This is a genomic window from Gracilimonas sp. B-17 (assembly GCF_056857935.1).
This window is the reverse complement of sequence record NZ_JBSXOA010000011.1, coordinates 690,487-748,157: the sequence shown is the minus strand read 5'-3', so window position 1 is coordinate 748,157 and position 57,671 is coordinate 690,487. Positions and strand designations below refer to the sequence as shown.

Annotated in this window: 55 protein-coding genes (2 of these 55 only partly in view); 17 read left to right on the top strand and 38 right to left on the bottom strand. The window is 43.0% G+C overall.

Features of this window, described 5'->3' with window-relative positions; genetic code table 11:
• From AC13FX_RS08235 to AC13FX_RS08200, 8 genes are all read right to left on the bottom strand, one after another.
• Positions 1-584, bottom strand: partial view of a universal stress protein gene (locus AC13FX_RS08235; protein ID WP_482880070.1) — the 5' portion only. Its footprint begins 253 nt before the window's first position; 584 of the gene's 837 nt are visible here — the first part of the coding sequence; its start codon is at positions 582-584; its stop codon lies beyond the left edge, outside the window.
• Between the two features lie 165 nt (positions 585-749).
• The gene (locus AC13FX_RS08230; RefSeq protein WP_482880069.1) at positions 750-1,415 is read right to left on the bottom strand and encodes a potassium channel family protein; all 666 of its coding nucleotides are present in this window, start codon (positions 1,413-1,415) and stop codon (positions 750-752) included.
• 47 nt (positions 1,416-1,462) lie between these two features.
• Positions 1,463-1,849, bottom strand: a complete 387-nt coding sequence (locus tag AC13FX_RS08225; RefSeq protein WP_482880068.1) for a DoxX family protein — start codon at positions 1,847-1,849, stop codon at positions 1,463-1,465.
• 142 nt (positions 1,850-1,991) lie between these two features.
• Positions 1,992-2,558: a DUF4256 domain-containing protein gene (locus AC13FX_RS08220; protein WP_482880067.1), complete on the bottom strand. Its 567-nt coding sequence runs from the start codon at positions 2,556-2,558 to the stop codon at positions 1,992-1,994.
• A gap of 178 nt (positions 2,559-2,736) precedes the next feature.
• A complete protein-coding gene (locus AC13FX_RS08215) occupies positions 2,737-3,636 on the bottom strand; it encodes a carbon-nitrogen hydrolase family protein (protein ID WP_482880066.1) in 900 nt (299 codons plus the stop codon).
• Between the two features lie 299 nt (positions 3,637-3,935).
• Positions 3,936-7,163, bottom strand: a complete 3,228-nt coding sequence (locus AC13FX_RS08210; protein ID WP_482880065.1) for a S41 family peptidase — start codon at positions 7,161-7,163, stop codon at positions 3,936-3,938.
• Between the two features lie 258 nt (positions 7,164-7,421).
• Positions 7,422-7,871: an acyl-CoA thioesterase gene (locus tag AC13FX_RS08205; RefSeq protein WP_482880064.1), complete on the bottom strand. Its 450-nt coding sequence runs from the start codon at positions 7,869-7,871 to the stop codon at positions 7,422-7,424.
• A 237-nt stretch (positions 7,872-8,108) separates the two neighbouring features.
• Positions 8,109-8,921, bottom strand: coding sequence for a hypothetical protein (locus tag AC13FX_RS08200; protein ID WP_482880063.1), 813 nt, complete (start codon positions 8,919-8,921; stop codon positions 8,109-8,111).
• A gap of 171 nt (positions 8,922-9,092) precedes the next feature.
• On the opposite strand from AC13FX_RS08200, the gene AC13FX_RS08195 reads away from it, so the two are divergent.
• Positions 9,093-9,836, top strand: coding sequence for a TMEM164-related integral membrane acyltransferase (locus tag AC13FX_RS08195; protein ID WP_482880062.1), 744 nt, complete (start codon positions 9,093-9,095; stop codon positions 9,834-9,836).
• A 204-nt stretch (positions 9,837-10,040) separates the two neighbouring features.
• Here the strand turns inward: AC13FX_RS08195 and AC13FX_RS08190 are convergent, their stop codons facing one another.
• From AC13FX_RS08190 to AC13FX_RS08130, 13 genes are all read right to left on the bottom strand, one after another.
• Positions 10,041-11,603, bottom strand: coding sequence for an AbgT family transporter (locus AC13FX_RS08190; protein ID WP_482880061.1), 1,563 nt, complete (start codon positions 11,601-11,603; stop codon positions 10,041-10,043).
• Positions 11,604-11,894: 291 nt separating this feature from the next.
• On the bottom strand, positions 11,895-12,875 hold the full coding sequence (locus AC13FX_RS08185; protein ID WP_482880060.1) for an NAD-dependent epimerase/dehydratase family protein: 981 nt from the start codon (positions 12,873-12,875) through the stop codon (positions 11,895-11,897).
• Positions 12,876-12,997: 122 nt separating this feature from the next.
• Positions 12,998-13,528, bottom strand: coding sequence for a pyridoxamine 5'-phosphate oxidase family protein (locus AC13FX_RS08180; RefSeq protein WP_482880059.1), 531 nt, complete (start codon positions 13,526-13,528; stop codon positions 12,998-13,000).
• A 401-nt stretch (positions 13,529-13,929) separates the two neighbouring features.
• On the bottom strand, positions 13,930-14,349 hold the full coding sequence (locus AC13FX_RS08175) for a transposase (RefSeq protein WP_482880058.1): 420 nt from the start codon (positions 14,347-14,349) through the stop codon (positions 13,930-13,932).
• 196 nt (positions 14,350-14,545) lie between these two features.
• Entirely contained in the window at positions 14,546-14,968 is a 423-nt protein-coding gene (locus tag AC13FX_RS08170) for an SRPBCC family protein (RefSeq protein ID WP_482880057.1), read from the bottom strand.
• An 82-nt stretch (positions 14,969-15,050) separates the two neighbouring features.
• On the bottom strand, positions 15,051-15,668 hold the full coding sequence (locus AC13FX_RS08165; protein ID WP_482880056.1) for a hypothetical protein: 618 nt from the start codon (positions 15,666-15,668) through the stop codon (positions 15,051-15,053).
• Positions 15,669-15,936: 268 nt separating this feature from the next.
• Positions 15,937-17,004: a serine hydrolase domain-containing protein gene (locus tag AC13FX_RS08160; protein WP_482880055.1), complete on the bottom strand. Its 1,068-nt coding sequence runs from the start codon at positions 17,002-17,004 to the stop codon at positions 15,937-15,939.
• A 277-nt stretch (positions 17,005-17,281) separates the two neighbouring features.
• Entirely contained in the window at positions 17,282-18,619 is a 1,338-nt protein-coding gene (locus AC13FX_RS08155; RefSeq protein WP_482880054.1) for a hypothetical protein, read from the bottom strand.
• A gap of 350 nt (positions 18,620-18,969) precedes the next feature.
• Positions 18,970-19,632: a hypothetical protein gene (locus tag AC13FX_RS08150; RefSeq protein WP_482880053.1), complete on the bottom strand. Its 663-nt coding sequence runs from the start codon at positions 19,630-19,632 to the stop codon at positions 18,970-18,972.
• 366 nt (positions 19,633-19,998) lie between these two features.
• Entirely contained in the window at positions 19,999-20,346 is a 348-nt protein-coding gene (locus AC13FX_RS08145; RefSeq protein WP_482880052.1) for a hypothetical protein, read from the bottom strand.
• Positions 20,347-20,522: 176 nt separating this feature from the next.
• On the bottom strand, positions 20,523-21,161 hold the full coding sequence (locus tag AC13FX_RS08140; RefSeq protein WP_482880051.1) for a hypothetical protein: 639 nt from the start codon (positions 21,159-21,161) through the stop codon (positions 20,523-20,525).
• 223 nt (positions 21,162-21,384) lie between these two features.
• Complete coding sequence (locus AC13FX_RS08135; protein WP_482880050.1) at positions 21,385-22,149, bottom strand: TatD family hydrolase; 765 nt, start codon at positions 22,147-22,149, stop codon at positions 21,385-21,387.
• A gap of 157 nt (positions 22,150-22,306) precedes the next feature.
• Positions 22,307-23,146, bottom strand: a complete 840-nt coding sequence (locus AC13FX_RS08130) for a hypothetical protein (protein ID WP_482880048.1) — start codon at positions 23,144-23,146, stop codon at positions 22,307-22,309.
• A 210-nt stretch (positions 23,147-23,356) separates the two neighbouring features.
• Here AC13FX_RS08130 and AC13FX_RS08125 point away from each other — a divergent pair, with 210 nt between their 5' ends.
• The 13 genes from AC13FX_RS08125 (at position 23,357) to rodA (ending at position 37,180) form a co-directional block, all read left to right on the top strand.
• Positions 23,357-24,136 carry a tryptophan 2,3-dioxygenase gene (locus AC13FX_RS08125; RefSeq protein WP_482880159.1) on the top strand — a complete coding sequence of 260 codons (780 nt, stop codon included), beginning with the start codon at positions 23,357-23,359 and terminating at the stop codon, positions 24,134-24,136.
• A 97-nt stretch (positions 24,137-24,233) separates the two neighbouring features.
• Positions 24,234-24,836, top strand: coding sequence for a hypothetical protein (locus AC13FX_RS08120; protein ID WP_482880047.1), 603 nt, complete (start codon positions 24,234-24,236; stop codon positions 24,834-24,836).
• A gap of 93 nt (positions 24,837-24,929) precedes the next feature.
• Positions 24,930-26,117: a kynureninase/PvdN C-terminal domain-containing protein gene (locus AC13FX_RS08115; protein ID WP_482880046.1), complete on the top strand. Its 1,188-nt coding sequence runs from the start codon at positions 24,930-24,932 to the stop codon at positions 26,115-26,117.
• A 355-nt stretch (positions 26,118-26,472) separates the two neighbouring features.
• A complete protein-coding gene (recA, locus tag AC13FX_RS08110) occupies positions 26,473-27,531 on the top strand; it encodes a recombinase RecA (protein ID WP_482880045.1) in 1,059 nt (352 codons plus the stop codon).
• The gene (locus AC13FX_RS08105) at positions 27,515-28,207 is read left to right on the top strand and encodes a regulatory protein RecX (protein WP_482880044.1); all 693 of its coding nucleotides are present in this window, start codon (positions 27,515-27,517) and stop codon (positions 28,205-28,207) included. Before recA ends, AC13FX_RS08105 begins: the two co-directional genes overlap by 17 nt.
• A complete protein-coding gene (locus AC13FX_RS08100; protein ID WP_482880043.1) occupies positions 28,204-29,283 on the top strand; it encodes an AI-2E family transporter in 1,080 nt (359 codons plus the stop codon). The genes AC13FX_RS08105 and AC13FX_RS08100 overlap by 4 nt, the downstream gene beginning before the upstream one ends.
• Before the next feature lie 87 nt (positions 29,284-29,370).
• Positions 29,371-29,973, top strand: coding sequence for a phosphoribosylglycinamide formyltransferase (gene purN, locus AC13FX_RS08095; protein WP_482880042.1), 603 nt, complete (start codon positions 29,371-29,373; stop codon positions 29,971-29,973).
• 10 nt (positions 29,974-29,983) lie between these two features.
• The gene (purH, locus tag AC13FX_RS08090; protein WP_482880041.1) at positions 29,984-31,558 is read left to right on the top strand and encodes a bifunctional phosphoribosylaminoimidazolecarboxamide formyltransferase/IMP cyclohydrolase; all 1,575 of its coding nucleotides are present in this window, start codon (positions 29,984-29,986) and stop codon (positions 31,556-31,558) included.
• 138 nt (positions 31,559-31,696) lie between these two features.
• Positions 31,697-32,764 (top strand): rod shape-determining protein, encoded by a 1,068-nt coding sequence (locus tag AC13FX_RS08085; protein ID WP_482880040.1) that lies wholly within the window; start codon positions 31,697-31,699, stop codon positions 32,762-32,764.
• Between the two features lie 14 nt (positions 32,765-32,778).
• Complete coding sequence (mreC, locus tag AC13FX_RS08080; protein WP_482880039.1) at positions 32,779-33,621, top strand: rod shape-determining protein MreC; 843 nt, start codon at positions 32,779-32,781, stop codon at positions 33,619-33,621.
• Positions 33,618-34,088 carry a rod shape-determining protein MreD gene (gene mreD / locus AC13FX_RS08075; protein ID WP_482880038.1) on the top strand — a complete coding sequence of 157 codons (471 nt, stop codon included), beginning with the start codon at positions 33,618-33,620 and terminating at the stop codon, positions 34,086-34,088. The genes mreC and mreD overlap by 4 nt, the downstream gene beginning before the upstream one ends.
• A 7-nt stretch (positions 34,089-34,095) precedes the next feature.
• Positions 34,096-35,937, top strand: coding sequence for a penicillin-binding protein 2 (mrdA, locus tag AC13FX_RS08070; RefSeq protein WP_482880037.1), 1,842 nt, complete (start codon positions 34,096-34,098; stop codon positions 35,935-35,937).
• Positions 35,930-37,180: a rod shape-determining protein RodA gene (gene rodA, locus AC13FX_RS08065; RefSeq protein ID WP_482880036.1), complete on the top strand. Its 1,251-nt coding sequence runs from the start codon at positions 35,930-35,932 to the stop codon at positions 37,178-37,180. Before mrdA ends, rodA begins: the two co-directional genes overlap by 8 nt.
• Positions 37,181-37,188: 8 nt before the next feature.
• Here the strand turns inward: rodA and AC13FX_RS08060 are convergent, their stop codons facing one another.
• A complete protein-coding gene (locus tag AC13FX_RS08060) occupies positions 37,189-37,806 on the bottom strand; it encodes a ribonuclease HII (RefSeq protein WP_482880158.1) in 618 nt (205 codons plus the stop codon).
• A 100-nt stretch (positions 37,807-37,906) separates the two neighbouring features.
• On the opposite strand from AC13FX_RS08060, the gene AC13FX_RS08055 reads away from it, so the two are divergent.
• Entirely contained in the window at positions 37,907-39,019 is a 1,113-nt protein-coding gene (locus AC13FX_RS08055) for a vWA domain-containing protein (RefSeq protein ID WP_482880035.1), read from the top strand.
• A 56-nt stretch (positions 39,020-39,075) separates the two neighbouring features.
• On the opposite strand, the gene AC13FX_RS08050 is transcribed toward AC13FX_RS08055, so the two are convergent.
• The 13 genes from AC13FX_RS08050 to AC13FX_RS07990 all read right to left on the bottom strand — a co-directional run bounded on the left by AC13FX_RS08050 (position 39,076) and on the right by AC13FX_RS07990 (position 54,387).
• A complete protein-coding gene (locus AC13FX_RS08050) occupies positions 39,076-39,621 on the bottom strand; it encodes an OmpH/Skp family outer membrane protein (RefSeq protein WP_482880034.1) in 546 nt (181 codons plus the stop codon).
• 23 nt (positions 39,622-39,644) lie between these two features.
• On the bottom strand, positions 39,645-40,166 hold the full coding sequence (locus tag AC13FX_RS08045) for an OmpH/Skp family outer membrane protein (protein ID WP_482880033.1): 522 nt from the start codon (positions 40,164-40,166) through the stop codon (positions 39,645-39,647).
• Positions 40,167-40,210: 44 nt separating this feature from the next.
• Positions 40,211-40,750, bottom strand: a complete 540-nt coding sequence (locus AC13FX_RS08040; protein WP_482880032.1) for an OmpH/Skp family outer membrane protein — start codon at positions 40,748-40,750, stop codon at positions 40,211-40,213.
• Positions 40,750-43,206, bottom strand: a complete 2,457-nt coding sequence (gene bamA / locus AC13FX_RS08035; protein WP_482880031.1) for an outer membrane protein assembly factor BamA — start codon at positions 43,204-43,206, stop codon at positions 40,750-40,752. Before bamA ends, AC13FX_RS08040 begins: the two co-directional genes overlap by 1 nt.
• A gap of 29 nt (positions 43,207-43,235) precedes the next feature.
• Entirely contained in the window at positions 43,236-44,063 is an 828-nt protein-coding gene (locus AC13FX_RS08030; RefSeq protein ID WP_482880030.1) for an isoprenyl transferase, read from the bottom strand.
• 74 nt (positions 44,064-44,137) lie between these two features.
• Entirely contained in the window at positions 44,138-44,602 is a 465-nt protein-coding gene (gene ribH / locus AC13FX_RS08025; RefSeq protein ID WP_482880029.1) for a 6,7-dimethyl-8-ribityllumazine synthase, read from the bottom strand.
• A 4-nt stretch (positions 44,603-44,606) separates the two neighbouring features.
• Entirely contained in the window at positions 44,607-45,458 is an 852-nt protein-coding gene (locus AC13FX_RS08020; RefSeq protein WP_482880028.1) for a PHP domain-containing protein, read from the bottom strand.
• Positions 45,459-45,461: 3 nt separating this feature from the next.
• Positions 45,462-47,108 carry a S41 family peptidase gene (locus AC13FX_RS08015; protein ID WP_482880027.1) on the bottom strand — a complete coding sequence of 549 codons (1,647 nt, stop codon included), beginning with the start codon at positions 47,106-47,108 and terminating at the stop codon, positions 45,462-45,464.
• 5 nt (positions 47,109-47,113) lie between these two features.
• A complete protein-coding gene (locus AC13FX_RS08010) occupies positions 47,114-49,060 on the bottom strand; it encodes a LysM peptidoglycan-binding domain-containing protein (RefSeq protein ID WP_482880026.1) in 1,947 nt (648 codons plus the stop codon).
• A gap of 165 nt (positions 49,061-49,225) precedes the next feature.
• Positions 49,226-50,944, bottom strand: a complete 1,719-nt coding sequence (locus tag AC13FX_RS08005) for an NAD+ synthase (protein WP_482880025.1) — start codon at positions 50,942-50,944, stop codon at positions 49,226-49,228.
• A 97-nt stretch (positions 50,945-51,041) separates the two neighbouring features.
• Positions 51,042-52,403: an NAD-dependent succinate-semialdehyde dehydrogenase gene (locus AC13FX_RS08000; protein ID WP_482880024.1), complete on the bottom strand. Its 1,362-nt coding sequence runs from the start codon at positions 52,401-52,403 to the stop codon at positions 51,042-51,044.
• Positions 52,404-52,494: 91 nt separating this feature from the next.
• A complete protein-coding gene (locus AC13FX_RS07995; protein ID WP_482880023.1) occupies positions 52,495-53,679 on the bottom strand; it encodes an aspartate aminotransferase family protein in 1,185 nt (394 codons plus the stop codon).
• 90 nt (positions 53,680-53,769) lie between these two features.
• Positions 53,770-54,387: a thioredoxin family protein gene (locus tag AC13FX_RS07990; RefSeq protein ID WP_482880022.1), complete on the bottom strand. Its 618-nt coding sequence runs from the start codon at positions 54,385-54,387 to the stop codon at positions 53,770-53,772.
• 148 nt (positions 54,388-54,535) lie between these two features.
• On the opposite strand from AC13FX_RS07990, the gene AC13FX_RS07985 reads away from it, so the two are divergent.
• Complete coding sequence (locus tag AC13FX_RS07985) at positions 54,536-54,973, top strand: response regulator (protein ID WP_482880021.1); 438 nt, start codon at positions 54,536-54,538, stop codon at positions 54,971-54,973.
• Here the strand turns inward: AC13FX_RS07985 and AC13FX_RS07980 are convergent.
• Complete coding sequence (locus AC13FX_RS07980; protein WP_482880020.1) at positions 54,936-55,799, bottom strand: UbiA family prenyltransferase; 864 nt, start codon at positions 55,797-55,799, stop codon at positions 54,936-54,938. The two genes, AC13FX_RS07985 and AC13FX_RS07980, sit on opposite strands and share 38 nt — an antisense overlap.
• Positions 55,800-55,895: 96 nt before the next feature.
• Here AC13FX_RS07980 and AC13FX_RS07975 point away from each other — a divergent pair, with 96 nt between their 5' ends.
• The gene (locus AC13FX_RS07975) at positions 55,896-56,801 is read left to right on the top strand and encodes a 3-methyladenine DNA glycosylase (protein ID WP_482880019.1); all 906 of its coding nucleotides are present in this window, start codon (positions 55,896-55,898) and stop codon (positions 56,799-56,801) included.
• Positions 56,802-56,834: 33 nt separating this feature from the next.
• On the opposite strand, the gene AC13FX_RS07970 is transcribed toward AC13FX_RS07975, so the two are convergent.
• Together AC13FX_RS07970 and AC13FX_RS07965 are read right to left on the bottom strand one after the other, a co-directional pair.
• The gene (locus AC13FX_RS07970) at positions 56,835-57,308 is read right to left on the bottom strand and encodes a nuclear transport factor 2 family protein (RefSeq protein ID WP_482880018.1); all 474 of its coding nucleotides are present in this window, start codon (positions 57,306-57,308) and stop codon (positions 56,835-56,837) included.
• 86 nt (positions 57,309-57,394) lie between these two features.
• Positions 57,395-57,671, bottom strand: the final stretch of a protein-coding gene (locus AC13FX_RS07965) for a threonine aldolase family protein (protein ID WP_482880017.1). The gene runs 767 nt beyond the window's last position; the window shows 277 of its 1,044 coding nt (coding positions 768-1,044); its start codon lies off the right edge, out of view; the stop codon is at positions 57,395-57,397.

Below are 57,671 nucleotides of genomic sequence, written 5' to 3'. Positions count from 1 at the left end.
AAATTATAAGGAGTATTGATATAAAGCAGATCGACATCAGCCTTTAGGTCTGAAGCATAGTTCATCATTTGCTTATAATATGCTCTTTGATCTTCTTCAAAAGTTGTAGCCATTACGATCCGCTTTATGGTATTCTCATCAGGAGCCTTCTTAACCACCAAAACGGGGATTCGGGCCTTTCGTATCACACTTTGAGCGTTTGATCCAATTGAGAAGGGGTTGATCCCCTTTGTACCATGTGACCCCATAATTATGAGATCATATTTATCATTCTCAATATGCTGAGGAATATTTTCAACTCCCAAATTGAATACTAATGATTCAACTGCATGTATATCCTGTTTTGAGAAATCCATAACCATTTCTGATAGCTTTGCCCGGCTCATTCCGATCTCAGCTTTTACTTCCGGGTACAGTTTTTCCTTATCCAATGGCAGTTTAGACCAATCTACCGGGGTGTTTATAATGTGAAGTATATCAACTTCAGCTTTCACCTTTCCTGCAATGAATTTTGTATATGAGGTCGCGTGTTCAGCTACATCAGAAAAGTCGGTTAGCAGCAGTATTCTGTTGATTGTTTTCATAACAAAGGAATTACATTATATGACTCAAGATCTACTTCATTTAGAATATGTAATTCCACTTACTTATTATGTAAGTGATACCCCTATTTTTACAATCATATCATACTGCATATCCCTGATATTTACGCATACCGATCCCCAATAATGAACAAGTCGTTTACCGATTTATCTGTTGTCACTTTTAGCGGTAAATTTACTGATCAGAACCCCAACAAGAAGGATCTGATAAAGCTGTCCTGCAATGCCAAATACTGCAGACACCAGTTTTGCCTGGTGACTAACAGGCGAAATATCACCATATCCTATGGTCGTAAGCGTAATGGAGCTGTAATAAACCAGATCTGTAAACATGGAAGGTTGATCGTTCAGGTTTACATTTGTGAAGGCTTGTGGATCCAGGTGGATCATCAGGTAAGAAACAAACACAAATATTTCGATCAGCAATAGGAAGCCACAAACTGCAGACGTGATAAGATCAATATTGATATATGAGGGTCGGATCATATATCTGAATACCTGAATGAAGAGTACCAGAAAGAAAAGTATATAGGCAATACTCAGCGCATTAATATAACCGGGCAGGTCACCAAAGAAAGTTAAACCGATCGGAAATAAAATGACCGCAAGATAGAGTGGGATTCTCAAACGCTTGAGCCAATGATCAGTGTCAAGAAACAAGCCGGTCGACAAAATAGCTAATATGACCATATTGACAGGCCACAAAATCCGTACATAAAATTCAAAATCATGGACAAAGATACCCACAAACAAATGTTGCATCAGGCCCAGGAATAAGAGTTCATATTTCTTTTCCTGCAAGAAAATGGTCATGACCTTCAATATGTTATGGCTGCTATTCCCCATATCTCAACGAAATACTATCCAAATGATAGAAAGCCAAATTTGCTTTCTACCGTTGTCGTAAGGTAAACCAGCTCAAAGATGATGGCCCAGTTCTTCACAAAGTTCATGAATTCCATCATCTTATCCTCACGGTCTTCCTCTTTCCAGAATGAATGAATGGAAAATGCTGCAATGGCCATGAATATGCACAAACCGATCATTCCTTCAATGATAAAATAACCGGTTATCATGCTAAGTCCTCCAAATATGAGCAATAAACCACTCAGGAATACCATGACCCTTGGTTCAATAAGCCCTCTCTTTTCTGCATACTCACGTATCATATGAGAGTTGTAAAAGTGATTGATCCCGTTGATGAGAAAGAACACTCCTAAGAGAATAATTAATATTGTTTTGATCATGTGATGAGTTTTTTAAATAGCAATATGGCAAGGTATCCTGAACCTTTGAATCTCGATCAGGAATATGGCGGTAGTTAACGATTTTACCAAATTATTCACAAGTACCTGAACCTTACCTTTCTAATTAAAGATATGAGCAGATTCAAACAGTCAGTTTGCTACGAAATCCCCTGGCAGCATAATAGGATTCAGCCCCGTTATGATAAATGAAAGTGCGGCCAAAGCGATGATCACCAAAAATTGCTCCACCAAGTTCTCTTACATCAGAAGGAGTTTTGAGCCAGCTCGAAGTTGAGGTATCAAAAGGGCCAAAATACTGAAGGAACTCATACTCTTCTTCTGTCAACAGCTCGACTCCCATTGCTTTGGCCATATCCATGGCCGTGTTTTCGGGTTTATACTTTTTTCTGGATTCCAAAGCTTCCCGGTCGTAGCATACACTTCTTCGGCCTTTGGGACTTTCAGCTGAGCAATCAAAAAAGATGATATCACCGGTTTCTTCATCCTTGCCAACCACGTCCGGTTCACCACCCGAAAGTTCCATCTCATTCAGGGACCAAAGTTTGCCCGGATGTTCTTTTAACCTTTTAACCACTTCCTCCCAATCTAAATCTTTATGGCGACCCATATTTTCCATAAACCGTGTTCTGATCGCACTGATTATAACGTCATTTTGTTCTTGTGACAGCTGTTTTTTGCTCCTGCTCATGATAATATGCTTTTTGGGTTATTTAATAGCTAAGGAAGATGATCTTAACCTCATGTTAGGCAGTGTGTTCAAGTTTTAATAAAGTTTAAATTTAGCTTATCTACAAGATTTTCCCCAGGTAGCTTAAAGTATGATGATTCCTTACAGGTAATTGTTTTTTTTACTCCAGCAATGAGCTTTAAGATCTAAATACATCTGGACGGGCGTAGTGACCTACAACATCAAACATGCGCTTTGCAGCAATGATCTGTGAAAGATCAATTTCTGCATAAATAATGCCTTCTTCTGCTTCCAATGGTCCCGCTAAGATCTTGCCATCAGGTCCAATAATGGCACTGTTGCCCACATTTATCCATTCCCTGCCTTCCGGATAGAGTTTCTTGAATTCGTAGGTATCCGGAATATCATTCATTCTAAGTGCCATACAGCTACTAATGACAAACATCCCGCCTTCCCGGGCAATGTACTGCATAGATTGCAGCCAATTCGGACTTTTATCCCAGGTTGGTGAAACCAGGATTTGAGTACCTGCTTCATAGATCTTATTTCTTGCCAACGGCATAAAGTTTTCCCAGCAGATCAAACCTGCAATTATACCTGCTGAAGTGGCATATGATCTCAGTGTTGTTCCATCTCCATGTCCCCATATAAGTCGTTCTCCACCTGTTGGGATCAGCTTGCGATGTTTTCCCATAACTATGCCCTCATCACTGATAAACAAGAGGCAATTGTATAAACTGGCATTGCTTTTTTCAGTGTTTCGCTCATGCATACCCATTACAACGTTTATTCCTGCTGATCTTGCAGCTTTACAGAGTTCCTCAGTTGCATTATCCGGAATGGAAACCGCATTTTCGACAAGTTGTATATACAGATCACTTAATGCCTGTCCATTACTATTTTGAACCAACCATACCCAATCCGGATATCCTGGAATAAACACTTCCGGAAATACGATCAACTTACAACCATGTTCACCAGCATCAATGATCGCCTTGCAAGCCTTTTCAACTGTTTCCTCCTTGTTTAGAAATACCGGGGTAAGCTGTGCAGCTGCTACTTTTATGATATTTTTCATTTTAACACCTGCCCTCCGGCAATAAAGCTAAACTCCTTTTAGTTTGGTTTATCTAAACAACAGGAGTCGGCATCGTTTAGCATTAAAGGCAATATGGATAATCCGGGGTCAATAACAAAGTTATCACCAGGCTAGCACCAGCGTCTTTAATGTCGGATGTGCGATAAATCGGCGCATTTAGGTCAATTATCTGAACTCAAGAACCACATTATGAGGTAAATATTAACTTTTATAAGAAAGGCTACCTGAATGATCTCAGGCAGCCTTTCTTTTTTAAAATAACACTACTGAAACAGTTACTATTCATTCACCTGCTTCATAAGCTCTTCAATGGCTCTTTCAAGCTGTTGATCCCTGCCTGCTGAGATCACCTCAGGCTGATTTTTCACCTTGATATCCGGTTCGGTTTGGTTGTTTTCCATCCATTCACCGGCTTTGTTCTTGGCACTCACCGGTACCACTCCCCAGTAACTGCCATTGGGAAGCCCCTCCCATCCGGCAAAACTACAAGTACCCGGAACCGGCATACCCACTGAAAGTCCGAGCTCCATATCCTTATAACCCTGTGCATAACAGTGTCCATCAGAATAATTGGACTCATTGAATAGGGTCAGGGTTGGCTTGGTCCACCTGGAGGTCGGCTCTCCTCCCACTGCCTTTCTTGCGGTGGCATAGGTAATGAAATCTTCACCGGAAAAGAACATGACCAGATCGGCTACCAGGTCACCGCCACCATTGAAGCGGGTATCAACGATCATTGCTTCAGTATCATAATACTTACCCAGCATATCTTTGTAGATATCACGGTACGGTCCGTCACTCATTCCCGGAATATGAACATATCCAAGTTTTCCATTTGATCTATTTTTGACTTCTTCAGCATTGATCTTCACAAAGCGTTCGTATAGCAATCCACGTTCCTCACCTAAACTTATAGGCTTTATCCGTACCTGACGAGCATTCTTACCCTCCTCATCGGTGATCTCCAACAAGGTATATCTACCTGCTTTACGATTGAGATAAGATGCTACATCACGGTCCTGTGTGATCAGCTCACCGTCAATACTTTGAATGATCTCTCCGGGTTTAACCTCGAGGTCAGCTTTATCCAGTGGACCACCCTTCAGCACTTCCATTATCCTGATCCCACTACCTTCGTGGTCATAATCCATGAATATTCCCAGTGAAGCTGTAGCATCAGCATTTTCAATACTGCTGCTGTAACCTGCACCGGCATGAGATACATTCAGCTCGCCCAACAACTCTGAAACCATTTCAGCAAACTCGTAGGAATTACCTATGTATGGTACATATTTTTGGTACTCTTCATAAAGCATGTCCCAGTCATTGCCATGGAAAGTGGGTTCATAAAATATATTTTTAGTACGTATATAGATGTGATCCAGCATGGTCTGTCGTTCTTCTGTGGCATCAAAATCCATTTCACCGGCAATTTCGATCCCTTTAGAACTGCCTTCCGATAGGTCCAGCTTGGAGATACGGCCACGACTCAACAGATACAGGTTTTCCATATCCTTATCCCAGTTAAGGCTGCCCCCACCGGTATTCAGTTTAATAGCCATCTTGGTTTCACGGGTTCTCAGGTCCGTCTCCCATAAATTGTAATTATCTTCAAAACGGGCCAGGTAATAAAGTTTGTCCCCTTCTTTGGATAATGTGGCATCAGACATATTACTGGAATGAATGGTCAGCTTTTTGGTCCAATCCTTCATTCTGTCAAAATCAATGCTGAGGTCTTCTACTTCTTCACTGTCTTTTTCTTCATCTTCTTTGTCCTCATCCTCTTCAGTATCTGCCTTATTGACCTTCTCTATCTCCTGCATGAGCTTGAAGTCTTCTTCACTCATATTGAATTTATCCCAGGCCTCCTGCTCAAAGAACATGGTAAATACATCACTCTGAAAACTGCCACTGGTAGCATAGCTTTTGAGGCCATCCTCATTGCTGAACCAGATCATTTGCTTACCTTCGTTCATCCATTTGGGTGAATAATCATAATATCCGCTCTGGGTCAGGTCATAGCGTTTCTCACCATCAGCTGAAAGAAGTAACACTTCGCTGTTATTCAGCAACTTACCCCACTCAACTAATAACCACTTGCTATCCGGACTCCAGCGATAGTATTTATCTCCATCTCTCATATGGAACAGCTCTTCAGGTGTCATCAGGTCGGTCGTTTCTCCTGATCCCAGGTCTTTCACCCTGATCGTTCTTCTGCCTGCTACGTACGCAATTTGGTTGCCATCAGGCGAAAATCTAGGCAGATAATTACCCTCTTCAGTTTCAATCAGGGCAGTTTCTTTCAACAAACTGGAAGCAAAGAAGAAGGGTTCTTCTTCATCTCTTACGATCTCGGTCTGGTAAATACTCCACTTTCCGTTACGCTCAGAAGCATATACCACTTTTTCACCGTCCGGTGCAAAAGTTATATGAGCTTCTGTTTCCGGAGTGTCGGTAATTCGTTTGGTCATGGCACCGTCTACAGAGGTTACAAACACCTCTCCGCGGGCTATAAAGGCAATTTCCTTTCCATCAGGTGAGATCGCCATTTCTTCCACACCCCCGTTAATGGTAATAAATTTATCCTCATTGGCTTTCGCCTGGGTTCGAACCGTAACCTGAACTTTAACCGGATCGGTCCCTTCCTTCATGGTATAAAGCTCACCATCGTACCCGAAAGCAAGGGTTCCATTACCCATGCTTAAAAACCGAACCGGATGTATATCAAAATCGGTTAGTTGTTCTGCTGCACCATTATTCGTCAGGCTTTTCTTAAAGACATTGAAATTACCGGCACGTTCACTCAGGAAATACATAGCCTGTTCATCTTCTGTAAAAATTGGCTGACGATCTTCTCCCTCGAACGAGGTGATCATGGTGTGCTCACCGGTTTCAGTATCATAGGTCCATATATCACGTGTTATTGAGGATGTGTGATGTTTTCTCCATTCATTTTCTCCCCCCTTTTTATCGTGATAGAGCATGGTCGTTCCGTCTGAACTCAGTTGAACGTACTCAGCCGGCACGGTAAACACCTGATCAACCTGACCACCGGATACCGGTACACTATATAATTCAGGTTGAGAACCGGTTGGATACTGACGGTGACTGGCAAGATCCTGTCGTACTGCTCCAAACAAAACGGCCGTATCACCCTGGCCAAAGGTATAGGGACTTTCGTCATTTGAATGATAGGTCAGACGTGTAGCCTCGCCCCCCATGGCATCCATTACATAAATATCAAAATTGCCGTATCTATCGGAGGCAAAGGCTAGTTTTGACCCGTCCTTACTCCACACCGGCATATAATCGTGTGCCTCGTGAAATGTAAGCTGGGTCGCATTTCCACCGGAAGCAGGAACCGAATAAAGGTCTCCCTTGTAAGTAAATGCGATCGTGGTTCCATCGGGTGATATACTTGGGTAACGTAACCACTTTGGGTTTTCCTGGGCAAAAACTGCCGTACTAAAAAGAGCTATTAAGAATACAATCAGTGATCTTTTCATGGTATAATGTGTTGTTATGGTGGTAAAAAATCCAATATTTGGCCTAATGTACATTTTTTCACTGTAAAGGATTGTTTAATCTGAGAAAATTGATCGCTTCTTTCATTACTTGAAACAGATCATGGCTGTTACTCCCATCAGGATATGGATCCTGCCAATGACTTTGAAGGGTGCCTAAATAAGAGATAGATACACGTGGAAGATCGCACACACCAGATGCACCCTTTTGAAATTTGAGCATGATCGATCTGGAATCATTTATGTCTGGTCTGGCAGCCACTCGAAATCAGGTGTTCGTGGGAACCGGTTCATTACCCCGGGTAACTCCGGGATGGTGCCCAATTTTCGACTTTCCAGATTCAGCCAGGCTCCATCAACAATGATCTGTGCTGCCTTGATGCCATTCTCATCACCTTTGAAAATTTCATGCAAGAAGCTCCATCGGGAGCCGTCTCGCCGCATTTTTGATAAAGCACAAGTGACCGTTATCATCTCCATTAAATGTATCTCTCTCTGGAAGGTCGTCTCCTCCCTGAACAGTATCGGCCCATACCCCAAAAGGCCGATCTCAGATATGGGAAGGTCAAATTCAGAGAACATGCCAACCCGTGTCTGGGCAGCATGATCGTTGTATACTGAATGACGCATATGGTTATTGGGATCCATGTTTGCCCATATCACCTCAAAGACTTTGCTGTATGTTTGCATCTCGGAAATTTAAGTTGAACGGCTAAAAGCATACCGGGAATCTGAATATATATAATGACAGATCGTAATCATATTATGGGTGGTTCATGAACTAAGACACTCAGTCATTAGAGGTACAAGACTGCCAACATTCAACATCGTTAGGTTATTTATGTGCAAATAACTGTTCAAGTGAATTATATACCCTTCTATTTTGGATGATATCGGTGATATCACACGTCATGCTTGTATCACTGATCATGATCTGCCACGGTGTTTAGGAGACTTTTTGATATGTCCATTATTGATACCTTCTGCCTCATCAATGTTTAATAATGGGTTATTTGTCAAGCTTTCCTCATTCTTACCCACCATATCAACCGTATCCAATTCTGACTTCGTCGTTTTTTTATCAGCTATCAACTCCAGATCAGAGACCATTTTTTGTAATTTTTCAAACCCCTTATCAAGATGTCTACGGAGTGCCCATCTTCCGGCCAGAAATGTAAATCCTGTTGCCAGTAAAGTAAATATCATTCCAGGAACTGCACCAATAGCTAAAAACTCGGATGCAAAGAATATGGAGGCAATAGCAACGAGTGGCACGGGTATATAAAACGGAATCGCAGTCAATGGCCCATTCCAATTCACACTGAGCCTGGTTTTCCCCTTATCTTTGAAAGCAGTGACTTGTGCCGAATTAGTGGTTCCCCATGGTGAGCTCCACTCAAAAACGGAACCCCGTGTCGACACTGTTCCTTTCGACTGAAAAAAGCCACGGATGGAGAATAACATCTCTTGCCATTGAGAAACTGATATTTCACCATCAATCAAAACCTGACTGTTGTATGAAAATGGTCCTCCCCAGAAACCTGTTTCACTCCTATTGGAGTTCATTTCAATTTCTGTGACCGCTTTCTCAATTTGTTTTGGATCAATTCCCACTTCCGACCCGATTTGTCGTAATTCATCAAGAGATAACCCCAATTGTGGTTCCTGCCCATCTCTTAAAGAATTTTCAGTAGCTTTTTTGAGGATCGCGCTAATTTCTTTTCTATCATACAGTTTCATAAATCACATCCAGCTATGTTTTGACGAGAATACGGATAAATAAACTTCCGGTTACGTTTATTCTCCAAATACATATATAGCTAATTATTATTAGAACCGTATCCTCTTTTATTTGGGATCAAATTTTCAGTTATTAGCAATTTGTCTTAATAACCAGCACCGCATTTTCCCTTGAATTCGCTTTTTGAAACCACCCACATATTTGCTGCATACGATACGGAGCATTATCTCCTGCTTACTGCTTTTTTGTTCGGCAGCTATCTGTTTTTTCGTTTATTGAGATCAAGACCTAAATCAATTCAGCAACGTACGCTACTTGGACTTGCTATCCTGTTATCAGCAACACAGCTATTAAAGGTCCCTTTGAATCTCTATCTCGGAACCTTTGACCCGCAAAATGATATCCCTCTTCATTTGTGCAATTTTCTCCCTTTTATACTCATATGGGTATATGCCACCGGCAGCCGAAAAGTGTGGGGAACCGTGTTCTTTTGGATCGTACTGGGTGTATCACAGGCGAACCTAACCCCATCCGTAGAATTTTCTTTATTTCATTATGATGCCATCCGATACTGGATGGTGCATATGGGGCTTGTGTTATTGGCTTTATATCCGGCTGTGATCTGGAAATGGGACCTCAAGCGCAATGATCTGTTTCGCACAGTGGGTTGGTTGAACGTGGCAGCCGCCATCATCTATGGACTCAACCTGATCCTGAACAGCAACTATATGTACCTGATGGCCAAACCGCCGGGCACCACCTTCTTCAGCATCCTCCCGGCATGGCCAACTTATATTTTGGTCCTGGAAGTAATTCTTGTGGTGTGGTCAGTGATGGTGTACGGACTTTTCAAATGGATCCGATCCAGGTTAACCGATACGCAGAACTTAGTCGCTGAAAGAAGCCGGAATTAGCGGTTTATTCAGTGACTGTGAAGTCAAGATCCTGCTCTTCAAAACCACTGAACAAAAGACTGCTACTTTATGACCTCTGCCATTCCTGTAGATGTCATTTAATTCTATGACAATGTTGGTTAAGATGAAGGCCCTGAAGGGGTCGTGCAGGAAAATGTTTAATATTTTGTCCTCGATTTACCTAACATCTACAAATCCATTAGGCTACGGATACACATAGCTGGCTTCAAAACTCAAAGGAATACCGATCCACCAATACACAAGTAGGAAAATGGTCCATGAGATGCCAAAGATGATGGAATACGGAAGCATCATCGATATGAGTGTTCCAATACCGGTATCCTTCACATAGCGCTGACAGAATACGACCACCAGCGGGAAATACGGCAGCAGTGGGGTGATGATATTGGATACGGAATCTCCCACGCGATAGGCCGCCTGAGTCAGGTCAGGTGAGATCCCCAGTTGCATCAGCATGGGGACAAAAATAGGAGCAATAAGAGCCCACTTGGCAGAGGCAGATCCCACCAGCAAGTTCACAAAGGCACTCAAAATAATGATCCCTACAATGGTTATCTGTCCGGGTAAAGCCAGGGATTGCAGGAACTGTGCCCCTTCTAAAGCCACCAATAGTCCAATATTAGACTCAGAGAAAGCATCAATAAAAAGGGCACAGAAAAAGGCCATCACAATATAGTAACCCATGCTTTGCATCGATTTGGACATGTTGTCGATCATATCCTTGGAACTGGAATATTTACCGGAGGCAATACCATAAACTACCCCGGGAATAAGCAGAAAAATAAAGATCAGGGGAACAATGGCCTGCATCAGAGGGGCATTGAACGACGTCAGTGACATGACCTCAGGATCAACCATATCGGGACCACGAAGGGCTGAATCAGCCGGAATGGCCCACAAGATCAAACCTATGATACCCAGGATCATGGCAAAAAATCCCATCCAAAAAGCACGACTTTCCCTACCCGAAACCTCCTCCATTTGAGGCATTTCTTCTTCGTCCCCGTCCACTTTGGTTTTCGATAAGCGAGGCTCCACGATCTTATCCGTCACAAACCACCCGACCAGAACGATCAAAATTGAAGAAATACCGGTGAAATAAATGTTGTTAAGCGGATTCAGAACAATATCAGGATCCAGGATCCTCGCTGCTTCCAGGGTAAAGCTCATGATCAGGGGATCAATGGCCGATGGAATAAAGTTGGCAGAAAATCCTCCCGACACCCCCGCAAAGGCCGCCGCAATACCCGCCAACGGGTGCCGGCCTGCTGCATAAAAGATCACCCCACCCAACGGTATAACCAGAATATACCCGGCATCGGCCGCGGTGTGACTCACGATCGAGATAAGGATCAACATGGGTGTGAGAAGCATTTTAGGAGTGACATTCAACAGCTTTTTCAATCCGGCATCGATCCATCCCGAATTTTCAGCAACCCCTACCCCCAGCATGGCTACCAATACAATACCCAGAGGAGCAAAGGATGTAAAGGTGGTGACCATCGTAGCAAGAAAATTAGCCAGGGCCGAACCGGTTAAAAGGTTTTTAACCTTAAGTTCTTCCCCTGTCAGTGGGTGAACCTCTCCAAAATCGATAGGTGAAAGCACCGCTGATAACACCCAGACAAATAGCATCAAATAAAGAAAAAGTATGGCCGGATCGGGAAGTTTATTCCCACTTTTCTCTATTGCATTTAGGAACCGGTTGAACAATGAGGGTTTGGAAGGATCAGCTTTGGTGTTCATTTGAGACTTTCATTATTTAAAATTTTGCTAAAAATAAGCCCTTTCAAAGAATTGGCAAGAGAAATTTATTCGCAGCGCTAATTAACATTCAGATATCTTTTTGTCCTTAACCGAGACCGGAAATGATCAAAATCGCAGTTTGATCTATCGGCGATCCTCAATTCTATTGACGACCATTAACATTTTCCCTGTAGTTTCGCCAAAAGAAAGCTCTACCCCGATCAACTAACCTACACGATGCCAGTCTTTTACTAAGTATATTGGACTTAGCCTGCACAAGTGCAATGATCATTAAGCGAGAAATTCTTTTTCAAGCCATTTGACCGTTCTTTTCATCCCTTCCTCGTATGGCACCTTTGGTTCCCAACCTATGAGCTCGGTCGCTTTTTGATGGGGAAATTCATTTTGAGAGGTGGCCATCTCAATAAAGCCCCGATCGATCGGGGTGGATATACCCGGTATTTTATTAGCGAATGCCATAAGGCGGGCAACGAAGATTGGTACACTTTTAAGGTTTTTACCACTCAGGTCTGAATAATGACCCATAAATTCTTTCCAGGTGGTAGTCTCAGCCGATACATTAAAAACCTCTCCGGCTGCATGAGAATGCTTTGCACAGAGAATTAGGGCGTCAGCCACATCATCGATATACACGGGATTGAAATGAGCAGACCCATCTCCTAACATGACCGGTTTCCCTTTAAGTACATTCCTGAACATGTCCTCTGACCACACTCCATGACCCGGTCCATAGATCATACTGGGCCTGACGATCGATAATTCCATATCAAATTGTTTTGCTACCTCAGTGGCTCGTATTTCTGCTTCTGCTTTTGTTCTTGGATAGGTTGAGGAATGATCCAATGCCAAAGGAGCTGTTTCATCCACCACATTCAGGCCTGCCATATCGCAAGCTCCGACCGTGCTGACATGTACAAAGCGCTTCACACCGGATTCACCCGCCATTTTCACCAATGTTTCAGTAGCTTCAACATTCACTATTTGTGCGACTTCCGGATCAGAGCCTAAAATGGCAGCTGTATGAAAAACGATCTCTTTCCCTTTAACAAGTTCTTTGAGACCATCCGCATTCATTAGATCGACAGCCTGAAGATCTACCCCATGTTTACTTAAATAAGATACCCGATCCAGGTTTCTTCCTGTACCTGTAACTTTTGCCTTTTCATTTGTGGAAAGTAATTCTGTCAACCGAGAGCCAACAAAACCGGTAGCACCTGTTACAAGAATCTGTACCCCTTCAAATGATCTCATATGTATTTAGTGTTGTTAAAGTTGTTTCATTTTGAACCACATCCTTTAAGTAAGGATTATTCATGGAAGCCCATATATAAACGCCTAAATATCTTAAACAAGCAAACGAACTCACCAAACCCTTAAAATGTAACTGCCTGAGGTCTCCAGGTCTCCTCTGAAGCGGAAATACCTTGTCCCATAATCTCCATCCAAACAGGCTTAATTTCGATCAGTACCATATTTTCCGGAAAATCAGGAAAAAACTGATCGGTCCACTGTTCACTGAATGGATTATTAGCCTCTATGAACCGGCGGTTTTCATGAAGAACTGCCTGCCCCATGATACTCACATAACTCCCCTGCTGATCCATGTTATAGTAAAGGGTTACATTGGGATTGCCCCGAACTTGATCCACTTTGCGGGTTCCCGGCCGTGTAGCGACCCAAATGGTCATTGTACTGTCCGGACTTGATGTATTGACACTTCGAACACGTGGGCGACCCAATGGATCTACCGATACAAAGGCCGCCACCGGATCAGCTTTGATGATCGCACGGACTGCTGAAATAATTTCATCCCGCTCAGCTGATGAGTACAGTTCTTCCCGTGGAGGGATCGCCGCATCATTTTCATCAAATTGATCGGATGTATCTGTATTACAGGATAGCATTGCCAGAGAAAACACTATTAGAGAGAGAATATGTTTTAACATCAGGTGGATGACTTGCGTAAAAAGTTCAAGTTTTAGGTATCAGACCTCACTCATTGGAGCTCAGACCTGTTGAATATAAATATTTTTCCCTCTCCTTACCCAATCCCCAACTATCCCTCTGACTCATTCCTACCTTCCTCCTCCTCGTTCCCAACCTCCCTGTTGGGGACGCCACACGGGACCTCCCGGTCCCAGTCAATACACAGATCTGAACTAACCACTAAACAAAGAAACCTGAATAAGCCCCCTCTTCTCCAGCATAATTTTTCGCAGAAGAGTACCTCCAACTCGTTTCCATATCTACATAACCACTTTTAACCGGATTAGCGTGTATATATCCAATTTTTTGATTTACCATTCTAACCGATTTCAGCTGTTTTGGATGCAGTCCTTCCTGCCAAACCTGATAAGTACGTCCCCCTTTTATAGCTGCGTTTATTCTTTTTTAACTTTTTTAGCCATCTGATGTGACCATGTCGTTCCATCACTTCTAATATTTGCCTGGCCGTATAGGATTTTGCCAGTCTTAACTTATTTGACAGATCTTCGCCCTCAACCACCAAATGAAAGTGATTAGACATAAGCACAAAGGCATACAACGTTACTTTTCTTTCGCGTTGCTGAAATTCAAATTGATCCAACATAATTTGAGCCAGTGCCGGCTTTGTAAACAATGGCGATTCTTCCAATAAAGTGCTTGTGACAAAATACGGATAGTGCTCTTCGTAAAATTTATACCTGCTGCGCCCCATGTATTCTTTTTTATGGGTAAGAGCCATGAAAAGAAAATTCCTTACAAATATTTTTTCATGTGGACCGGGAGGTCCTACACTGCATTCCCAACCGGGCGGTTGGGAACGAGGTAGAAAATAGTATTTAAGCCTAATTCACCCTACATATCCATTATGAACTCACTCCCAACGTCCCCGTTGGGAACAAGTTTAGCGATATAAGATCATTAAGCTATTGATCCTGTCAGACTTTCCGTTTTTCCGAATTTTCAACATGGCTTTTGAAGTTGTTCAGAATGTTTTGCCACCCCTCTCGTTGTTGCTCTGCAGAATATTCATCATCTGCTTCGAAGGTTTCAACAACACGAATTCCTTGTCCTGTATCATTGAGGTCGACCTTCACTTTACGATCATCATCTAACTTAAACTCAATGCTGTAAGGTTCATTGATGGCCGTAAAAGCCCCTTCAAAATCGAATCCCATTGAACCGTCTTTTGCTTCCATGCGATAGTTGAATTTTCCGCCGACCCGGAGATCAATACTTGCACGCGGACAGCACCAATCGTTTGACGCAAAATTCCACCTCATTATATCCTCAGGCGTTATCCAGGCATCCCAAACTCGTTTTATCGGGGCATCGATAGTTGTTTCTATGGAGATCTCCATATATCCTCCTTGGTTGGTATTAGTATTTCAAATACATCCGTGTTCAACTAATGTGCGGCCGGTCAAAAAGAGATCAATGGCTTTAATCTTTGACAAGTTTAAGGCCCAGATAGGTATTTAGAAGATAAAGTAATAGGATTAAAGGCCCTCCTATACTTAGATCCTCAAATGTCACCAAATCGAAAAATAAAGCTAATGAACCTATTGCACCTATCAAGCTTAATAGAGTTCCCATCCAGCTGATCCACTTAGTTAAAATTTCACTCGTGAAGTAAATTCCTGTCATTCCGGTTAGAAACAACAAGTTACTAAGGCCAAAAACCCATACAGCTGTTTCATTGACCATTGGGAATAAATTAGGAGACTCACTATAAAATTCTGTCGCTACCGGATATGAACCGAGCATACTGGCATACATAATTATCATTGTTATATGAGCAAAGGCAATAAATATCCAGTTGATACTATGCCTTATGGTTGCAAAATACCACGAAGAGACAGCTAAAAGTACCGCAGCAATTGTTTCAATTCTCCAAATTGTAGAAACCAAAGCCCAATCACTTATGATCTGGTTAGTTTTATCAGTATTAGTTCCCGAGGATGGTTGATAGACAAAAACAAACAATATTATTGCTACAAAAAACAGGAAGGATCCCAAAGACCACAGGTAAGCTGCACTTTTTTTTGTATTAAATTTCATAGCTTCCACTTTCTAATGTTCAGGGATAAATTTTATACCTAAAGCGTATTAATAGGCTTAGCTTTATGACCCGGCGTTTAAGCAAGGAAGGTGTTCATATTTGTTGAAGTAACTGAATATTTTTGTTGCCCACAAGCTTTACAGAAAACCCTGCCTGCGTTCGACTTCACACTCGTTCGCAATTCGATCTATCGGTCCATCGATGAATCGTGATTCTGTTTTCTTTGAACCATGGATCACTCAACGACTTCTCTGAAATAGCCAACCATTACAGATCCTTTTGAGCTGCAAAAACCAACGAGATAACCTTATAGAGATCTTCCAGAGGAAAATTATACTCTTCTTCGGTATTTACACGATGAACTAATACAAATTTAGAAGCAGGATACACGGCCAGCATATGGATCCCGGTTCCGGTATGGAAAAACGATTTAGATGTCCGTTCCTTATTTTGGTTGATCACATTCCATAGCATCCCATACCCAAAGTCCATGTACTCATTCGTCACGGAATATGATCTCGTACTGGCTTCGATCCAATCTTCTGGGATGATCTGTTCACCATCCCATTTGCCATTATTCAAATAAAGCGTTCCATAAAGGGCCATATCATGAGCCGACATTCGAAAATGATAGGCCGGATATTTTGATTTATCTCTTTCAAACTGATAAAATCCATCAGTATCGGGTATGGAGGAAATATCATCTTCAAGATTTAATGTATCGTAGGTTCCTGTGTATTGCTTCATCCCAATAGGCACGGCAACATCCTCATAGAAAGCTTGATAAATGGATCTACCTGTTAGCTGTTCGAAGATCGATCCAAGCACATTGAAATCCCAGTTGTTATAGTAATAAGACTCGTTTGGCTTGTGACTTCCTCTTTCAGGCTTTTGAGCCGCCATCCCTTCAGATACGGCAGCAGCCTTGTGATAGACTCCGGATCGTGACTTAAGAAGATCGGCAATTCGGGCACTTTTCTCGGTTTCTGTAAGCCCCGGTTCAATATCATCGATGTTTAGATCATCAAGGGTCAGGCTGGTATCGATCACTCCCTTTTCCACATAAATACCATATAACGAATTTAGCATCGGCTTTCGAATGGAATGGATCGTGTGCTTTTGATGAATGTCGCCCCATTCAAAAAATATCTTCCCATCATATGCCATTACCATGGATGAGGTACCTGAGGTTTGCAGAAAGTCTGTCAGTGCATCCAGGCTGTCGGGTATGAATCCTGCTTCTTCAGGAGAGATCTTGTGAAAACTGTCTTGTTGTGCGAAAGCAATATCAGAAAGAGTGAACCAAATAAGCAGGATGTAAATAACAGAACGCATAGGCTGGGTTAGATGATGGTTTGACTTGGAAGACCCTTACGCCCTGTTGTGGGTTGGGTTTCAAAAAATATCAAAACGCCACTGCTTGTAATATAAGATCAGGTTAATCATGCAGAGCTTATTCCACGCGGACCGGGAGGTCCTGAGTCGCATTCCCAACGAGGACGTTGGGAACCAGGCTAACGGTCCAGCACACAGTGTATGCGAAGACTATGAGTTAATAAACCGTCAAATAATTAATATCAGCAACTTTGAAACCCAAAATCTCATTCGTGAGTCAAAATCTGTCCCGGTTACCAATGCCTCCAAAGCGCGGGTTGACGACATTGTTGAGCAGCGAGCCGAAGCGGTAGCGGAATCCAAAGCTGATACCCGCCTCATAGTTGGTTTCGAGCTGTCTGCGTCGCAGGAGCACATCTTCGAGGTCTGCGTTACCCCTTGGGAGGTTGATCTGATCGTGGATGAGTTCAAGGAAGCCACCAACCTCGACAGATAGCCCTCTTGTGATACGTACTTCGAACTCTGCATCAAATTGAAGACTGTTATGAGACAGATCGTGGAGATACTGCGAGGCATTAACGCCAATTTCGATCCCTCCCCATGGCTGAACAACTTCGTACCCTGCGTTGAGTAGGTGCTGTGGAAGCACTTGTTCGATTTCATTATAGATCGTAGTGTCTCGATAGGTGATGTGCGAGGCGCCCAGGCGATAGGCAACCGTCAGCTGTCTCCGATTCGCTTCGCGGTATGGGTAGAGGTTCCACTCCACTGCACCCATGAAACGGTAGCGCCAGTCTACGTTAGAGAACGTCGAGGTAAATATATCACCGTATGCACCGGCCGACCAGTGCGGCGAGGTGCTTCGTACGGCATAGCTGGTAAATCCATCGCGTCGGGCCGTGCTGGTGATCGTTCCTTCCTCACGTTCAAATTGATCGTAGTTGTAGTTAAAGAAGGGTCGGAACTGAAGCTTCCAGTCCTCAGTCACCCGGCTGACGTACACCCCGTATCGGGTATCGAAAGAGCGCTGACTGGACTCGAAGTCGGCGCTGCCGTCAGCATAGGTCTCGATCGTCCAGTGGTTCCAGGGGTCTTCCGTTATTTGCGTCTGATCAACAGCGTCCACTTCGGACGGCGCAATGTTCACACGCAATCGATCTCGTATGGGGGTTTGGATCAGGTACGGCACGAGTGCGGCTTCGAGGGTTCGGAGGAAACCGTTCCGCTCTTCGGCCTCGGTGGTGTTGGCAGGTGTGTTGAAGACGGTCGAGAAATCCAGCCCTTCGAATATACCCAGGCCGATAACATCGATGATCTGTGCCTCACCACCGGATCCTGTGCCCTCCCGGGTGACGAGAACATGAACATCAGCGACTTCACGGTCACGGACGTGGTCCAGGTAGGGCATCTCCTGCCGTATGAAGGTCTCATCGCAGAAATCACAGTCGAGGAAGAGGGCTAACCGTGTGGGCGTTCCCATTTCGACCTCCTGTGCTGCCACCGGATGCACAGCTGCACAGAACCATAAAAGTACTATCAGACAAACCGGGGTTGCGGTATTTCGTTGTTTCTTCTTGAAATTACGAATATAGGGTAGTGTGGTTGAATGAAGCATTTGGCTCGGACTAAAGGAAAACGTGCGGGGGATTATGAGTTGTCTGAAATAGCGAAATTAATTCCTGCCAATCAAGTTCCATCGAACCCCGTCCGCGTTCGAAATAAAACGCCTTGTAATTTGGAGGAACCCTTTGTCTCGTTCCGCCGCTCTGCTGCGGAATGCCCCACTGAGGCTCCGCCTCCAACTATGGATACGGCAGGTTGCTAATGAAAATACCGAAGCCTCATATAATGAATGTGAGGCAGAGCCTCGATTATGCATGACGCAGCGGAGCTACGTCACGAGGTCAAAAGCTGACAAGACCAGGCGAGGCACATCACACTTAATTGGTGGGTCAGTGCTCAGTCCTAAAAATATACTGATAATCCAAACCTTACTCCGTCTCCACCGAGGCTTATACTTGTACTGTTGGATCTATTTACATTTTCAGTCCCATTTAATTCAGTTGTAATCTTTTCACGCCTGTGATTAACTTGGATCGAAGCCTGATATTCAGCATGTAAACTCATTGAGGATTGGAAAAACCATTCGACACCAGCATATCCCAAGCCAGAAATCCCAAAGAAAGTCTCTTGGTTCGTGTTTTTTAATCCTGTTTCTTTCTGTACTCCTTTGTCAAACCCTAAGTTTATTCCCGGACCATAGCCGTAATAAAATTTAATATTTGATTGCGGATTTGTGTAATTCATCCAAGTATAATCAATGCCCATATTCAAATCCAGATTTGATGCTTCTTGATTCGTATTACTGTCAGGAAAATCTCTCCAGTTGTACCTGTTGTTTAAACTAAATCCTATCCGCTTAGCATGAACATCAGATAATTGCCGTTTATAGGAAAAAGTTGTTCCTGAAAAGGAGTCCAGATTAAAGTTATCTGAAATTTGAAATTGAAGGGCTTTAGAACCACTTTGCAAAGGGTCTGATTTATCGTTGTCTTGAGCTTGAGAAATTGAAAACGGAAGGATGATACTGAACAATAGTAGGGGAAATAATTTGATGATGAACTTCATGACTGAATATTTTAAAAGTTTTTAAGTTATTGGGCCATAAATAATTAACCGGGTAAAAAGAAGGGACTAAATAGCATGATAATGTGAATGAGCGCTAACGATCCAGCGTTTAAACGGCGCGGGGATTATGATTTAGTTGAAGTAGAGAAATTAATTCTTGCCAATCAAGTTCGATCGTACCTCATCAGCGTCCGATATAAATCATTGGGGTCAGCATCCAGAGAAGGTAACATAGCCTAATACCATCCCATTACTCAAGGTTTTAAAATGGAATACTCCCATTAATGGAGAAGGTGTGCCTGATGACTGGTATTTTCTATTACTTCTTGACTCTTACCTAAGAGTAACGCCTTGTTAGCTGTGCGGCTACAGCTTGAATTTTAGTGAATTTCCTGAACTTCGTTTTTCTATTCCCCACATAATAAATGCTTCAGCTGATGATTCTTGATAGCCCATTATCTCACTATATGGAATAGAGACTTTTGAATTTCCTTCAATAGTAAGCCATTCAGCATTAAGAGCTAAATCAACCAGTGTGGATGTTTCATATTCAAGTAGGATGTAATGGATAACCTCATCCGAATTGTTTGTAAGAATTACGGCCGATTCTTTTGTTGTAATGTTGAGGTTTTCATCACCAATTGAATCCACGCTACTATTGCAGGAAAGGAAGATGAAAGAGGCAAAAACGGAAATGCAAAGTAATTTTTTCATATCTACATCTTCTTTAATTGTTTAGTAATTAAGTATAGGTAACGACCTACCGCATAACCGGCGCAGGGATCATGATTTTTTAAAAGGCTACTCATTTGAACAATCATTGGCAAGAAAATTAACCAAAGCCGCAACTGCGTCCGTCGTTAATGCGGTTGTTATACTGCCGATACTGGCTAATTGGGAAGTTGGTCTGTTAATCCTTTATCAATTAGGTATTTTAAAAAGTCTCTGCCAAGCCATGTTATTTTAATAAGGTCATTCTCAACAATAACTAATCCGTTATTCTTTAGATAATTTAGGTATTGTTCAAAGGGGTAATTTTTCAGTACATCATTTGTTTTTTGTACAGTATCCTTATAAGCCTTTTCTACTTCATTTTTCTTTAAACCCTCGACGGAATTTAAACTCTTTAAAACTGTAATCTGGCTACCAAAAATGAGGTTATATATGCGTTCAAAATAAAATATGGTAAGTAATGCTTCACTGTAAGTAAGCATAATTTCAAATTTTTCTTTATACCCACCTGCTTTATTCCATTCAGATTCTTCCTTAATAAGATTTTGAAAATAATCCCTTGTTTCTTTGTTAAAGAGATTTAATTCCTGCTCAATTTCTTGCAGTTTTAACTTTTTTTCATTCTTCTGCAAAGTTTGCTTTTCTGCTGATGAAGATGTATTAAGGTCAAGTTTGCCACTTTTTATTGATTGAATTCTTTCTATTAATTTTATGAGCGGTTTATGGAAAATCACAAAAAAGATAATAGCAATAATTAAGACTGTTATTGGCCAAATAAGTACTTTAAGAAGTTCCATAAATTTGAAATTTAAGTTAGGCAGTATAACATAATATTATCCGAACAAGGGTTTTATTAGGGCGAACGAGCTGAAACCGCCTTTACAAGCTTTCCTGTTGCTTCTTGTACGTATAATGTGATTTTTGAGATGTTATCCGATCCGTCGTTCGCCTAAGTTATTCGCATAACATCAACTGAAATAAGTTCATCTAAGATAACAGCTTATCCATTATATTCAACTTCTATAAGATCCCGAATAGCCGGCTGGCTGTTTCGGTAGTTTTAGTATCGATCACTTCCAGGCTCAGCCCAAAGATCTCGGCTAACTTTTCAGCCGTATATTTCATGAAGGCGGGCTCATTGCGTTTGCCTCGCTTGGGCGTGGGCGACAAATACGGAGCATCGGTTTCCAGGATCATCTTGTCCAAGGGAAGCTGAGCTACGGTCTTATCCACCCCTCCGTTTTTAAAGGTCACCACCCCTCCAATTCCCAGATGAAGCCCCATGTCAATGGCTCGCCTGCCTTCCTCTACCGTTCCATTAAAGCAGTGCCAGATCCCGGTAAGGCTTCCATCCTGCTCTGCCTCTATCAGATCCAGCATATCGTCGGTACTTTCCCGGTTGTGAATGATGACCGGTTTCCCAACTGCTTTAGCTACCTTACAGTGTATCCTGAAACTGTCTTTTTGCTGTTCTACCCGTTCCGTACTCCAGTAATAATCCAGTCCCGTTTCACCAACCCCGTAGAAGTCATCCCGGGAACAGAATTCCATGAGCTGTACTTCGAGATCTCCGGGTAATTCTTCAGGTACATCACAGGGATGAATACCTGCCATCTTGTAAAAGTTAAGTCCCGGATGCTGCAGTTTTTCCATTTTTGGGATAGACTCAAAGTCTATGGCCGGTAAAAAGATCCCCCTCACTCCGGCCTTCACAGCCCGCTCGTTCACCGCCTCCCGATCCTCATCAAATTTATCCAGGTACAAGTGCGAGTGCGTATCTATCATTTTAGAACAGTTATCAGTTATCAGTTATCAGTTATCAGTTATCAGTTATCAGTTATCAGAAAATTTAAAATCTCATATTCAACATTCAAAACTAAACACTAAACACTAAACACTAAGCACTAAGCACTAAACACTTAACACTAAGCACTAAACACAATCACCTAAAATAAAGCCCCAAATACTCCACCGGCGATCTTACCACCGATCCCAACTCTATCCCCATCTGTCGACAGGTTGACCGAAGTTCTGATTCAAATATCGAGGCCACGGATCCCACAAAACTCATTTCATACTCGGTGACCTTATCCGGGAAGTATGCTTTCACTTTACTCAGGTAGCTCTCAAATCCATCATGAATGATCTGTTGTATCTGGGGATAATGTGCTTTTGGCCCCATCACCTTGCAAATATCTGAGGCAAATAGCTTGGCCTCCCGGTTCTTTTTGAACATAAGCGTCATTTTCTCGATGTCTTCTTCCACATGGTGGTCCAGGTAGTATCTAAGGTCTCGGTGTAATTCGCCGGAAGCATACAATCTCATGATCCGCTTACCTATGTAACTGCCACTCCCTTCATCACCTTCCGGGAATCCGACTGAAGGCATCTGATCCACAACTTTACCGTTATCAAAAAAGGCTGCACTCGATCCGGTTCCCAAAATTCCAACCAAACCTGACTTTTTTCCAAACAGAGCTATACCGGCAGCATCCAGATCCGTTCCCACATGGATCTCAGCAAATTCAAACACTTCTTTCAGGTACAGCTCCACTTCCCTTTTCTTTTCGGGCACTCCACAACCGGATCCAAAAAATCGAATTTCCTCAACTGATCGCCCTAACAAGTTGGGCTTCAATTCCTTGACAAGTACATTCAAAAACTCCCCTGATGTTAAAAGGTGAGGGTTAAGTCCTTCGGTCTGAATGAATTGAGGCGAACCTTCCCCAAGCAGCACCCAGTCTGTTTTTGACGCCCCACTATCTGCAATTAATCGATTCATACCTTATGGTACATAATTTTCGCGTTCAGGGTTCTTTAAAAAAAGAAAATCTTTTGTACAGTTTACAGTGAGCAGTTATCAGTAAACAGTGGGTTTTGTACAAAAACTAACACCTAACACCTAACACCTAACACCTAAAACCTAACACCTAATACCTTGCACCTCCTCTCTCTCCTCCCTATCATCCAACCAAACCAAATGCACAAACCCATGAGCCTGACCTACACCAACTATCTCAAGATCGACGAACTCACTGAACTGCAGGAATATAAGTCGGACCCACCCGAGCATGACGAGATGCTGTTCATCATCATTCATCAGACCTATGAACTGTGGTTCAAGCAGATCCTTCACGAGTTTGGCAAGCTCCGAAAAGACCTCGAAGCCGGAAATACCTGGGGAGCCGTCAAGACCATGCGGCGCGTGCTGACCATCCTTAAGACCATGGTGTCCCAGATCGATATCCTTGAAACCATGACACCTCTTGAGTTCAACAGCTTCCGAAAGTTTCTGGGTCAGTCGTCCGGATTCCAGTCACTGCAATTCCGCGAAATGGAGATCGTGTGCGGACTTCGTTTTCCGCTCATGAAAGAAGCCCATAAGGATCAACCCAAACACATCGAAGTGCTTGAAAAGCGGATGGAGGAATCGACCTTATGGGAAAGTTTATGTGCCTATTTACGCAGCCGGGGCTATGACCTTCAGCCGCGAAGAGAAAATGAGAAGGGGCTGATCCACGAACCCAATGAAGAGCATCAGAAGATCCTGGTTGATGCCATGCAAAATGATCCTGAAGCCGCCATGATGGCTGAACTTTTTGTGGATTATGATGAAGGCCTGCAGGAATGGAGATACCGCCACGTAAAAATGGTAGAAAGAACCATTGGCACCAAAAAAGGAACCGGTGGTTCGGATGGAGCAAAATATCTTCATAAGACCCTGAATCATCCTATCTTCCCCGATCTCTGGGCAATCAGATCACAGTTTTAATTTCATTGCTACCGGGGCAGAAATTTCAATTTCATATTATATTTCAGCCTTATTAAGTTTTTGAAAAGATTATTTTGCTAAAAAAAGGGGTACTATCATGAATTGTCCAAATTGCGGTAATGAACCTGTTGGTTTCATGGGGACATTCTATTTGAGAGGGGTTAGCTTCAAAAAAGCTCTTCAGGGTTTTTTCAGGTGTCGGCATTGTGACACACTTTTAATACAGAAAAAAAATGAATCCGGCTTCCCTCAATTCACTAAACCTTTTTGGCGAGTCTATTCCCTTTTCATTCTTGGACTTTTGGCACTGACCTGGATCATTTTTCACTATCTCGAAAGCACTATAGGTTCTGAGCCTGATTGGTTTATAATGCCGGTTATTGTTATTCAAATCGCAGTACTTTTTGTAATAATGGACCGAATAAGGGCTCGTTATTGGATCCTCAAAGAAACTACCTTTGAAGAACACGAGGAAGAAATAAGATCTCAAAAGCTTTCTGCAAAAGATATCATAGCATTTCTGATCTTTGGTGTTTTGGCTATTTCAAGCTTTCTATTTCTAGATGACTTTGTTGCAAAATTAGGCTTCAGTCCTTCTGCCCATACCCTTTCAGCTATTGTCTATTTGATGGTGATCGCGATAATGGCTTTTGCAATGATGAAATATCTGACTGACAGTAATTCAAGCGAACAAGAATGAATTTCCTTTGCCGCATGTTCATCTGATTCTTTTTAGGCAATAAGCCAAAGGAAACTTATTTTCAGACCCAAAAGAATCACCAAATTACTATTCATGTCAGGAATTGATCGCCTAGCCAATAAACTTGCTCCACATTATTCACGATTCAACGTTGCCAACCGGCTCCTCTTTACAGGCCATTCTCACCAGGCCTGGCCTGATGTAGCACGTGAAGGTCAAACCGAATATTTTGATGTATGTGCCCGTGATGTAGATAATAAATGGGATACGGCTTTTGAGAAAACGGAAATACTTCGGGATTACCTGCGCGACTTTTATGATGACCCTGATGGATTCTACTGCCGGGAGGAAAGCACCCATGTCCTTTTTGTGAGCTGGATGAGTAGTTTAGATCTGAAAAATAAGCCTAAGATCATATCCACAGATGGCGAATTCCATTCTTTGTTTCGACAGCTACACCGACTGGAAGAAGAAGGTCTCGAATTTGTTCAGGTTCCGGTTCAACCCGATGAAACCTTTGCAGAACGCATCATTGAGGAAATGGATGAGCGAACCTCAGCAGTGATGCTCTCCCGCGTTTATTTTGAAACCTCCCTGATCAATACCCATTTGACCGAGATCGCAGCAGCTGCCCGTAAAAAAGGTATTCCGGTTATGATCGATGATTATCATGGGACCAATGTAGTTCCCCTATCCATTCGCGAGGCCGGACTGGAAGACTGCTTTATCCTGATCGGGGGATACAAGTATTTGCAGTGGGGCGAGGCGAACTGTTTTCTGCGTTTTCCTAAAGACTGTGACTACCGCCCGGCCATCACCGGATGGTTTGCTGCCTTCAGCTCTCTCGATAACCCACGAAATGATGACACGGTTGAATATGACAACGGCAACCAGCGGTTTGCCAGTGGTACCTACGATCCCTCTTCTCAGTTCAGGGCAGCAAAAGTGGTAGAGTTTTTCCGTGAGATGGAACTCACCCCCAAGGTTCTGCGTGAACAATATAAAGCACAGGTAAGCCTGCTTCGTGAGGAATTCAAGAGTAAAGATTTCGATCCGGCTCTCATTCGGCTCACCCATGAAGGATCATTGGAGCTGAACGGTGGTTTTCTATCACTGACCTCACACAAAGCCCGTGAGATAAGAGCTGCCCTTATGGGAAATGGTGTGTTTACGGATGCCCGAGGTGAGATCCTCAGATTTGGCCCGGCACCATATATCACCACTGATCAGATAAGGATGGCCATGGATAAACTGAAACTGGTCGTTAATAAACTGAACTGACCCTTTCTTACATTGATCCCAGATCTTTTAGGCTTTGAACTTCGTTCAGGAGTCTGTTTTATAGTGGAATTTTAAATTTTGGTGTAAGGAATTCATTTCCCGGCCCTCTAACTAAACAGTCAGGTTCACAAAAAGAATTTAATAATTGGCCTATGAGGGAGTTTGTCAATTACATATATTGAACATATATTGAAAACAGACTCATTGAGGGTGACACTGATTGTCACCCGGGCACCTTATATTTGCATCAACACTTTGAAAGATATTTGGAATTTTTAGTAAAAACCGGTGAACGGTATCTGCAAACCGGACAGGCCACAAGGATTTTTAATAACAAAACACACAGGTAAACATTATGAGTAAAGACGACCGAGTCAAAGCCCTGGATATAGCCGTCGGGCAGATCGAGAAACAGCACGGAAAAGGAACCATCATGAAGCTTGGCTCTGAGGCCGTGCAGGATATTGATGTGATCTCAACCGGATCCATCATGGTAGATTATGCCCTTGGAGTACAGGGGATACCGCGTGGCCGGGTCACTGAAATTTACGGCCCTGAGGCCAGTGGTAAGACCACGCTGGCACTCCAGGTGATCGCACAGGCTCAAAAGGCCGGTGGTTACGCGGCTTTCATCGATGCTGAGCATGCCTTTGATCCCCGATACGCTAAAGCACTGGGCATCAATGTAGAAGAGCTCCTGGTCTCTCAGCCTGATAACGGTGAACAGGCGCTTGAGATCACTGAAACCCTGATCCGCTCAGGAGCTTTGGATGTGGTGGTGGTTGATTCTGTTGCCGCTCTGGTACCCCGCGCCGAACTGGAAGGTGAAATGGGCGACTCCCACATGGGGCTTCAGGCTCGACTGATGTCACAAGCCATGCGTAAGATCACGGGTATCATCAATAAAAGTCGTACGTCATGTATCTTTATCAACCAGGTTCGTGAAAAGATAGGTGTGATGTTTGGAAATCCGGAAACCACCACCGGTGGACGCGCACTGAAATTTTATTCATCCGTGCGTTTGGATATAAGACGTATCGGTTCTATCAAAAAGGGTGATGAAGTGATCGGTAACCGCACCAAGGTGAAGGTAGCCAAGAACAAGGTGGCTCCTCCTTTCAAAGTGGTAGAATTCAACATCATGTACGGCAAGGGCATTTCCCGGATTTCAGAAATTCTTGACCTGGCTGTCGAATATGACATCATTGAGAAGCGCGGCAGCTGGTTCCGTTATGATGGTGAACCGATCGGTCAGGGTTCTGATGCCGCCATGCAGTTCCTTGAGGAAGATCCTGAACTCGCCGAGAAGATCGAGGCTACAGTACGCAAGAAACTGATGGGCATCGAAGATGAAGAACCGGAAAAAGAAAAGGATAAGAAGAAAGAAAAAGAAGCGGTTGAAGAAGAAGGATAAATATCAGCGGTATTCGGAAGAAGCTTTTGAGCTTCTTCCGGCCCCTGTTTCCGAGATACAGGTTCAGAAAAAGAACGCAACCCGTTTCTCTCTCTTTGTCCAGAATGAATTTTTGATCGGGGTTTCTGAAGCTACACTCACTCAGCTTAATTTAAAAAAAGGAACGCTCATCACCCGAGATCTTCTGTTCCAGATTGATAAGGCTGAAGAAAGATGGGCAGCCAGGGAATACTTTTTCAGGATACTTTCAAGACGCGATCATTCCCGAAAGGAACTCAAAGACAAAGCCTTCAAAAAAGGGTATTCCGGCGGTTATATTGAAGAGATCCTTGATGAATTCGAGGAAAAAGAATATATAGACGACCGAAAATTCGCCCTCAAATACACCGCCGATAAGTTTGAATTCAACGATTGGGGGCCCTATAAGATCCGTACTCAATTGTTCAAAAAAGGCGTTTCGAAACATATTGTAGAGGATTGCATTCAAAGGTCATTTGCAGCCGATGACATAAAAAAAAGTATGGTCACCCTGATCAGTAAAAAGAAAAAACGGTATCAACGGGAACCCGGTGAAAAACGTAAGAAAAAGATATTCGACTTTTTACTGAGAAAAGGGTACGATTCAGACCATATTTTCAAACACATAGATGAACTTTTAGCGATCATTGATCAATGAAAAATATCACACTGGACAGAGTGATTAAATTTATCATAGGGCTTTCGGCTGTTGTCGTTGGCCTGATGATCGTTTATAACTATTCCAACCTGGTGATCTTTCTGGTTTTGGCCATGATCCTGAGCTATGTACTGGATCCATTTGTGAATCGCCTTCAGTCATCGGGGGTGAATCGAACCTTGGGTGTAACCCTGGTTTTATTTACCGTTATTCTGATCCTTGGCTTTATTTCTACCAGCGTAATACCGATCGTAGCTAATCAAATGGCCGAACTGACCACACAACTTAGCCTGGAGAACATCAGACAGATATCGGTAAGAGTAGAAAACCAGCTTCTCGATAAGTTTGAATTTCTTCCGGATGGTTTTCTGGAGGATAATATTACAGCCATTGCAAACGACCTCTTTGATGTGAATCAGATATCCACCATAATCAGTGATGCCCTGGGTATCTTTACAAATATCTTTTCAGCTGTATTGGTTGTTCCCTTTGCGGCTTTCTTCTTTCTGAAAGATGGAAGTAAGATCCGCCGTGACCTTCTTCGTCTTGTACCAAACAAATATTTTGAAACCTCTCTCACAGTGATCGATAAGATCGAGAACCGTCTGGGACTTTATTTCCGCAGCGTATTATTGCAAAGTTTCTTGGTAGCTCTTTCCTCCTGGACTTTTCTGAGCATTGCCGGATTGGATAATTCCATGTCTGTTGGTATTGCTGTAGGGCTTGCCAATACCATTCCTTACTTTGGCCCCATACTTGGCTATTTCCTGTCTGTTATTGTATCCATCATCGAAACGGGAAACTTTACGTTGGTAGCAGCCTGTATGCTGGCCATATTCATAGTGCAACTGCTGGATAACCTGGTCTTTCAACCGATGCTCTTTTCAAGGTCTGCGGATATGCACCCGGTTGCCATTTTGTTCATCATTCTGGTCGGTGCAGAAACGGCCGGAATACTTGGTATGTTGATCGCTATCCCATTGGCCACGGTTATCAAGATCGCGATCACCCAGATCAACTGGAGTTTCAATAATTACCAGATCTTCAGGAAAGAATCAGGTCCTCCGTCTGGTTAGAAATATTTACAGATTTCTTCTTCATACTACCTAAACATTTCCTATCTTTTCTGCCCTACCAGGCACCCTTAAAAACCATTTTAACTTTTGAAAGGACTCGTTGTTTTTGCGTCCGGCTCGGGCACTAACTTTCAGTCGCTTATTGATGCAATTGAAAAGGGTAAACTATCTGCAAAAATTAATGGCCTCATCACCGATAAACCTGACATCGGTTCTATTGACCGTGCCAAGGATCACGGTATTCCACATAAGGTCATTACACCTTCGGCATATGAAAGTGAATCTGAATTTGCTGAAGCTCTTTTGGATCAGCTCAAAACCTGGAATACAGACCTTGTCGTTCTTGCCGGATACCTGAAAAAGATCCCCCTGCAAGTGATCGAATGCTATGAGAACCGGATCCTGAACATCCATCCCTCATTATTGCCTAAGTATGGCGGGAAGGGATATTATGGACTGAATGTGCATAGAGCTGTCATAGAGAACCAGGAATCTATTTCCGGATGCACGGTACACCTGGTGAATGAAGAATTTGACAAAGGACCAATATTGGCTCAGACAGAAGTCCCTGTTCAACCCAATGATACCCCGGAGATCCTGGCTGCAAGGATCCTGAAGCAGGAACACAAATTGTTGCCCGACACTATAGAAGAATATCTAAACAAACTCCAAACACCTAACCCGAAATAAAAACCAACCCGTGTCACTCAAACCTCTTTCTTCTCTCCCATCCGATCCTCTTAAAATTAAACGCGCGCTGATATCGGTATCTGATAAGACCGGTCTTCCGGAATTGGCCAAAGCCCTGCATGCATCCGGTGTCGAGATCATTTCGACGGGAGGAACTGCAAAGGTCATAAAGGCGGAAGGTATTCCTGTTAAAGATGTTTCAGAGATCACAGGATTTGAAGAATGCCTGGATGGACGCGTCAAGACCTTACACCCGATGGTGCATGGTGGAATTCTGGCGCGGACTTCTCATGAACCTGATGTCAGGGAGATCGAAAAACTGGGTATCACCCCTATTGAACTGGTGGTTGTAAATCTATATCCCTTCAAGGATAAAGTGGCAGAACCGGATGTTACCGAAGCAGAAGCCACTGAATTCATTGATATCGGCGGGCCAACTATGATCAGGGCGGCCGCCAAGAATTTTGCACATGTGGCTATTTTAAGCTCTCCTTCACAGTATGCTGAGTTTACAGAAGAATTGGAAGAGAAAATGGCTGTTTCCATTGAAAGCAGGCGTAAACTGGCAAAAGATGCTTTTGCCCACACTGCAGACTACGATGCTGCCATTACCAACTATTTTACGGATCTGATAGATGAGGAACCCGCAAAGCAGGTCAATATCTCTCTTCCACTTTCGCAGGAACTCCGTTATGGAGAGAATCCCCATCAAAAAGCGGCCGTCTACGGCGATCAGGCATCATTCATTGATTGCTTTCACGGAAAACAACTCAGCTACAATAACTATCTGGATGTAGACTCAGCCCTGAATATCATATCCGATTTTACTGATGAGGAAAAGGCATGCGCCATCATCAAGCATACCATCCCATCCGGGGTTGGTGTAGGAGATTCACTTAAATCGGCTTATGAAAAAGCATTCAGTACCGACCGGGTATCTCCATTTGGCGGCATTGTGGTTGTAAATCAGGAACTGGACCTGGAGACTGCCAAAGCTATAGATGAGATCTTCACAGAGATCATCATTGCCCCTTCCTTCAGTGATGAATCCCTTGAACTTCTGACACAGAAAAAAAATCGGCGGTTGATTCGGATCAAAAAGTCGGTAAGTGAAGTACAAGCCTCATCATTCAGATCAATTTTTGGTGGTTTACTGAATCAACAGGCTGATCTGTTGCCGGCCGATCCGGATGAATTCAAGGTAGTAAGCAAGCGAAAACCAACAGAACAGGAAATGAAGGATCTTCTATTTTCATGGAAAGTGGTACGGCATATTAAATCGAATGCCATTGTATATGCCAAAGACGGCAGGACATTGGGCATAGGATCGGGGCAAACCAGTCGTGTTGATTCATCTGAAATAGCCGTTGCAAAAGCAGCTAAGGAAGGATTGGATCTGTCTGGCTCAGCTATAGCATCGGATGCCTTCTTCCCTTTTGCTGACGGTGTTGAGGCTGCTGCAAAGGCAGGTGCCACAGCCGTCATTCAGCCCGGCGGAAGTATCAGGGATGAAGAAGTGATCGCAAAAGCAAACGAATTCGATATGGCCATGATACTAACCGGAAAACGACATTTCAGACACTGATCCTGCATTTTAAGGACTCAAAAACCAAATTTGAATATTTCTGAATTTTAAGTTTTTATACATTCGCAAATACACATTCATTATTGTATTTTCTTTTTCATCTATTATCCCAACGCACAATTATCTTAACGGTCAAAAATGTCAGATTCCCGCGAAGTAAACACTTCAGAAAACAGTAAAAAACAGCCACAGAAGAAAGGATTCTTCGATTTTCTCTACACAGATATTGCAATGGATCTTGGGACTGCCAATACCCTGATCTACTCCAGAGGTGAAGGCATTGTTCTGAACGAACCTTCCATCGTTGCACTGAATCAACAGAATGTTCCTGTTGCCACCGGGCATGAAGCACGGCTGATGCACGAAAAAACGCACAGTAAGATCCGAACGGTAAGACCACTCCGTGATGGTGTGATCGCTGACTTTGAAGTAGCAGAGCAGATGATCCGCGGGATGATCAAAAAAGTTAAGATGAAGTGGTATTCAACCACCCGTCAAATGGTAATTTGTGTACCAAGCGGGATCACTGAAGTTGAACGTCGTGCTGTGCGTGACAGTGCCGAGCATGCCGGAGCCAAGGAAGTATATCTCGTTGATGAACCAATGGCAGCCGCTATCGGTATTGGCCTTGATGTACACGAGCCCGTGGGCAGTATGATCGTTGATATTGGTGGAGGCACGACTGAGATCGCTGTTATCGCTCTTTCCGGTGTAGTATATGCACAATCAGTGCGTTTGGGTGGAGATGAGCTTAATGAAGATATCATCAATTATTTCCGAAGAAATCATAATCTCCTGATCGGTGAGAGAACCGCTGAGAAAATTAAATGTGATATTGGGTCTGCGGCCCCTCTTGATGAGGAACTTGAGATGATCACCAAAGGACGTGACCTGGTGAATGGGGTTCCGAGAACACGCCATATCACCTCAAAAGACGCCCGAGAAGCTATTGCCGAATCCGTGAACACGATCGTAGAATCTATTACCAAATCACTTGAGCAAACTCCTCCTGAGCTTTCAGCTGATATCCTTGACCGTGGTATCATGCTGACCGGTGGCGGTGCCCTGCTCAAGAACCTGGATAAGTTGATCATGGAGACCACAGATCTTCCTGTTCATATTGCCGAAGACCCTCTTACTGCCGTTGTGAGAGGTACCGGTGCCATACTCGAAAATCTTGAATATTACCGCCCGGTAATTTCTTAATACCCCAATAATGAATGCGACTTAGATCGTTAAAACTAAGTGATGCCAAGGATTACATAATTACTGCCCTGCTTCTGATCTTTGCTTTTGCATTGGCTATCAGCAGACATCAGGGGGGTATAGATACGTTACGCACGGTTTCAGTCACATCACTTAGTTTGCTTGAAGAGCCGCTGGCTAATATCCGGATCTACAGGCAGGCACTGAATACCAATACCTACTTACAGCGTCAAAATATTCTGCTTCAGGATGAGCTAAGTCGTCTTAGAGCCATTCAGCAGGAAAATGAAGAACTCCGGAATTTACTTGGATACCAAAACCGAAGTGGCTTTGACCTTCAGCCTGTACTAATAGTTAGCAAGCAGCTCAATGGTCTTAATAACACCCTGACGGTTGACTCAGGTATGGAAGATGGATTAAGGGAAGGAATGCCCCTGGTTTCCTCTGATGGCCTGATAGGCAAGATCGTTCTGGCCGGCAGATATTACTCACAGGTCATGCCTTATTACAATTCACTGTTCAGGGTGAGTGCCCGCATACAGGAGAATCAGGCAAATGGCATCGTAAGCTGGACCGGTGAGCGTTACGGAGAGTTGGTCATGGACTTTGTCCCAAAAACAGTGCCCGTAGATTCTGGTTATGTGATCGAAACCTCAGGCAGCAGCAATCAATTTCCCGAAGGTATCCCGATCGGAAGGGTGATTCGGACTGAGCCGGAGCAGGGTCGGCAAACACAACGCATTTTCCTGGAACCCTATAGCAGCCTGACAGATCTGGCTCATGGATTCATCATCAAGTTTGAGCCTGACTCAAATATTACCGTACTGAAAGAAATGTATAATCAGCTGTTTGAATGAATAAGGAAACCGTTAAAGATCTCTTAGTTGGCTTAAGCTTCGTTATCATTGAAGTACTGATATTTCAGCACCTGAGCTTTTTTGGTGCTACCCCCGATCCCCTGCTTATTTTCCTGCTTTGGGTTGCCATGAAATATGACAGAGTACAATTGGTAATGATCGCAGCCGTATTGGCCTTTTTCCAGGATGCGTTGTTCGATTTTTGGGGACTGAATATGTTCTCCAAAGTATTGCTTATGTTCTTTGCCTATAATTTTCTGAACCGGCAACGAGAGAGCCGATTACTGGTCTGGCAGATATTTTTAGTGATTTTGATATCGGCATTTTTCCATAACCTGATATTTTTAGGATTAAGCAGTTTCATTGATGCCTACAGTCAGGGATTTTCTCCTATAATTTTCCTCACACTAAACAGTTTATACACTGCTACCCTCGGTGCAATGTTATTTATTTTCAAAGGCAACTAAGTAATCTATGTCAATTTCTCAAACAAACAGAACAAGGACATCCATCCGTGCTCTACAGGTTATTATCATTGGCCTGACGCTTGTTGTATTGGGAAGGGTCTTTTATCTGCAGATCATAGAATATGAGGTTTATGCCGCTCTTGGGCAGGAGAATTCGGTTCGTCAAGAGTACGTTGACGCGGCAAGAGGATTGATCTACGACCGTAACGGAAAACTTATAGTTGATAACGAACCGATCTATTCCATTACCATAACTCCTTCCCTATTCGACAAGGATAAATTACCGCTATTGGCTGATATCCTGAATGTTTCTGATTCCTTGTTGACCGCACGAGTTCAGGAAGCTCAGCGTTATTCCTGGTACCGTACTTCACGCCTGATCACTGAAATTGATTTTGAACGATTTTCTGCCATTCAGGAAAACCTATGGCAGTTGCCCGGAATTGGGCATCAGATCGAAAGTAAAAGACACTACCCAACACCATTCAATGGATCACACTTATTCGGGTATTTAAGGGAAGCCAGTGAAAGCGAGTACCGTAATTCGGACAAACTTAAACTTGGTGACAAGGTTGGGAAAAGTGGACTTGAGATGATCTATGAAGACACACTGAGGGGAGATGATGGAGTTAAATATCTCAGGGTAAATGCCCTTGGACAAGCTATCAGTGATTTTGAGGATTCAACTCTGGTACAGCACCCCGTTCAGGGATCCGATATATATACTACCATTGATACAGACCTTCAGGTACTTGCGGAGGAACTTATGGAAGGTAAAAAAGGAGCCCTGGTTGCTATGGACCCAAAGACCGGCGGTATCCTGGCTATGGTGAGTTCACCAGACTATGAGTTAAAAAAATTAGCCGGCCGGCTTGATATGGATTATTGGCAAGCCATCAATGCCGATTCACTAACTCCGCTGTACAATCGCGCTATCTCGGGCAGGCAGCCTCCGGGCTCAACCATTAAACCGATCATGGGCCTGATGGGACTTCATCTTGGGTTTATAGATTCAACGACAACGGTTTACAACAGCGGGGCCTACATGAGAGGTCGCCCCTACAGAGATACTGCTCCCATCGGCGAATATAACCTTGAGAAAGCTATTGCGAACTCTAGTAACACTTACTTCTTCTCTCTCATGGATCAGATCGCAACGAACGGATATCTGAACCAGTGGAGCGAAATGCTGAACGACCTCGGGCTCGGGGTTTCCAATCCGATAGACCTGCCCTTTGCATCAAACGGCATTGTACCTGACAGTGCTTATATGAATAGAACCTTTGGTGAAAACAGATGGGGTGTAGGAGATATTCTCAGTATGGGTATAGGCCAGGGGTTGTTATCCCTCTCGCCGCTACAGGTAGCTCAAATGACCAGTGTCATTGCGAACGGTGGTTATCGGGTGAAACCACATATTGTGAAAGCGACCAGATCACCTGATGGTAAGATCATGGAAAAAGCGACTGAGCTGAAAAGGATCGAATGGATCACAGATGAGAACCTTGGTATCGTAAGGGCCGGTATGAGAAAAGTGGTTTCAGAAGGGCCAAGCCGCTATTACACGAATAACTCAGAAGTTCCTACTGCCGGTAAAACGGGAACTGCACAAAATCCTCATGGAAGGGATCATGGCTGGTTTACTTCATTTGCACCTTTCGATGACCCCCAGATCGTGGTTAGCGTTCTTATCGAGAACGGTGGTTATGGTTCCATATCAGCAGCCCCCGTGGCAGCGGTACTGATCGAAAAATTTATTGAGGGTGAGATCTCAAGAAACTATGTGTACAATTATGTGTTGAACTTTGAATCGCGCCCAACAGACTCGGAATTGTTAGAAAATGAATAATGTAAGAGAATTTAGCTGGTCCGTATTTTTTACCTGGATGATCCTGGCATTCATCGGTTTGATAGCTATTTACAGTGCTACGCAGGGCCCCGTATCTCAATACCTCGAGACTTACATACAGAATAACTTTTTCAAACAGGTGATATGGGTGATCATTGCATTGTTTGCCTTTATATCCATACAGTTCATTTCTCCGAGGGCCTTTATTCAGTTATCCTATTTTGCATATGGAATAGGCCTCATACTGATGATACTGACCCTGATGTTCGGTACCGAAATAAACGGTGCAAAAAGCTGGCTAAGAATAGGCCCTGCCAATCTACAGGCCAGTGAACTTATGAAAATCGCTACTATACTAGCCACAGCCAATTACCTGACAAGTCGCCGTGACATTTCCGCAGAAAATGTTCGCTATGCACTCACCGCAGTAGCTATTATCATGGTCCCAACAATTTTGGTCTTTTTGCAGAATGATCTTGGTACTGCTCTGATCTTCTTATCCCTTATTCCGGTTATGTTATTCTGGTCAGGTTTGCCATATGGAGTATCACTGTTCATTATCTCACCGGCTATCATCGCCTATCTTACAGTGATCGAGTGGTATTACGGACTTATTTCCGCAATATTTCTAACTGCATTGATCTTTTTTATACAACGCAGGGTCTGGCTTACCGTAACCGCTTTTATTACCGGATTTATGACCGTGTCAGGAGTTCAGGTAGCAATGAATCAGTTGTTACAACCTCACCAGATAGCTCGAATTGCTGCTTTTACCAATCCAAATTATGATCCAACCGGTGCAGGCTGGAACGTCATTCAGGCAAAGACTGCCATTGGTTCTGGAGGATTGACCGGCAAGGGTTTCCTGGAAGGAACCCAGACACAGCTTAAATTTCTGCCCGAGCAGTGGACCGATTTTATCTTTTGTGTGATCGGTGAGGAGTTTGGGTTCATTGGTTCCACTATTGTGATCGTGATGTTCATATTTTTATTTGTAAGGCTTCTTAACATGGCCGGCAACCACAAACACCCATTTGCTCAGCTTGTCACTGTGAGTATCACATCCGTTTACTTTATTCACTTTTTTATAAATGTGGGAAGCGCCTCTGCCCTGCTTCCGGTCATCGGGTTGCCGTTACCCTTTATCAGTTATGGGGGTTCGGCCTTTTTGACCAACACCATCATGCTGGCTATTTGTCTGAACATGGATTTCCATAAACGGGAGTTCAGTATATATCGTTAGCTTTACTGCTATTCTTTCCTTCTGACCTTTTCAGTTCCAAGTTTAAAGCTTGTTCGATGGAATTCAGTATACCCGTGCACTTTCAAGGCATTTTTATGAGGGGGAGTGGGATACCCAACATTCGTATCCCAGCCATATTCAGGATATCTTTCATGAAGGTCTTTCATCAATTCATCACGATACACTTTGGCAAGTATCGAGGCTGCTGCTATACTCATTGATCGGTCATCTCCCTTCACCAGACAGGTATAAGGGATAATTGATGTAATATACCTGTTACCATCCACTAATAGATAATCCGGCAATGGTTCAATAGCATCCACACATTTCTGCATAGTGTGTAAAGAGGCCCATAGAATATTCAGGTCTTTGATAAGCTCAATGCTTCCTTCCTGTACCGACCAATATAGGGCTTCATCTTTTATCATTTCGCTGAGTATAATCCGTTCCTTTTCCCCTATTCCTTTACTGTCTCTTATTTCAGGAATATCGGTACCCTTCTTAAACACAACCCCTGCGGCCACTACGGGTCCGGCAAGGCACCCCCTTCCGACCTCATCCAGCCCAATTATCCTTTCATACCCTTCACTCCATAGCTGTCTTTCAAATTTTAATCGGTCAGTCATTTGATCAATATATTCTGAATTACTTAATTCCACTGTTAATTTCTGCCATTTCATGGAACTCATTTGGCAGTGGAAGTATTTGATTAAGAAAAGGAAAGATATGCATTTTAAATACTTCGAGTGGGACGAACGTTATGCCAAAAGAGGTGGGAAATCTCCATTTGACACATTATGGGATCTATTCCAGCAATTACTGACGATTTCAAGCGGTGATGTAAAGCAGGCACTGAAATGGCTAACCGAACTTGATAAGGAATATAACATAACGGAGCAGTTCGAAGATGGCTATTCCCTGGGCGATTTCATTGAAGAGATGCAGGAACGTGGCTATATAGAAAATGATGGCCAGGGGCAAGCTTTTAAGATGACAAAGAAAACAGAACGAAGCCTAAGAAAACGTTCTCTCGAAGAGATATTCAAGAATCTTGAAAAAGGTGGTATTGGAGGCCATAAATCGCCACACACGGGTAAGGGGCTGGAAAGGCAGCCTGAGACACGAAAATGGACTCAAGGTGATGATATAGGTCAGATAGACAGCGTAGGTACTATGCTGAATATGCTAAATCATAGTTCTATTGATGCTTTCAATCTTCAGGAAGATGATCTGGAAGTTTACGAAACAGACCACTTCACTTCGGTTGCAACAGTTTTACTGATCGATCTGAGTCATTCCATGATCCTTTATGGTGAAGACCGGATCACTCCGGCAAAAAAAGTAGCGATGGCCTTGTCTGAACTGATCATGAATAATTATGCCAAGGATTCGCTTGATATCGTAGCCTTTGGAAACAAGGCCTGGCAAATATCTGTGGATGATCTGCCCTACCTTAAAGTAGGTCCCTATCACACCAATACTAAACAAGGATTGGAAGTAGCCCGCCATATCCTTCAGCGTAAAAAATATGCCAATAAACAGATCTTTATGATCACTGACGGGAAACCGTCATGCATGATAGAAAACGGTAAGTTTTATAAGAATAGTTTTGGGCTAGACCGAAAGATCGTAAATAAGGTATTGGATGAAGCTGTGAAATGCCGGAGAGATCAGATCACGATCACCACCTTTATGATAGCACAAGACCCCTACCTGCAAAGCTTTGTACGTGAAATGACCGAAGCCAATAAGGGAAAGGCCTATTTCGCTTCTTTGGATGACCTCGGAGGCTATATATTTGAGGATTACATTCAGAACCGAAAAAAGAACGTAAAATAAAAAAGGCTGCCCGGTATGAGCAGCCTCTTTAAATAATGTATAGGTATTTGAATCAATTATTCAAATACGCCCAATTCCTGCATCACGGCATCAGTAATATCATACTGACTTTGAAATTCCGGAGATGCATACAGTATGATCTGATCACCATTTGAAGTAGTAGTGTTCAGTACATAGGTGAGTCCCTTTTGTTCCGCAACCTTATCAATAGCTGTTCCGATCTGATTGAACATCGGGCCTAGCAATTCTTGCCTTCTCTGTTGTATATCTTGTTGAGCCTGTTGTTGAGCCATTTGAAGATCCTGCTGTAAACCCAACAGTCGTTCTTGCTCTCTTTGGCTTGCATCTTCAGAGATCACACCAACCTTTTGCTCAAACTCCTGAACAGACTGTTGGTATTCCTGCTGTTTTTGTTGCAGCTCTTCCTGCTTCTTTTCAGTAAAGTTTTGCAAACGCTGCTGAATAGCTCTCATTTCTGGCATTTTTGCAAGAACAGCCTGAGGATTGACATATCCAATTTTTGTTTCCTGCTGTGCCTTTGCTGTATCAACTGCTGAAAATGCAATAAATACAGATAATATAATTAAACTTAATTTCTTCATTAGAGTGTTTGGTTTGTCTGTTATTATTGAATTTTTTCAATTATGCGATTGGTAATGTTCAGCTGCTCACTGTTTGCATAAAATACGATCAGGTCACCTGATGACGTACCTTCATTCAGGATCAGGTCAAGGTCCATTTCCTGAGCAACTTCTTCCATGGCCACATTCATTTTCTCAATGACAGGCTGCATAAGTTCGCTTCTACGCTGACGGATACGATTCATCATCGTTTCCCTATCCTGCTCGAATTGCTGATTTAGTTCCATCAATTCTTCTTCACGGGAACCTCTTTCCTGCTCAGACATGGTATTCATATTCTGCTCATATTCAGAGAAGATCTGCTGAAGATCATTGGCTTTCTGAGCCAATTCCTGATCACTTTCTGTGATCATTGTTTCGATCTCCTGATCAATTTGTTCCACTTCAGGCAATGCGCTAAGAATTTGTCCGGGATTTGCATAACCTATCTTTACCTGGGCCATAGCTTCCTGCATGCCAAATAGCATCGCAGAAGTAAAAAGCAACAGGGATAATTTTTTAATCATGTTCATGTTGGTCGTTAGTTTATAATGAATTTTTATTAGTTAATTTATTCTTCAGGATCTGTCTCAATTCCGAGCTCTTCCAGAATTAGTTCATTTAAATTATAAGCATTGTTGGCATATACCATATAAATGTCACCGGATCGGTCAAACACAAAATCATAATTTTGCCGTTGTGCTACCGCTCTTACCGCAGCAAAAACCTGTCGTTGTATTGGTTCTAAAAGTTCTTTTTGCCTGGTGAAATATTCTCCTTCAGGTCCAAATTTTTGCGCAACGTATGCTTCCTTAGTTTGGATCTTATTTTCTATTTCCTGTTCTCTTTGATTACGTATTTCATCCGTGTATAGTATCTCCTTTGCATTAAAATCTTCCTGCAGTTGCCTGATCTCTGTTTCCATTCTTTGGATCTCAGCTTCCCACTGAGCACTTATCAGATTCAATTGTTGCTGAATACTACTATACTCTGGAATACTTTCTAATATCAGATCTGATTCAAAGTAACCAAGCTTTTGGTCCTGCCCCATTACATTCAGGGAGACCGTCAATAATAAAGCCAGAATTAATGTAGATCTGATCGTTCTCATTAGAATGGTGACCCAATGTTAAACAGGAATTCCCAGTTACCGGGCATTACATTTGCAGTTGATCCCGGAACATTAACACCGTCCAGCCTATATCCATAACTCAGGTCAACAAGACCCAGTACCGGCAGGTAAAGACGGGCTCCGAAACCTACAGAACGCTTGACGTTGAATGGATCGAAATTTTCAAAATTCAGATATGAGTTACCGGCATCAATAAATGTGTAAGGAATAACCTGTATCTGCTCATTGGCAATTGCCGGATACCTCATTTCAAGTGAATATTTACTGAACATGGTACCGCCTACTTTAGCGCCATCAACTACAGGTGCAATACTTTCTCTGGTGCCGCCCGGATAACCTCTCAGGTCAATGTTATCATACAGGAAACTCTGGCGCTGCTGCAATTGTGTACCACCCACAAGAAATTTCTTCAATTCACTTCGTTTATCGTCTGTGAAATACCCTATATAACCGTAGTTAACCTGACTGGTCATAACCAATTTACCAACCACAGGAACGTGATACTGGTAATTTGTCCGGAATTTGTAGTATTCAGCAAATCCGGGCAGTGGTGGTGCAAACTCACCGGATAAGGTGAATTTAGAACCTGAACTCGGTGAGATCGGGTTGTTCAGCGTATTTCTTTCCAATACCTGTTCCAATGTCAGCAAACTTGAAGTGCCTTCTGCAAAAAATGATTGATTACCCACCACATCATATAGCTGATATCCTAGAATAGTGCGGGTTGAGAAATAGTCATCTGGCCATTTGAGTCTTCTACCTATGGAAATGGAACTTGAGAAAAGCTCATTCCTTTCGTTGCTTCCACGGTAATTCAGCAGGTTGTAGGAAACATTGAACCCAAGGGAAGTTGGCTCGCCTCTGAACCAAGGTTCCTGAAAACCAAAGCTGTAACTCTGATAGCCGGTTCCCGTTACCTGTACACCAAGTGATAACTGTTGTCCGTCACCTGATGGAATTGGCTTCCATCCTTCTTTTTCAAAGGCTCTTTGAATGGAGAAGTTATTGAAGTTAACACGGGCGGAAAGGATCACTCCGATACCGGATCCACCATAACCACCGGAAAATTCAAAATTGGAGGTGCTTTGGGTATCATCGAGCTGATACACGATATCTACCGTCTTATTCTCACGGTCCGGAATTGGCTGTGGCTGAATGTTTTGTGGGTCAAAATAACCAAGCTGTCCAAGTTCACGGATCGTACGAATGATAGCCTGCCGACTGTATTTATTGCCCGGCACGGTTCTAAGGGTTCTTCTTACCACATCATCATGAGTCCGTGTATTGCCTGTAAAATTCACCTCTCGAATAGTCGCGATCTCATCTTCATAGATATTGAAATGTATATCCAGTGAATCCTCAGCCACCTTTTTGATCTCAGGTTGAACCGTAAAGAACAGGTATCCAATATTCTGATACAGTGAAGTGATATCAGTACTGGACTGATTAATATTTACGTTCTCATCGAATTTAACTTCATTGAAAACGTCCCCTTTTCGAAAACCAAGTGCCTCCGTCAGGGTTTCATTCGTATAAACCGTATTACCTTCCCATGTGATGTTTCGAACTTTGTATTGTGGGCCTTCGCTTATATTTACATCAACTTTCAGTCCAACCTTACCATCTTTATACTCATATACATATACTGAATCAGACAGGATCCGAGCATCACTGAATCCATTCTCCCGATAAAAACTCAGTACCTTTTCTTTTCCTTCAACAAAATCTTCTTCCTTAAATACCTTTTTGCCAAAGATCTTCCACCAGGCATCTTCTTTCAAAGGTTTGATCTTCTTACGGAGTTTACGGTCAGAGAATTCATCATTACCGTAAAAATCAATATCCTTTACTTCAAGGCGTTCACCGGGAATAATATTAAATATAAGTCGAACCCGGTCCTCAACATCTTCAACTGTTTCAGTCTTGGTATTTACTTCCGTGAACCAATATCCCTTTTCTTTATAAAATCTGCGGATCGTATTCTTAGCCTGGCCAATTGCGGCATCTGTAATAACGGTACCGGGGGTCAATACGATCAGTTCCTCAAGGTCTCTGCGTTGCGAACGTTTAATATTTTCAAGCCTGTAATCAAATATTCTGGGTTGTTCCTGTACTTCGATCAGAAATCGGATACCATTGGTTGTCCGCTCTGTAACAAAGATCTTGATATCAGAGAAAAGCCCTGAACGATACAGTCGGCTAATAGCACTGTTCAGTGCATCTCCCGGATAAACAATGGAACTTCCTTCATTCAATGAAGCTGCGTTGATAATGAATTGGTCGCGGGTATTCTCATTTCCTTCAATTGTAACTCCCAGGATCTCATATTCACGCGGGGTTAGCTCAGTGGGGTCGGTTAAATCAATATCCTGAGCCTGAGCAAAAATGGATGTAAAACCAATTAGAAGTAAGGTTGCAAAAAGTGTTCTTTTCAAAAGTATCAACACGCCTTTTGTTTAAATGCTTATGATTTTTTGTTAACTAAACGGGATGAACCTGCTTTTTCGTCTTCAGAAACTGAAATTTTTCCGAACCTTCGGTCTCTGCCCTGATAGGAACGGATGGCCTCATATAATTCATCTCTTCTGAAATCCGGCCAATAGGTTTCGGTAATGTATAATTCGGAATAAGCCAGCTGCCAAAGCAGAAAGTTACTGATCCGGTACTCACCGCTTGTACGAATGATAAGATCCGGATCGGGTACATCTGCCGTCGATAAATGATCTCCTATCATCTGATCGTTGATCAGTTCAGGATCCAGACGCCCATCTTTTACATGGGTGGCGATCTTTTTAACGGCTTCAGTAATATCCCATCGTCCGGAATAACTCAGGGCAAGACAAAGTTCAAGCCTGTTGTTGTCTTTGGTAAGTTCAATTGCTTCTCTCAGCTCGGTTTGACAACTCTTTGGAAATCGATCAAGTTGCCCAATGGTAGAAAGCCTGATATCATTTTTATTGAGATTTTCGGCTTCCTTCCTCAGCGATGAGACAAGTAGTTTCATCAGGCCTCGCACCTCGGTAGAAGGTCGCCCCCAATTCTCTGTAGAAAATGCATAGAGGGTCAGGTATTTGACCCCTAACTGGGCACACGATTCTGTGATATCCCGTACAGAATCGACTCCAACTTTATGACCGTGCAGGCGAATACTACCCTTATTTTTAGCCCACCTTCCATTACCATCCATAATGATGGCAATATGTAAGGGAACCTCACCGGAATTCTTAAGAATTTCCTGATTCCTCTTATCTTCTTCAGTCTGTATTTGTTTTGTTATTGTAAGCTCTTTCAAAGGTTTTCCAAGCTGGTTTTGAAGCTTTGAAAATTAGAGCTTTGAGCGTCCTTTATCAAGGTCTATTAATTTAATCAGTTAGTAAGATTTTGTTCAACGGATATCATCTCAAGTAAAGCTAAAGCGGCTTCAGCGCCCTTATTACCCTTCTCACCGGCTCGCTCAAGAGCTTGTTTTACATCATCCGTAGTTAGAACTCCAAAGGCTATGGGTTTATTATGTTTTAATATGAGATCAGTGATCCCTCTGTTCACAGCATCACACACATATTCAAAATGCGGGGTACCTCCCCGTATCACAACACCAAGGGCGATCACACCATCAACATCCCTGTTCTTTATCAGTTGCTGTACTGCCAGAGGGATCTCATACGAGCCCGGGCACCTGACCACTGTAATATCATCTTCCTGAATGCCGTTTGACCTGAGCGCTTTTAAGGCTCCATCCAACATTTTATCTGTTATCATTGAGTTCCAACGGGATACTACGATACCTATCTTAGATGTTCCCGGTGTTGTTGACCCTTCGATCATTTCCATTGTTCTAATCTTTTAATTCTACAATATTCTTACGCTGGTCAGTCATCCTTTTTATCTTTTCCACATACTTATAGGCTATTGTGACAACCCCGAGGTTCGTATATCCGGCATCTTTGCCTTCATGAGTATCACTCCCCCCGGTCATCAATAAACCTAACTCATCACACATCTCAGTATACTTCTTTTGCAAAGGATAATTATGACTCGGATGAATACACTCAATTCCATCCATTCCTGCTTTTACGAATTTCTTAACTTCTTCGGTAGTATACAACCTGCCGGGGTGTGCCAATACACAGGCTCCACCCACATTCTTTACGATCTCGATCACTTCCCGATAGTCCGGATAGGTATTTTCAATGGTCCCAAGCTTTTGATTACTTAAATATCTGATAAAAGCTTCTTTAGGGCTGCTTACATATCCTTTCTGTGTGAGAACACGAGCCAGGTGAGGCCTTCCTATGTTTGCTCCATTTGCTTCTGCCCATACCTCGTCATAGTCTACATCCACACCGGCTTTTTGAACTGTGTCAATGATACCCTTGATCCTTTTACTTCTGGCTTTTCTCTGTTCACTAAGAAATTTTTCCAGGTAATCAGTGTCCGGATCAAAATAATAGGCCAGGATATGAGCTTCCTTATCGTCTATTGTTGAAGTGATCTCACACCCTGATATCAGTTCTATACCATATTCTTCAGCTTTATCTTTAGCCAGGTGATATCCCTTATAGGTATCATGATCTGTAATAGAAACAGCAGAAAGTTTCTTTTCCTTGGCAAGCTCAATAACCTCAGATGGCTTTAGTTTCCCATCTGAACAGGTGGTATGAATATGAAGATCGGCTTTAGGCAGCATCAGTTATTCCCCGGAAAGTATGTTTGTATACCGGGTTCGATCATCTATGATATTCAGAGCTTCCATAACTTCCGGATCTGTATCAAGCCCGGCTCTTACCTTGCCTGACTGTCCTTCATATCGTGATAGGATCTCAAGATACAACTGACCTTTAATATCATCAGCGGCAACGTCAAACATTAGCTCTTTCTCTTTTTCGATGGCATTCTTTAGTTGTGCCAGTTGCGACTGCGTATTTTCAACATCGCTCAGTTGCTCTGTCAGCCGTTCAAGTAGTTTTTCAGAATCTGTTGTAAACTTAAAATCTCGTTCCTGCAGAAATGCTTTGAAATCCTCAAACACAGACTCAGGCAGTACATCGTATCCAAAACTTTGATTTTGCGCTTCATATTCAGTGGCAAAATCAAAATAGGATGCCGTTTGAAGAAGAGTCACTTCCAATATACCCGGTTTCTCATCAGCTGTTTCCAGGTCAGGCTCTATGCCACGCCCCTCAAATACTACCCGTCCGTTTCTGGTTCTGAACTCGCGTCTGCTGCTGTCGGCATTCATCACAACAGCATTTCGTCCCTGATGGGTGTATTGTACGGCCTGAATACTTCTTCCACTGGGGATGTAGTACCTGGAGATGGTGATCTTCAGAGAAGTATTATAAGGCAATGGTTTGACCACCTGTACCAATCCCTTTCCAAAACTTTGTTCTCCTAATATAACAGCTCTGTCCAGATCCTGCAGAGCGCCGGCCACCACTTCGGAAGCACTGGCACTTCCTCCGTTCATTAGTACCACAACAGGCTTATCAAACATCACCGGTTCTTCGGTAGTGAATGTTTGATTATACTCAGATACCCGTCCCCTTATATCAACCACGGTTAAACCCGGTTCAACAAATTTATCGATAATGGATACCGCTTCCTGAAGTATTCCACCGGGGTTATCTCGCAGATCAAGTACAAGCCCACTTAAGTCTTTTTGCCCTGACAGATCTTCGATAGCCATTCGGATCTCTTCAGCTGAATTAGTGCCAAACTGACTTAAACGAATGTATCCTGCGTTTTCACTTTCACCGATCAATCCGGCATACGAGATATTGGAAACATCGATCCGTTCACGGGTAACAGTAAAATCAAGGGTTTGTTCCAGGCCAAACCTTCTGATGCTTAGGGTAACATCCGAACCGACCTCACCGCTTGTCAGAGTATTGACCTCCTCAGGTTGTAAACCCTCAGTGGATACCCCATCTACAGCAACAATGACATCACCTGCACGTATTCCAACTTTATCAGCCGGCCCACCCTCAACCGGTGCAACCACAACCACTTCTCCATCCCGGTAACCGGCCTCTATTCCAATACCTGCATAATTTCCGCGAGACATGATCTCAGATTGTTCATTCTGAGATTCATTGAACATAACGGTATACGGGTCCAGGGTCTCCAGCATGGCATCGATACCGTTTCGCATCAATATCTCCGGATCCACCTCATCCACATACTCCAGCGCTACATTCTCATAAGCTTTACTGAAAATGCTGAAGTTCTTTTTTATCAGGAAATAGATATCGGTTTGCTGTGCCAGGATCCCGGCAGATGCAATAGCGATAACTATCCCGGTAATAAAAAATCGTGATTTGGTCTTGTTTAAAGCCATAAAGTTTAGTTGGCTGAGATCCTAAGGGTCTGCCCTACATAAATGCGGTTACCTGAAATATTATTCAATCTCCTAAGTTCGCTAAGTCCTACGCCAAAGCTTTCAGCAATCTCGCTTAGCGTATCATTTCGGCGTACTGTATAGGTTGTATAGTTTCCATCGTTTCCTGTAGAAGCGGAAGCAATAAAGATGTTTTCGCCCCTGCGTTGTTTTCTTTCGATCTCCTGTTTCTCAGCATAACTCATATCATCAACTTTTGAATAATGAGCTAATCTGCTATTTGGAACATGGACAGTAAGGCTTTGGCCCACCCGAATCGTATTCCCGATACCATTCCAGCTTCTTACATTCCATGCACGCACATCAAACCATTCAGCTATATGCCCTACCGTATCACCTGTTTTAACTTTGTAGGTAACCGGAGTTGTATTGGCCGGTGCCGATGTCGTTCTGGATGTACTTCGGCTTGTATTAACACTACGCTGTTGATTTGTGGGCTGGTTAGCTGAGATCTGAGAAGCGCTGCCTCTCGGTAATGGCACAACGATCTTTTGTCCCGGATAAATGGTGCTGGACAAGTTTTCATTCGAACCGTAAAGACCGGCTACAGTGGTTCCGTATTTTCTTGCAATGATTCCCAACGATTCACCGCGACGAACGGTATGCATGGTAATATTCTGACTGCGATTCTCTTTAGGGATCTCATTATAAGCCGCTAAAAATTCCTGCTTATTGACATTTGCTGGCAATTTCAATGGGTATTTGTTACCCGGAGGTGTAGCCCAACGCAACAATTCGGGATTATAGTCCTTCAATTCTTCAACCGTTATTCCGGCTGCATTGGCCAGGTCTGTTAGCTCCATCAAGCCGTCAACCTCAACCACTTCATAAGAATATGCCTCACCGGGATATGATTTCTGGAAACCGAACTCTTCCGGATTCATTCCGATCATAGTTGTGGCAATGAAACCGGGCACATACCCACGGGTTTCCCTTGGCAGGTATGGATAGGCAGCCCAATAGTCTTCAACACCGCCTGCTCTGCGGATGGCACGCTTCAATCCACGCGGACTAATATTGTAATTAGCCATTGCTAAATGCCAGTCTCCCCATATATTGTAAAGGTCTTTCAGGTGACGAGCAGCGGCACGTGTCGCCTTCTCAGGGTCACGGCGTTCATCAACCCACCAGTTAACTTCAAGGCCATAAACAGATCCCGTGGCCCGAATAAACTGCCACATTCCAACTGCTGCAGCCCAGCTTCTGGCATTAGGATTTAATCCACTTTCAATAAAAGCCAGATAGGTCAGTTCCTCAGGAGCACCCTCTTCCCTGAATATTTTCCGCATCATAGGCTGATATTTAACCGCCCGGGTTAGCCATGTTTCCATCACTTCAGGGCGACGCAATGTATAATACACCAGATGGCGGTTGACCTTATCATTTTGAATAAGTGGGACGTCTGTCTTATTAAAATTCAGATCGTCAGGAAAGTCATAGTTATCAACCATCCAGCTGTCATCTTCAGAAAATAACTCTTGTTGTACTGTAAATATCTCACCTTCTGCCTCGTTCCCAGTCTCATTGATACCGTAGAATTCACGATACTCGGAAATAACTGACCTATAGAGTTCATTGAATCTTCTGTCTCCACTGATCTCAGGATATTCGTCTAATAAGTTCTGAGTAGAGCTCAGGGCATTATTGATCTGATTTTCAGCCTCCAGTGGGTCGTTCTCAACTTGTGCCTCCAGGGCTTTTACATGGATCCTATAGATGTCAGCAATGCGGCTCATTACATCCTTTTGAAAACCATCCAGTTCCTGCATGGCCGGCTGTTTCTTAATACCCTCTTCAGCCCCTAAGCCCTGCATTGGATTTTGATAATCCAGCAGCCTTAATGGCATATCATCAATATCTATGGTGATGGTTGAGTCCTGCTGCGCTTTCAAGCCCGAAGACAGAAAAGCACACACGAGTAGTACGAGTAAGGGTTTTAGTGACAAATTTTGCATGTAGATGAGTGTAGATTTTTAAATTGCGCTTTAAAGTACTAATAAATGAACTGAATTGGGAAAAATACTCACAAGACGAAAAACGGCAACATGCCTAAATAATTACCTGTTGACCGATATCTTACGATCGGCAGTGAGTTTCTTTTCCTGCCCGGTCCATTGCTGAACCAAAGGCCATCTGCGTCCCGTGCCAAATGCCTTGACCGACATTTTTAATCCGGGAGGTGCCTGGAATCTCTTGTGTTCATTGAGATCCACCAATCTGATCACTTTATCCACCAGTTCGCCGTCGAAACCGGCTTGAATGATCTCCTCTCTTGAACATTGCTGTTCGATGTAATATCTGAGAATACTATCTAAAGTTCCATAATCAGGTAAAGAATCTGAATCTTTTTGGTCCGGCCTTAATTCAGCACTTGGAGGCTTGTTGATAATACTTTCAGGAATGATCTCATCCTTATAGTATTCTTCATTCAACCACCTGCTGATGTTATAAACTTCTGTCTTGTACAGGTCAGAGATCACTGAAAGTCCACCGGCCATATCGCCGTAAAGTGTACAATAACCCACAGCCATTTCTGATTTGTTTCCGGTATTCAAGAGCATATAACCGAATTTGTTAGCCAAAGCCATCAGGATCACCCCTCTCGACCGGCTTTGAAGATTTTCTTCAGCAACACCGAATTCCGTTCCCTCAAAGTATGTCTCCAGTGCATTAGTAAATGCTCCGTATAGATCCTCAATAGGGATCTCAAGCATCTCGATCCCAAGGTTACCTGCCAGGATCTCCGAATCACTGATACTGCCTTCCGTCGAGAATTCAGAGGGCATGGTCACTGCAATTACATTGTCAGCACCCAGGGCCTCCTTTGCAATTACAGCTGTCAAAGCAGAATCGATCCCACCACTCAGTCCCAGAATTACCTTATCAGCAGCTTTTGATTTAGACAGGTAATCTTTTACTCCGGTAACCAACCCTTCAAAAACAGCTCTTTCCATGAACGGGTTTTTAAGGTTTTCCGAAACGTCCGTGATCGCAGTAATTGAATTTTTAACGGGATCCAGTTCCACATCTACAATATCCTCCACAAAACGCCGTGAACGAGCAATAAGAGTACCCGCCCCGTCAAAGGCCAGAGAATCACCATCAAAAACCAGTTCAGTTTGTGCCCCTACCAGATTTACATACAACAGGGGTAGCTCAAGTTTCAATGCATGCTTCTGAAGCATATTTTTTCGGGTAACCGGTTTGTTCTTGTTGAAAGGGGAAGCTGAAATATTAATAATAACCTCAGCTCCCTTTTCCGCAAGTATCTCAGCCGGATTCACATCATAGGTGTGATATTGAATATCATTGTCGTTGTACCAAATGTCTTCACAAATTGTGATGCCCATTTTTACCCCGTTTATCCCAACGGTGTGAAATTCAGTTCCGGGCTCAAAGTACCTGAGGTCATCAAACACATCATAGGTAGGAAGCAGGGCTTTGTGTACCCGGTCGATCTCTTCACCATTTTGAGCAACGATCGCTGAATTATAAATACCCCTGCCCATCTTGATGGGATTCTCGGTTACAGATCCAAATACCACAGCCGTTCTACCCGTTGCTTCAATGATCTCACGATTCACCTGATAGATAAGGTCTCGGAATATCTGTCGTTCAAGCAGGTCCATTGGTGGGTACCCACATGTGACTAACTCAGGTAATAAAAGCAGTTCAATTCCATCATCTTCGGCGTTTTCTATGCTTCTTAGAATGCGATCCTTGTTTCCACTCAGATCACCGATAATCGGATTTATTTGTTCAAGTCTTATTCGCACGGTCTTCTAAAATTTATTAAGCATATAAGATAAGGAGATATAGTGAGAGTTGAGAGTTAGCCAATAGGATCTCGCACAATTAGCTTATTGCCATCCCTTACCGGATGTATACGGTTTTGGCATTCACAAATTCTCTTATTCCATAAAGGCTGAGCTCTCGTCCGTAGCCTGATTCTTTAATTCCTCCAAATGGAAGCCTGGGGTCAGATTTAACAAACTCATTGACGAAACAACAACCCGCTTCAAGTTTGGTTGCTGCGATCTGTTCTGCCTTGCTTTCATCCCGGGAAAATACAGCTGCCCCTAAACCGAACTTCGTGCTATTGGCAACTTCGATGGCCTCCTTCTCACCGTTAACCTTAATAATGGCAGCTACCGGGCCAAATAATTCTTCATCAAATGCCGGCATACCGGAGCTCACATTCTCAAGAATTGTGACGGGGTAATATGCTCCGGCACCTTCAGGTTTTAGACCTCCTAAAGTGATCTCAGCTCCATTTTCTACACTTTTCAGTACCTGATCATGCAATTCATCACGAAGATCCTGACGTGCCTGAGGTCCTATATCAGTATCCTCATCAAACGGATCCCCAACTTTTTTGGATCTCATTATCTTTGTGAATTCCTCCACGAACTCGTCATAGACACTTGCGGTGACCACGAATCTTTTAGCTGCTATACAGCTTTGTCCGCTATTGATGAGTCGAGAGGTTGCACAGGTTTCAGCGGCCTTTTTGATATCAGCATCTTCAAGAATGATATAGGGATCACTGCCACCCAACTCAAGTACCGTTTTCTTGAGTGTTTCACCGGCTTGAGCCGCTACCGCTTTCCCCGCTCTGGTGCTTCCGGTTAGTGTCACTGCTGCAATTCCCGGATGTTGAATAACTTCTTTCATTCCGGTTTTGTCACGGATTATCGTTCTGAAAAGGTCTTTTGGGATCCCGGCATCATGAATGATCTTTTCTATCTCCAGGGCACATCCGGTAGTATTTTCGGAATGTTTTAAGAGGGCACCATTACCCGCCATGAGTGCAGGAGCTGCAAACCGAAACAACTGCCAAAAGGGAAAATTCCATGGCATAATGGCTAATACAACTCCTAATGGGTTGAACGTGACATAGCTTTTGGAAGCATCCGTTTCGATAGGATCATTTTCAAGAAAGGCCTCTGCATTGTCTGCATAATACTCACACACCCAGGCACATTTTTCAGCTTCTCCTACCCCCTGGCCTAAAGGTTTACCCATTTCTTTAGCCATTAACTCCGCCAGTTCATGCTTTCTTTCATCAAGTATATTGGCAATTTTTCGGAGGTAACCGGCTCTCACATTGAAACTCTTCTGTCTCCATTCCCTTTGTTCTTTTTCCGCATCTCGGATTATGGATCCGATCTCTTCCATATCCATTTCCTTGTACTCCTTAAGGATCTCTCCGGTGGCGGGATTTATTGTATTCATGGTCTGCCTCTTCTTATCATTTATTTATCTCTCAAACGGTTCACAGATGGTAGGAATTCCATGTGTTTGATGCTAAGAAATCTCTACTTTTCTATGATTTAGCATGCTTATTAACCGCTTTCATAATGTTATCCAATACTTCATCAAGTAGAACTTCTTCAATAATCAGAGGAGGGGCCAATCGAACCAGGGTATTTGAGTGTAGTGTCCAACCAAGTAATATCCCTTTTTCAAAACATTCCTCAACTACCTTTCGGGTGAGTTCCCAGCTTTCAAGTTGTAGCCCAAGCATAGCCCCTCTGCCACGAACTTCAGTTATACCATTACCCTTTAAGGTATTCTTGACCTTTTGTTCTATCTCCAGGGCCCGATCAAGGTAATTACCGTTCAGTAATTCTTTCAGGTTAGCATAGGCAGCAGCCGAAGAAACCGGATGTCCACCAAATGTTGTTACATGATTCAAAGGCGGATCATATTTGAAGCTCTGAAATATCTCTTTTGAGGATACAAAGCCACCGATGGGCATGCCTCCTCCCATGGCTTTGGCAATACATAATATATCGGGAACTACTTCAAGATCCTGAAAAGCAAAAAGCTTACCTGTACGACCAAATCCACTTTGGATCTCATCAAAGATCAGCAAGGCACCAACTTCATCACATCTATTTCTTATCTCCCGGAGCCACTTACTTTGGGCGGGAATTATGCCACCTTCCCCCTGAATCGGTTCCATGATCACAGCAGCTGTCTCTTCATCAATCAGGGATAGATTTTCAAACGAATTGAAATCCAAAAAGTGTACATCCGGTAGCAAGGGCAAATACGGATCGCGATAGACGTCCCTGCCTGTGACACTTAAGGACCCATGCGTATCACCATGGTAACTGTTCGTGAACCCGATCAGTTTGGTTCTTCCGGTATACTTCTTGGCAAGTTTCAAGGCCCCTTCAGTGGCTTCAGTGCCTGAATTGACCAAATATATCTGCTCCAGTTTTTTTGGAAGATTAGATATCAAAAGTTCAGCAAAATCCACCTGTGGCTTTTGCACGAACTCTCCATACACCATCACATGTAAATGTTTATCAACCTGTTCATGAATGGCCTGTACAACTTTAGGATGCCTGTGACCTAAACTGCTCACCGCTATACCTGATATGAAATCGGTAAACCGCCGGCCGTCAGTCGTGTAAATGAATGGGCCTTCTGCATGACTGACTTCAAGTCCCAACGGGGCGTCACTTGTCTGGGCTATATGTCTTAGAAATTTATTTAGCACGTTTCAGGCCTTTATTCTATAGATTTGTAAAAGAGTGACTGATATATAATGGTTAAACCTCAGAATGCGGATCTTTACAATTCAAGTCCATCATTTCCATTCTTCCAGTAGTTTAAGGAATTCTCGTTGAATAGCCTTCCCTCTATCTTTGGCGTACCATAGGTGAAGGTTTTGAACGGCTATTTTATTTGGGGTATCAGGATCATTCTTACCCTTCCAATACAATTCATTAGCCTCAAAAGGCCGTGGCCCCCAAGTGCCTAATACTCCGCCGGTTTGTTTGTCGATCGCGATCAGTTTAGGAACTGAACGTGCACCGTTCGTTAGAAATTGATCCATCACATCAAGGTTCTGATCCCTTAAAATGACCTTCAGCTCAATTTTATCACTTTCCTCAGCCATCTTATTAATGAAAGGAAGAGTTTGTGCACCGTCTCCACACCAGCCTTCATTGATCACCAGCCAGGTCATCTCTCTTTCAACTTGTTTCAGTTTATTTTTCAGCTCATTGGTTAGCTTTCCACGCCTATCCCATCGGTCAGACCGCTGCATATACATTTTTGTATAATCCAGCATATTCTGGCGGTTATCTTCGTTGGTTGTTCGATCCTGATCGTACAATTCTTTTATCTGTTCATTGAACTCCTCATAAGTATAAGCGGTGTTCAATATTTTATCAGAAATCAGTGTTTTTGTAACATCCTGCATTTATAGACCTCTTTTAATCAGTCAGTAAGTTAAAAAAACCTCTTTTGAATAGTTATTGATTGTATAAATAACACCGATCTGTTTATCAGATCATTCCAATAATGACTATTCGAACAAAATGATTAGCTATAAGTAGATCAGGAGCTTTATGAAAAGGTTAAAATCTTGTTTAGTGATGAGTCAGGATGTGATCACCCAGCATGAAATTGCACAAATGCTTTCTGACCTGGGTATCGAGGTCATATACTATGCTGCATCCCTGGAAGAGACACTTGCAATTACTGCAGAACGACAGCCAACACACGCATTTCTGGATCTTGAATTTGAAACGTCCTTTTCTGACTCTTTCATTATGCATATGAAACAGATATCAAGGACAAAGATTACCCTGATCAATAGACTGGGTACAAATAATTCCGGTAAATTTAAGCTTGATGTGAAAGACAATATCTCACTTCTTAAAAAACCCGTTACCATTACTTTGCTGAATGATATTGTGCACCCGGATCTTAGTTTTGGGGCCTTGTTGGCTGAAGCTGAATCCCAGCTCAAAGAAGAAGGATACTGGCAATCCATGTCAGTATAAATGCCACAAAAGAGAGTGATGCCAGAAACTTGACCCGCATCACCATTGGGTATTCACTTTTCTTACCCTGTAATTGCCACACCGGGTACAGAATGATCAGGTAAGCCAGCATGCCGATACCGCCGAAGATAAAACCCGTCAAACCTCTGCTGAAAACGAGTGAAATAGTTAGAATAACCGTTCCCATGGGAAAAAGGCTGGCAAATAACCACTTAACTCCTTTCAAACCGAACTTTACAGCAAAGGTCTCGTCTCCACGTTTTAGATCTTCATCTGTTTGAAACACCTGGGATACCGGATAAAGACTCAATACCAGGCAAGCAACACCTAAAGCTGTAAAATCCTCAAACCATGTGATCGGATAGCCTCCTGCTGCCAGGTAACCCATGAAAAATGAGTTCATACCGGTACTGATTCCGATCGCGATCAAGCTCAGTATCGGTTTCCCTTTCCAGCGTGTCAATGGGGATGAATACAGCCAAAAAAACAACATACTGACAGCGTATATGGCCACAAAATTCCAGTTCACAGTGATCGCCCATATCAAACCAAGAAACTGTATTACTGTAGACAAAGGCCACATCCATCGCTGCATCTTTGGAGGCGATTTAAGCCCCCCGATAGGCCCCTCATCCTTGTCATGCCATGAATTATACGCGGTGGCCCCTCCAAATAACAACACATGAACATTTATAAACTGTAAACAAAACTGTGACCAATTTACATCCTCCACGATCAGTGCGGCTATCAGATAGCCACCGGAAAGTATCAATATCTGGTAATGTAGCCGGAGATGTATGAAGAAATTCAATATCTGACTCAGCATTGGCATAACCTATAATGTTGCATTTATATTTCCTCTTGTACTTTTTGTTTGAATCTAATCTTTAAATCAACGGTTTTCATTCCGTATCTTTGAAATATGCTAACTGAGACGACAACCATAAAAAATACGGAACCCATACCTGAAAATACGTGGAAGGCTGAAAAAACCATGCACGAAAACCGGGTAGACGAACTTCTGGATGATTATTTGGAAGCCCGCTCAAGACAGGAAAAAAATCCTGTCATGGATTTCTTGTTTGAATATTACGCTTTTCGGCCTTCAAATCTGAGGAAATGGTCACCCGGTATCGGGGTAAACCTTTGCTTTTCTGAATTCAATGATCTGCCGGAAATTTCAGAGATCTCCGCATCTGAAGAGACTCAAATTGCCTTTGTAGACCTAAAACATTTCCCCGATAAACGCATTTCATCGGTAAAATGGATGCTAAAGATGTTGAGAAATACACAGCAAAGTCGTCCTTCTTTTGGGTGCTTTGGAATGCATGAATGGGCTATGGTATATAAGTCAGACAATCCCCGTCACAATCAGCTACCGATGCGTATGGAGCCGGATGAGCTGGCAGAGTTCGTAGAATCACGTCCACTGCTTTGCACTCATTTTGATGCCTACCGTTTCTTCACCAAACCGGCAAGGCCCATGAATAAATTTGAGCTTTCCCGCGAGACATTTCACGAAACGGAACAACCGGGTTGCATTCATTCTAACATGGATCTTTATAAATGGGCTTTTAAAATGCACCCATGGATCCCAAGCACTCTGATTCTGCGAGCCTTTGAACTCGCCGTTGAAGCCCGGCATATCGATATGCAAGCGAGTCCCTATGACCTTAAGGAACAGGGACTCGAACCGATCAAAATTGAGACTGAATCAGGGCGAAAAATATATAAACAGAAACAAGAAATGATCTTTGAGAAAGGACTACCTATCCGGGAAAAGATCATTGACCATATGGAAAAGATCCTTCACCGGGTTGGAAGCTAATTTTATTTATTAACTATCCGCCTTTTCTCTTTCCTAAGAATGTTGATGGTACACTTTGGCTACCACTTTCCAACCATCGTCAAACTTCAACAAAGACAGGTAGTCTGTATAAACATGCTTATCCTGATGATGCAACTCTAAGGTTACTGTAGCGGCGTTACCTGATACGCTTATATTCACAAATTTCGGTTCCCATTTATTATTTTGAGGATCAAAATCCGGGTTTTGCTTTCTCTGCCTGGTACTTTCTACCCACCTTGATATCGGGTATCTGCTGATCTCGTTGCCGTTGGGTGAGAAAATGGCAAAATCTTCATGAAACGTCTCCGCCATTGCATCGGGGTCCAACTCGTTAAATGCTCCGTGTACATATCCTTTCAGAAGAACTTCCCGGATCTCCTCTACTTCTTTTATTTCAGCATTACTTTCATTCCAATTGATGCTACTAAATGCCATCAGTGTCACACTGAGAAGCAATAATGAATAGGATAAAATTGATTTTTTCATATCGTACAGATATAGTGATGATTGACCCTATTGACACGGATGACAGTGACTTTTGTTACACTTTAGGCACCCAAAGTGTTTAACATTTAAGATTCTCCGATCTCAGCCAAAGCCTTTTTTACCTCAACCACATCATCATCGCTAATTTCAAAGTGGAAAGTAGCTCTTATGGTTTGGGGACCAAAAGGGATCATTTGAATACCTTTTGTATTTAGCTTTTCAATAACCTTTTCTGCAGGTTCTTTGACCGTGTCAAATAAAAGGATATTTGTTTGCAGACTATTTAGGTCCACAGCCAGGTATTTACTGTCAAAAATGACCTGAGCCACTTCTTTTGCTCTTCGATGATCATCCTTCAGTTTA

Coding starts and splice junctions, on each gene's coding strand:
- AC13FX_RS08230 (WP_482880069.1), bottom strand. CDS start 1,415: ATGACCATTTTCTTGCAGGAAAAGAAATATGAACTCTTATTCCTGGGC.
- AC13FX_RS08225 (WP_482880068.1), bottom strand. CDS start 1,849: ATGATCAAAACAATATTAATTATTCTCTTAGGAGTGTTCTTTCTCATC.
- AC13FX_RS08220 (WP_482880067.1), bottom strand. CDS start 2,558: ATGAGCAGGAGCAAAAAACAGCTGTCACAAGAACAAAATGACGTTATA.
- AC13FX_RS08215 (WP_482880066.1), bottom strand. CDS start 3,636: ATGAAAAATATCATAAAAGTAGCAGCTGCACAGCTTACCCCGGTATTT.
- AC13FX_RS08210 (WP_482880065.1), bottom strand. CDS start 7,163: ATGAAAAGATCACTGATTGTATTCTTAATAGCTCTTTTTAGTACGGCA.
- AC13FX_RS08205 (WP_482880064.1), bottom strand. CDS start 7,871: ATGCAAACATACAGCAAAGTCTTTGAGGTGATATGGGCAAACATGGAT.
- AC13FX_RS08200 (WP_482880063.1), bottom strand. CDS start 8,921: ATGAAACTGTATGATAGAAAAGAAATTAGCGCGATCCTCAAAAAAGCT.
- AC13FX_RS08190 (WP_482880061.1), bottom strand. CDS start 11,603: ATGAACACCAAAGCTGATCCTTCCAAACCCTCATTGTTCAACCGGTTC.
- AC13FX_RS08185 (WP_482880060.1), bottom strand. CDS start 12,875: ATGAGATCATTTGAAGGGGTACAGATTCTTGTAACAGGTGCTACCGGT.
- AC13FX_RS08180 (WP_482880059.1), bottom strand. CDS start 13,528: ATGCTATCCTGTAATACAGATACATCCGATCAATTTGATGAAAATGAT.
- AC13FX_RS08175 (WP_482880058.1), bottom strand. CDS start 14,349: ATGGCTCTTACCCATAAAAAAGAATACATGGGGCGCAGCAGGTATAAA.
- AC13FX_RS08170 (WP_482880057.1), bottom strand. CDS start 14,968: ATGGAGATCTCCATAGAAACAACTATCGATGCCCCGATAAAACGAGTT.
- AC13FX_RS08165 (WP_482880056.1), bottom strand. CDS start 15,668: ATGAAATTTAATACAAAAAAAAGTGCAGCTTACCTGTGGTCTTTGGGA.
- AC13FX_RS08160 (WP_482880055.1), bottom strand. CDS start 17,004: ATGCGTTCTGTTATTTACATCCTGCTTATTTGGTTCACTCTTTCTGAT.
- AC13FX_RS08155 (WP_482880054.1), bottom strand. CDS start 18,619: ATGCTTCATTCAACCACACTACCCTATATTCGTAATTTCAAGAAGAAA.
- AC13FX_RS08150 (WP_482880053.1), bottom strand. CDS start 19,632: ATGAAGTTCATCATCAAATTATTTCCCCTACTATTGTTCAGTATCATC.
- AC13FX_RS08145 (WP_482880052.1), bottom strand. CDS start 20,346: ATGAAAAAATTACTTTGCATTTCCGTTTTTGCCTCTTTCATCTTCCTT.
- AC13FX_RS08140 (WP_482880051.1), bottom strand. CDS start 21,161: ATGGAACTTCTTAAAGTACTTATTTGGCCAATAACAGTCTTAATTATT.
- AC13FX_RS08135 (WP_482880050.1), bottom strand. CDS start 22,149: ATGATAGATACGCACTCGCACTTGTACCTGGATAAATTTGATGAGGAT.
- AC13FX_RS08130 (WP_482880048.1), bottom strand. CDS start 23,146: ATGAATCGATTAATTGCAGATAGTGGGGCGTCAAAAACAGACTGGGTG.
- AC13FX_RS08125 (WP_482880159.1), top strand. CDS start 23,357: ATGAGCCTGACCTACACCAACTATCTCAAGATCGACGAACTCACTGAA.
- AC13FX_RS08120 (WP_482880047.1), top strand. CDS start 24,234: ATGAATTGTCCAAATTGCGGTAATGAACCTGTTGGTTTCATGGGGACA.
- AC13FX_RS08115 (WP_482880046.1), top strand. CDS start 24,930: ATGTCAGGAATTGATCGCCTAGCCAATAAACTTGCTCCACATTATTCA.
- recA (WP_482880045.1), top strand. CDS start 26,473: ATGAGTAAAGACGACCGAGTCAAAGCCCTGGATATAGCCGTCGGGCAG.
- AC13FX_RS08100 (WP_482880043.1), top strand. CDS start 28,204: ATGAAAAATATCACACTGGACAGAGTGATTAAATTTATCATAGGGCTT.
- AC13FX_RS08085 (WP_482880040.1), top strand. CDS start 31,697: ATGTCAGATTCCCGCGAAGTAAACACTTCAGAAAACAGTAAAAAACAG.
- mreC (WP_482880039.1), top strand. CDS start 32,779: ATGCGACTTAGATCGTTAAAACTAAGTGATGCCAAGGATTACATAATT.
- mreD (WP_482880038.1), top strand. CDS start 33,618: ATGAATAAGGAAACCGTTAAAGATCTCTTAGTTGGCTTAAGCTTCGTT.
- mrdA (WP_482880037.1), top strand. CDS start 34,096: ATGTCAATTTCTCAAACAAACAGAACAAGGACATCCATCCGTGCTCTA.
- rodA (WP_482880036.1), top strand. CDS start 35,930: ATGAATAATGTAAGAGAATTTAGCTGGTCCGTATTTTTTACCTGGATG.
- AC13FX_RS08060 (WP_482880158.1), bottom strand. CDS start 37,806: ATGACTGACCGATTAAAATTTGAAAGACAGCTATGGAGTGAAGGGTAT.
- AC13FX_RS08055 (WP_482880035.1), top strand. CDS start 37,907: ATGCATTTTAAATACTTCGAGTGGGACGAACGTTATGCCAAAAGAGGT.
- AC13FX_RS08050 (WP_482880034.1), bottom strand. CDS start 39,621: ATGAAGAAATTAAGTTTAATTATATTATCTGTATTTATTGCATTTTCA.
- AC13FX_RS08045 (WP_482880033.1), bottom strand. CDS start 40,166: ATGATTAAAAAATTATCCCTGTTGCTTTTTACTTCTGCGATGCTATTT.
- AC13FX_RS08040 (WP_482880032.1), bottom strand. CDS start 40,750: ATGAGAACGATCAGATCTACATTAATTCTGGCTTTATTATTGACGGTC.
- ribH (WP_482880029.1), bottom strand. CDS start 44,602: ATGGAAATGATCGAAGGGTCAACAACACCGGGAACATCTAAGATAGGT.
- AC13FX_RS08020 (WP_482880028.1), bottom strand. CDS start 45,458: ATGCTGCCTAAAGCCGATCTTCATATTCATACCACCTGTTCAGATGGG.
- AC13FX_RS08015 (WP_482880027.1), bottom strand. CDS start 47,108: ATGGCTTTAAACAAGACCAAATCACGATTTTTTATTACCGGGATAGTT.
- AC13FX_RS08000 (WP_482880024.1), bottom strand. CDS start 52,403: ATGAATACAATAAATCCCGCCACCGGAGAGATCCTTAAGGAGTACAAG.
- AC13FX_RS07990 (WP_482880022.1), bottom strand. CDS start 54,387: ATGCAGGATGTTACAAAAACACTGATTTCTGATAAAATATTGAACACC.
- AC13FX_RS07985 (WP_482880021.1), top strand. CDS start 54,536: ATGAAAAGGTTAAAATCTTGTTTAGTGATGAGTCAGGATGTGATCACC.
- AC13FX_RS07980 (WP_482880020.1), bottom strand. CDS start 55,799: ATGCTGAGTCAGATATTGAATTTCTTCATACATCTCCGGCTACATTAC.
- AC13FX_RS07975 (WP_482880019.1), top strand. CDS start 55,896: ATGCTAACTGAGACGACAACCATAAAAAATACGGAACCCATACCTGAA.
- AC13FX_RS07970 (WP_482880018.1), bottom strand. CDS start 57,308: ATGAAAAAATCAATTTTATCCTATTCATTATTGCTTCTCAGTGTGACA.